Source organism: Variovorax sp. 01N429, from assembly GCF_056399425.1.
Map to the genome: position 1 here is coordinate 1 of NZ_JBFTRG010000023.1, position 56,111 is coordinate 56,111.

Sequence of the window (56,111 nt, forward strand, 5' to 3'; positions counted from 1 at the left end):
GGCTTCATCGGCAACCGCATGATCGAGCAGTACTCGCGCCAGGCGGGCTTCCTGCTGGACGAAGGCGCGACCCCGCAGCAGGTCGACAAGGCGATCGAGAAGTTCGGCTTCGCGATGGGCCCGTTCCGCATGGGCGACCTCGCGGGCAAGGAAATCGGCATCACGCCGCGCAAGATCTCGGACGAGGAAATCGTTCAGCGACTGGTGTATGCGCTGGTCAACGAAGGCGCGCACATCCTCGAAGACGGCATTGCATCGAAGTCCGGCGACATCGACATGGTGTACCTGACGGGCTATGGCTTCCCGATCTGGCGCGGCGGTCCGATGCATTACGCATCGCAGGTGGGCCTGTACAACGTGGCCGAATCGATGAAGCGTTTTGCGAAGAACCCGCATGACAACGCGAAGTTCTGGCAGCCTGCGGCGCTAATCCAGAAGCTGGTGGCCGAAGGCAAGTCCTTCAGCTGATCTGCGAGCGCCTTCGGTTCATACCCCGGACCGAAGCCTGAAGGTGATGCCGAGCGCCGTGAACGCGGCATGGCGCGCATCGCAGTTGATGCTCAAGCCCTGAGAAGACGCGTTACGTACGAGCGAATCCAGTGCCCCGGTTGTGAAGTCCAGGGCCGTCACGCGGGTGCGGCCGTCGTCGGCCGGGACGAAGCGAAGGTTGAAGCGATCGAGCGCCAGCGTCGGAAGACCGTCGGCATCGCGCGAGCATGCGGCGTGGAACAACTGCGCCCAGTGAAGCGCCACCCGCTCGGGCGTGCGCACGGCCAGTTCCACGCCACAGAGGTGCGCAGGTCCATCGGCTCGGGCGCGTTCGGCGTCCTGCGCCTGCAGATCGACCATGCAAGCGCCCGTGTCCGTCGCGTCCAGCAACAGGCGGGGCGTGCAACCGAGAGCGGAGCCGTCGAGCGCCTCGACGCCGAGCCGTTGCAGGTGGGTGCGCTGCGCATCGAGGTCGTTGCATCGGAAGGCGAATGCATTGTCTGAAGAAGAAGCATGCATTTCGATCCACCGATCGTCGAAGACGTATCGCCGCCCGGCATGGGAGTTCGATGAAGCAGACGGCACGTTGAACACGCTTTCGATCACCGCTGCAGCCGCATCGTCATCGGCTAGGGCAAGGCGGAGCCCGCGAAATCGGGGTGGCTGCAGAGACACCGGCATCCGCCGTCAGTCCTTGGCGACGCAATGCCAGCCGAGTTCGGCCAACTGCCGCGCCTGCCTGCCGGCTTCGAGCGCCTGCGCATTCGACGCGTTCCCGCCCAGTGCGCGCCCCATGATTCCCTGCGCGATGGCCGCGGCCCGGAACAGGTTGAAGGCGGAATAGAACCGCCAGGCATCTACCGTCACCGGCGGGAGTCGCCGCCGCTCACAGTACCGCGCGAGGTAGCGGTCCTCTGTCGGAATGCCCAAGGCCGCCATCTGCACGCGGGAGAGATCGCCCAGCCCGCGAAACGGCGGCGGCAGTTGCCAGGCCATGCAGTGATAGGCGAAGTCGGCCATCGGGTCGCCGAGCGTCGAGAGCTCCCAGTCCAGCACGGCGATGATGCGTGGCTCGTCATGCGCGAAAACGAGGTTGTCGAGGCGGAAGTCGCCATGGACGATCCGGGTGGCTGCCTGCGGCGGCACGTGCTTCGGCAGCCATTCGATGAGGTTCTCGAACGCTTCGATACGCTCCGTTTCGCTTGCGCGGTACTGGCGAGTCCATCGTCCGATCTGGCGTTCGATGTAGTTGCCGGTGCGCCCGAAATCGCCAAGGCCTGCGGCTTCGACGTCGATCTCGTGCAGTGCGGCGAGCACCCGGTTCATGTCGTCGCAGATGCGGGCGCGCTCCTCGTTGCTCGCGCCGGGCAGCTTCGGATCCCAGAGGATCCGGCCGTCCATGTACTCCATCACGTAGAACATGGTGCCGATGACGGCCTCGTCCTCGCAGAGCGCATGCACGCGAGGCACCGGCACCTCCGTGGCGGCCAGTGCCTTCATGACGCGAAACTCGCGGTCTACCGCATGGGCGGACGGCAGCAGGGCGCCCGAAGGCTTGCGCCGCACGACGTAGCGCCGCCCGCCGCCTTCGACCAGGAAGGTCGGATTCGATTGGCCGCCCTTGAACTGAGAGACCCGAAACTCCCTGCCCGCATCGCCGTCGACGTGCGAGACGAACCATTCGCGCAGCCGAGCTTCGTCGAAGCGCTGGCGCTCCTGGACTTCGGTCGTTCCGCTGAATGCTTCGCTCATGGGGCTTGTCTCCTCGGTGAATGCGCTCGGGCGCGATCTCGCGGCATGATCGGCATCATGGGCGTGCTGCAAAAGAGCCTAAGGCCCGCGGCGCCCAGAGGCCAATGAATGCTTGGAATGGACCTGGATACAGCGAATGCATATCTCGAGAGTCGATCTCAACCTGCTCGTGGTGCTCGACACCATCTACACTGAAGGCGGCATCACCAAGGCGGCGGAAAAGCTGCACCTCACGCAGCCTGCGATCAGCCATGCGCTGGCGCGTCTGCGTGAACTGTTCAACGACCCGCTGTTCGAGCGGCAGGGCCACAAGATGGTGCCCACGCCGCTCACCAAGCGGCTGATCGATCCGTTGCGCGGCTCGCTGCAATCCATCGGCGCGCTGCTCAACGACACCCAGAGCTTCGAGCCTGCCGTCGCGAAGAAGCGCTTCGTCATCGGCCTGCGCGACTACATGGAATCGACCGTGATGCCGCCGCTGATGCGCGCCCTCGCGATCGAGGCGCCCGAGGTCGAAGTGTCCGGCGTGCGCGCCAACCGCCGGAGCCTCGAGAGCGAGCTGGCTGCAGGCACGCTGGATGTGGCGATCGACGTGCTGCTGCCGCTGTCGGACGCGGTCAAGGTCAAGCGCATCAGCGTGGACGGCATGGCCGTGGTGGTGCGCAAAGGGCATCCGGCCATCCACGGATCGCTGGACCTGGACACCTACCTCGCCCAGCGCCACATCCTGGTGACTTCGCGCCGCCAGGGGCCCGGATTCGAGGACATCGAGCTGCGCCGCATGGGTGTGCAGCGTCAGGTGGCGTTGCGCTGCCAGTTCTACTTTGCCGCGTGCCGCACCGTGTCCGAAACGGATCTGGTGCTCACCATGCCGGAGAGCTACGCCCATATGGCGAACAGGCAGTTCGGCAACCAGGTGATGGCTTTCCCGGTGCCGCTGTCCTCGATGGACGCCTACATGTATTGGCACGCCAGTACGGACAACGACGCAGCCAACCGCTGGCTGCGCTCGGTGCTGATGCGTTGCTGCGTCCGCTAGGCGGGCGGCACCTTCTCTCCTGTTCCGAAGAAGCGTCCGGCGCTGCACAGCGCCGCGCAGGCGCGCGCCTGAATCTTTCCATGAGGGTTTTCGCCAGTGCGACATCTTGGGCTTGGTCGTAAATTGGCATCTGTTATAACAAATATCGCGCAGCGGAGATTGTTCCGAGGCGTCAACGAAGGAGACACCGATGTCGATGAAGAGGCGCCATTTCCTGCAAACCACTGCCGCTGCGGCCGGCGTCTTGGGCTTGCCGATGCTGCATTCGGCGCGAGCCCAGGCGGGGCCGGTGCGCATCGGCGTGATGCTGCCCATGAGCGGCATCGGCGCCGAAGCCGGCGCGGCCTGGCTCGCCGGTGCAAAGGTCGCGGCCGAGCAATGGAACGCGAAGGGCGGCGTGCTCGGCCGACCCGTCGAACTGGTCGTGCGCGACGACAAGTTCACGAGCGCCGGCGCCGTGGCAGCTGCGCGTGAACTGGCCGGCAGCGGCGTGAACCTGCTGATCGGCGGTTCGCAGTCTCCGATGGCGCTGGCGACCGCTCCCATCCTCCCCGAACTGAAGGCCATGATGGTCGCGCCTTGCCCGACCGTGATGTCGCTCACGCACGAGAACTTCCAGCGCAACTTCTTCCGCCTGTCCTGGAACGCCTACATCGCCTTCGCGGGGATCGGCAACATGCTGACGGACCGCTTCAAGGAAGTGGAAACCTGGTCGTGCATCGTGCCGGACAGCGAGAACGGCCGCGACATGGCCCGCTTCTTCACCATCGGCGTGCAGCGTGCCGCCGCAAAGGCAGGCCGGCAGGTGAAGGTGCTCGACCCGGTGTTCGCGAGCCTCAACAAGGTCGACTACAAGGTCGAGATCAACAGCCTCATGAACGCGCCTTCGCAGGGGCTTTTTGTCGGACTCACGGCCGCGCCCTGCATCAGCCTGCTGCAGCAAGGCCGGGCGGTCGGCATGGACAGGAAGTTCAAGGTCATCGGTGACGCCGGCACCGAACTGATGATCGCCAAGGCGATGCAGAAGTCCACGCCCGCCAATCTCTGGAGCATCAGCTACTGGGTGCCCGGCACCGAAGTCGGCAAGCGCAATCCGATGAGCATGCCGCTCTACGAGGGCTACGTGAAGCTGACCGGGGACAAGAACCCGCCAAGCATCGTGCAGTCGAGCCATCGCTGCGCGCTCGGTCTTTTCAACGCGATCCAGAAGGCGAAGAGCACCGAGACAGAAGCTGTCATTGCCGCGCTGGAGGGCCTCAGCTTCGACACTGCCGTGGGTTCCTACCACGTGCGCAAGGAAGACCATCAGGGGCTCGGCACCGCCTACATCGCCAAGGTGGGCGCGCGCGACGCGGATCCGGGCTACGGCATCGTGGATGCCATTGCCTACAACGAAGCCGACGTGGCCGAACCGCCATCGCCGGGCAAGCCCATCTCGATGTGAGCGACGACGAGGAGACACAGCCATGACACCACTGAAGCGCCGAACCTTCATCCAGGCCGCGAGTGCGGCAGCCGTGCTGGGCGCCGCCGGGACGCGGTTTTCGTCCCTGGCGCTGGCCCAGGGCACGCCGGTCAAGATCGGCGCGATGCTGCCGATGAGCGGCATCGGCGCGGAAGCGGGCGCAGCGTGGCTCAACGGCATCAAGGCCGCGCAGCTGCAATGGAATGCCAATGGCGGCCTGCTGGGGCGGCCGATCGAGATCGTCGTGCGCGACGACAAGTTCACGAGCGCGGGCGCCGTCAGTGCGGTGCGAGAGCTGGCCGGCGAGGGCGTCAACATCTCGATCGGTGCAGGGCAGTCGCCGATGGCGCTGGCGATCGCTCCTATCCTTGGCGAACTCAAGAGCGTGGTGGTGGCGCCGGCGCCCAGCGTGATGTCGGTGACGCACGAGAACTTCAGCCGCAACTTCTTCCGCCTGTCTTCCAACGCCCTGATGCTCTATGGCGGAATCGGCAACCTGATGACGACGCGCTTCGCGGACGTGCAGACCTGGGCCGTGATCGCGCCGGACAGCGAGAACGGCCGCGACGTCGCACGCTACTTCAAGGCGGGTGTGATGCAGGCGGCGGCCAAGAGCGGACGCCAGGTCAAGGTGATCGAGCCGGTGTTCGCGAGCCTGAACAAGGCCGACTACAAGATCGAGATCAACAACCTCATGAACTCCGGCGCCGAGGGCCTGTTCATCGGCCTCACTGCCGCACCCTGCGTGAGCCTGCTCCAGCAGGGCCGCGCGGTCGGCATGGACAAGAAGTTCAAGGTGATCGGAGAAGCCGGCACCGAGCTTCTGATCGCCAAAGCGATGCAGAAGTCCACGCCGCAGAACCTGTGGGGGGTGACCTTCTGGGCGCCCGAACTGGAGCCCTTCAAGAGCCAGTTCCCGGTCAGCAAGGACCTGAGCAAGTACATCGTCGAAGTGACGGGGACGCCCTTCGTGCCCGGCATCGTGCAGGCGTCGCATCGCTCGGCGCTCGCGATCTTCAATGCGGTGGCCAAGGCGAAGTCGACCGAGACCGAGGCCGTGATCCAGGCGCTCGAGGGACTGCAGTTCGACACGGCGGCCGGGCCCTATCGCATTCGGAAGGAAGACCACCAGGGCATCGGCTCCTTCTATTTCGCCAAGATCGGAGCACGGGACGCCGCGCCGGGCTACGGACTGGAGCAGGTGGTACGCCTGGACGAGACCGAGATCGTCGAGCCCGCAGCGCCCGGCAAGAAGTACGAGGGCTGAAAGTGGCCAATGAACTGATGTTCGCGGTGTTCAATGCCGCGGCTTTCGGCATGGCGATCTTTGTGGTCGCGGCGGGCCTGACGCTCATCTTCGGACTGATGCGCCTGCTCAACATGGCGCAGGGCGGCTTCTTCATGATCGGCGCGTACACGGCCTACTCGGTGATGGGCCGCGACGTGCAGTCGCTCTGGATGTTCCTGCTGGCTGCGCTGGTGGGCGGCATCGTGGTGGCGCTGCTGGGGCTCGTGACGGACCGCCTCGTGCTGCGCAGGCTGCGCGACGTCGATCCGCACTACGTCCTCATCGCGACCTTCGCCCTGATGATGGTCTGCACCGGCGTGACCAAGCTCGTCTGGGGAGTGGACTTCTTCTCGGTCAACCCACCGCCCGGGCTCGACCAGCCGCTCAATCCCTTCGGCATGTTCTTCTCGGCCTACCAGATCTTCGTGATCGCGGCCGGGCTGGTGGTCTACATCGTGCTCGAACTGGCGATCCACCGCATGTGGTTCGGCAAGCTGATGCAGGCGCTCGCGGCCGACCCGTGGATGGCGGGTGTGCTCGGGCTCAATGTGTCCTTCGGCATCGCGCTGAGCGTGATGGCGAGCTTCTTCCTCGCTGGGCTGGCCGGCGGCCTGCTGCTGCCCAACCAGAGCCTGTCGACCGGGCTCGGCGATTCCTACCTCATGTATGCCTTCTTCGCCGTCATCATCGGCGGCCTCGGCAACATACGCGGCGCCTTCATCGGATCGCTCGTGCTGGGCCTCGTGCAGAGCCTCAACACGGTGCTGCTGCCCTCCGTGCCGGGCCTCGCGATCTACGTGGTGCTCGCCGCATTCCTGCTCTGGAAGCCGAGCGGCTTGTTCCCGGCGGTCGGGACGCAGGGCGAGGCAGGTGGGGAGTCGCATGGATCGGGCGCGCTGCACCGCCCACGCATTCCGCGTGGCGTGTGGCAGGGCCTGGGCGTGGCCACGGTGGCGGTGCTCGCGACCTTGCCGCTGTGGGTCAATGCCGGGCCGCTCTACGTGGTCGGCACCGTGCTGGTCCAGGTGATCTTCGCGCTGTCGTGGAACATCCTCTTCGGCTACACGGGCCTGGTCTCCTTTGGCCATGCGGGCTTCTTCGCGATCGGTGCTTACCTGGCGGCACTTGCGCTGCGCCACATCGCGGGCGTGCCTTTCCTCGGCGTGATCGCGGGCGCGGCGGTGCTCGGCGCGGTCGCTGCCTGGGTCATCGGGGTCCTGGCCTTGCGCCGCATGAGCGGCGTCTTTCTCGCCGTCCTCACCGTGGCGCTGGCCGAGGCGCTGCGGCTCGTGATCGGCTTCTCGACCTTCCTCGGTCGCGAGGATGGCATCACCGACATCCCGCGTCCGGCGCTGGATTTCGGGCTGTTCCGCATCGACCTCGCCAGTTCCGACGCGTACTACTGGTTCCTGTTGGTGGCGACAGTGCTGATCACAGCATTCTTGTGGTGGCTCCTGCACAGCCGCTTCGGGCGCACCTTGCAGACCGTGCGGCAGGACGCGGAACGTGCCGCTTTCATGGGGACCAATGTCGCGCGATACCGGCTGGCCGCCTTCGTCATTTCCGGTGCCGTTGCGGCAGTGGCAGGGGCGCTGTATGCGCCGTGGTCGCGCATCGTCACGGTGGAGGAGGTGCATTGGCTCGCCTCGGCACAGCCGATGCTGAACACGCTGCTGGGTGGGGTCAGTTCGTTCTGGGGGCCGGTCGTCGGCGCGGGATTGTTCGCAGCCATCACCTATGCGACCCGCACCCTGGTCGGGCTGTCGGAGCTGATCGTCGGCACGGGCCTGCTCGCCATCATCCTGCTGGCGCCCAACGGAGCGGTCGGCCTGTGGCGCAACCTCGAGGAAAGACTCTGGGGTCGCAAGCCGCAGCGTGCAGTGCCCATCGATGCGGGCCGCGAGGGGCGAGTGCCTGCGGTCCCGGACCTGGAGCCGGGAGCCGCGCGATGACCGACGACCTGTTACGCGTTGAGGGCGTGCGCAAGAACTACGGCCCCATCGAAGTGCTGCACGGCGTGAGTCTTTCCGTCGCCGCCGGTGAGGTCTTCGCCATCATCGGACCCAACGGCGCCGGCAAGACCACGATGTTCAAGGTCATGACCGGCGAGGTGCCGTCCAACGGCGGCACCATCCACTTCGGCGGAAAGGACGTGACCCGGCTGGCCGCGCACGATCGGGTGCGCGAAGGTTTCGGCCGCACGTTCCAGGTGGCACGCGTCTTCAGCGACTTCACCGTGCTCGACAACGTCATCGCGGCTGTCGAGGCGCGTAGGAGCTACCGGGGCGAGCCACTCGGCTCACGCTGGCGCTGCGCTCCATCGCAAGATGTGCGGGACGAGGCGATGGTGCTACTCGAAGACGTCAAGCTCCAGGCGCTGGCAGGCGAGGCCGCTCGCTATCTCTCGCACGGCGACAAGAAGCGGCTCGAATTCGTGATCGCGCTGGCCGGCCGGCCGACCATCCTGATGCTCGACGAGCCMACTGCAGGCATGTCGCCGAGCGATCGCTCCGAGATCGCGCAGCTGGTGGCACGCACGCAGAAGGAGCGCGGTATCACCGTCGTGATGACGGAGCACGACATGGATGTCGTGTTCGGTTTGGCCAACCGCATCATGGTCATGAACTACGGCGAAGTCGTGTCCACCGGCACGGTGGACGAAGTGCGTGGCGACCCGAAGGTTCGCGAGGTCTACCTCGGCAAGGAGATGGTCGATGCTTGAAGTCCGCGAACTCGATGCCTTCTACGGCGACAGCCACATCCTGCACGGCGCCCAGGTCTCGGTGAAGCCCGGCCAGCGCGTCGCGCTGCTCGGGCGCAACGGCGCGGGCAAGTCGACCCTGCTGAAGAGCGTGATGAACGCAGGTCCCCGGGTGCGAGGCACCCTGCGCTTCGACGGCAAGGACCTGCATGGCGTGCCCACCCACCAGCGCACGCGCATGGGCCTGTCATTGGTGCCGGAAGACCGGCGCATCTTCACGCACCTGACCGTCGCCGAGAACATCGCCATGGCGCGCTACGGCGCCTCGCCCGCTCGGCCTGCTGTGCCGGTGGGCGACATCATCGCGCGCTTCCCGATGCTGGCACCGCTGCAGCAGCGCTACGGCGGCCAGCTCAGCGGCGGCCAGCAGCAACTCCTCGCGGTGGCACGCGCGATGTCGGCCAACCCGAGCCTGCTGCTGCTGGACGAGCCGACCGAGGGACTGGCGCCGATCATCGTCGAGGAGATGGCGCGCGACGTCGTGCGGACCTGCACGGAGGGCAACGTCGCCCTGCTGCTGTGCGAACAGAACATCTGGTTCGCGCGCCGATGCACCCAATACGTGTACGTGATCGACACAGGCCGTGTGGTGTTCGAAGGCGACTGGGAGCACTTCGATCGCAACCCGCAGGTGCAGCAACGCTACCTCGCGCTCTGACATTTTTGGAACCCTCCACTTCAACGCAAACCTCCAGGATTTCAATGGATCTCCAGTACACCCCCGAACAGAACCAGCTGCGCGAGAGCGTGGAGCGCTTCGTGCGCGAGGAATACGACTTTGCGCATCGCCGCAAGCTCGCGGCGAGCGACACAGGGCATGACGAAAGATGCTGGCGCAGCTATGCCGAGTTCGGCTGGCTGGCGGTACCGTTCAGCGAAGAGGACGGGGGCATCGGCGGCGATGCGACCGACACCGGCATCGTGATGGAAGGCGTCGGCCGTGGCCTGCTGCTGGAGCCCTATCTCGCCAACGTGGTGCTCGGGGGTGGCGTGCTCGCGGCGCTCGGCAGCGCCGGGCAGAAGGCGCAGTTCCTGCAGCCGATGATGACTGGCGCCCACAAGCTGGCGCTGGCCTATGCCGAGCCCGAGTCGCGCTACGAACTCGCGCACTGCGAGACGACTGCGCGCCGGGACGGTGACGGCTGGCGCATCGACGGACGCAAGTCCTTCGTCCAGGGTGGCGGCGCAGCGGACTTCTATGTCGTGATCGCGCGCACCTCCGGCGAGTCGTCGGACAGCAAGGGCCTCACCGCGCTGGTGGTGGATGCGAAGGCCAAGGGCCTCGAAGTGCGTCCCTATGCCACGCACGACGGCAGCCGCGCGGCCGACCTCGTGTTCGAAGGCGTGCATGTGGACGCCTCGCGCCGCCTCGGAGACGAGGGCGCGGCCCTGCCTGCGCTCGAACTCGTGATCGACCAGGCGATTGCCGCCATCGCGTCCGAAGCGGTCGGTGCCATGAGCTCGCTGGTCGACATGACGCTCGAATACCTTAAGACCCGCCAGCAGTTCGGCCGGCCGATCGGCACCAACCAGGCGCTGCAGCATCGCATGGTCGACATGTACATCGCGCTCGATGAGGCGCGCTCGATGGCCCTGTATGGCGCGCTGATGCTCGGCGAGCCGGATTCGGCCGTGAGGCGCAAGGCGCTGTCGGCCACCAAGATCGAGATCGACCGCACGGCGCGGCGCGTGGGCCAGGATGCCGTGCAGTTGCATGGCGCCATGGGCGTCACCGAGGAACTCGCCGTTGGCCACTACTTCAAGCGCCTGTCGATGATCGGCGTCACCTTCGGCGACATGAGCTGGCACCTGCAGCGCCATGCGAGCGCCTGAGCAAATCGGCCGGGAGAACGAGGCGTGGACCTGAATCTATCCGCACAAGAGCGGGCTTTCGAAGCGGAGGTGCGCGAATTCATCGCGCGCGAATTGCCGACCGACATTCGCGAGAAGGTGCGGCTCGACCGTCACCTCGAGCGCGACGACTACATGCGCTGGCAGAAGATCCTCGGGCGCAAGGGCTGGTTCACCGGCGCGTGGCCGCGCGAACACGGCGGGCAGGCATGGAGCGCGATGCAGACGATCATCTTCAACCGGATCGCCGGCGAGATGCATTGCCCTGAGCTGCAGGTTTTCGGGCCCGCGATGGTGGGGCCGGTGATCTACACGTTCGGAACACCCGAGCAGAAGGCCGAACATCTTCCCGCCATCCGCGACTCGTCGGTCTGGTGGTGCCAGGGCTATTCGGAGCCGGGCGCGGGGTCGGATCTCGCCGCGTTGCAGACCGCCGCGGAAGACGGCGGGGACCACTACATCGTCAATGGCCAGAAGATCTGGACCTCCTTCGCGCACCATGCGGACTGGATGTTCTGTCTCGTTCGCACCGGCCGCGAGGCCAAGCGGCAGCAGGGCATCTCCTTCCTGCTGATCGACATGAAGACGCCGGGCGTCGAGGTGCAGCCCATCCGCATGATGGATGGGCGCCATTACCTCAATGCCGTGTTCTTCAACGACGCGAAGATTCCCAAGCGCAACCGGATCGGCGAGGAGGGGCTCGGCTGGACCTATGCCAAGTTCCTGCTGGAGCACGAGCGCGTCGAGAACGCCAACCTGCGCTTCATCACCCAGGAGCTGCAAAAGCTGCACAAGGTCGCGGCGCTCGTGCGCAGCGACGGCCGGCCGCTGGCAGACGATCCCGGCTTCATGGCGGAAGTCAGCGCCATCGAGGTGCAATTCAAGGCGCTGGAAATCGGCCTCTTGCGCATGCTGTCGGACATGCATGCCGGCGCACCTGCCGGGCCGGGCAAGTCGTCCTTCATCAAGATCAGGGGGACGGAGATTGCGCAGCGCATCACCGAACTGCTGGTGCAGGCGAGCGGGCCCGACGCGCTGCGCTACCAGCCCGGGCCGCTGTTCGGCCAGGGAGACGACCGCCTGATCGGCCCGGAGCATGCGCTCGGACCTGTCGCCACCTATCTCTTCTGCCGCGCGATGACCATCTACGGCGGAAGCACCGAGGTTCAGAAAAACATCATGGCCAAGCACACGCTCGGTCTCTAGAGCATGAACGACGACATCGACTATCTCCAGGGCGAAAAGCCTCTGCACGAATACCTGCGGGGACACGCCCGCCGAGAGCCGGACAAGACCGCGCTGGTCTGGTACGGGCGCGAGATCAGCTATGCGGAGCTCGATCGCTACAGCGATGCCTTCGCGCAGGCGCTGCACGAGCGTGGTGTGGCGAAGGGCGACCGCGTGGCGCTCTTCATGCAGAACTGCCCGCAATACCAGATCGCGCATTTCGGTATTCAGAAGCTGGGCGCCATCGTGAGCCCGTGCAGCCCGATGTTCAAGGCGCATGAGTTCGCCTACCAGGTCGGCGATCTCGGTGCGAAGGCGATCGTGGTGGCTGCCCATCTGGTACCGATCGTGCAGTCCGTGGCCGACCGGGTTCGGGTGCCGCACGTATTCAGCGTGCGCTATTCGGACTTCCTGCCACAGGCGCCGAGCTTGCGTGTGCCCGACGAAGTCCTGGCGCGGCTGTCGCTGCCTGAAGGCACCATCGACTTCCACGCGACGGTAACGCGGCCAGACCCGGTCGCGCCGTCGGTGGAGCTGTCGATGGACGACGTCTCGCTGATGACCTACACATCAGGCACGACCGGCATGCCCAAGGGCGCGATGCTCAGCTACCGCAACGCGCTCTATAAGACGGCGGTGGGGCAGGAGATGTTTCGCATCCGCAGCGATGACGTGATGCTGGCGGTGGCGCCGCTTTATCACATCGCCGGCATGATCTGCGGCGTCACGATGCTGGCGTATACCGGCGCCACCGTGGTGCTGCTCAACCGCATGGATCCGCTCGCAGTCCTGCAGGCCATAGAGAGGCATCGCGTGAGCTGGTGGTATGCGATGGCGCCGATGCTGGTCGCGGCCATGAAGGAGCCGGGCGCGGAGAAGTTCGACCTGTCGTCGCTGCACACCACCATGGGGACGAGCTTCGGCATCAAACTGACGGAAGAACTGGCGAGTCGCTGGAGCGCCTTTGCCAACGGCTGCCTGGTGTACGAGGCGGGCTATGGCCTTTCGGAGACGCACACCAACGACGTTCTCATGCCGCGGGACGCGGTGCGCTGGGGAACGAACGGAGTCCCCGGCCGGGGCGTGGAGCTGAAGATCCTCGATCTCGATGGTCGCGAACTCCCGCCTGGCCAGACCGGCGAGATCGCGGTACGCAGCCGCGGCGTCTTCCATGGCTACTGGAACCGGCCGGACGCCACCGCGGAGGTCCTGCGCGACGGTTGGGTTCATACCGGCGACATCGGCAAGATGGACGACCAGGGCTATCTGACCTTCATCGGCCGGGTGAAGGAGATGATCAAGGTGTCGGGCTTCAGCGTCTTCCCCGAGGAAGTCGAGTCCATCCTGATACTGCATCCCGATGTGGCCCAGGTCGCCGTGATCGGCGTGCCCGATGCCGACAAGGGCGAAGTCATCAAGGCCTTCGTCGTCCCTGGCGCGAGGGGACTGGACGCCGATGCCCTCTTGCGCTGGGCGCGCGAGAACATGTCGCACTACAAAGTGCCGCGCCGGGTCGAGTTTCGCGATTCGCTACCGGCCAGCGGCACCGGCAAGGTATTGCGGCGCTTGCTCAAGGAGTGAAGGACTGTCCCTCGCGGGTACCCAGGTACTCCACCAGTAGCTTCGCCGCCACCGAAAGGCCTTTGGCATCGCGAAAGCAGAGAACGAAACGGCGCTCGGCCCAGGGCTCCGCCAACGAAATGACGTGCAAGCCATGGGATGCACCCTGGCGGTCGGCCACTTCTCTCGGGACCACGCCGATGGCAAGCCCGGCGCGCACCACCCCCAGCGCGCCCTCGAAATTGCTCACGATGATGCGGTGAATCAATGTGCGCCCCGAGCGTGCAGCCGCGCGCTGGAGCAAGACCTGCAGCGAGCTGCCGACAGGCACGCCCACATGCTCGTACTCGAGCGTCTGTTCGAAGCGGACCGTCTTTCGTGATGCAAGCGGATGGCCGCGCGGCACCACGACGCAGAGGTGGTCGCGCCGGTAGGGTCGGGTCTGCAGCGCTCCAAGATCGACGCTGTCCCAGCAGACGCCCATCGAGGCGAGGCCATCGCGCACACCGGACACGACCTCCGGGCTCAGCCGCTCCTCGAGACCGACCTGGATGGTGCGGTGATCGGGCATCTTCAAGAACGACGCCACGTCGTTGGCCAGGGGACCGGCCATGGTGGAGATGCTTGCGAGGACCCGCACCTGCCCGCGCGCGCCGGTCAGATAGCTTTCCATGTCGCGCTCGATGCGTGCCGCGCTGTCCAGCATGCCGCGTGCATGCTCCAGCAGAGTCTGGCCCGCCGCGGTCGGCACGACGCCGTGGCGCTTGCGCACCAGCAACGGCGTTCGCAACTGGTCTTCGAGTTGCGCCAGCCGCTTGCTGATGGCGGAGCCGACGATGTTGGCCTGTTCGCCGGCGCGCGCCATGTTGCCGGCCTCGCAAACGGCCACGAAGAGGCGAAGGGTGGTGAGGTCGAGGTCTCGCAAGATATTCCAATCGGGAATTCAGAGCTTCTCAAAATGACAACCAGGCTCAGTCCGGAAATTCTAGAGTGAGGCCAGTCAAATGCCACCAGGAAACAAGCCATGACCCGTTCTTCCACCTTGCCACCCAGCGTCGTCATCAGGGAGGTCGGCCTGCGCGATGGCCTGCAGATCATCCCGCGCGTGGTGCCGACCGCCGCCAAACTCGAGTGGATCCGCGACGCTTATGAAGCGGGACAGCGCGAGATCGAGGTCGGCTCCTTCGTGCCCGCGCGCCTTCTGCCGCAACTGGCCGACACCGCCGAACTGGTGGCCTTTGCCAAGACCTTGCCCGGCCTCATGGCCTCCGTGCTGGTGCCCAACCTGAAGGGCGCCGAGCACGCGATGGCGTGCGAAGCCGACCTCATGCTGCTTCCGCTGTCGGCCAGCCACGCGCACAGCCTTGCCAATCTGCGCAAGACGCCCGATGAGGTGGTCGAGGACATCGCGCGTATTCGCGATGCGCGCGATGCGCGTGGCTCCCGCACCCGCATCGAGGTCGGGATCAGCACGGCCTTCGGCTGCACGCTGCAGGGCCGGGTCGAGCCTTTGGAGGTGGTCCGGCTGGTCAAGGCGGTGATCGATGCCGGCGCCGAGTCCGTCGGCCTTGCCGACACCGTGGGCTATGCCGACCCGGCCATGGTGCGCTCGCTGTTCGAGGCGGTGCTGCCGATCGCCGGCGACAAGCTCAACTGCGGTCATTTCCACGACACGCGCGGCCTCGGCATGGCGAACGTCTATGCCGCGCTCGAACTCGGCATCAGCCGCTTCGATGCCTGCCTGGGTGGCATCGGCGGCTGCCCGCATGCGCCGGGCGCGAGCGGCAATGTCGCGACCGAAGACCTTGCCTACATGCTCGCCAGCATGGGCATCGAGACCGGCCAGGATTTCGACGCGCTGCTGGCCCTCCGGAAAAAGCTCGCGCAGTGGCTCGAAGGCGAGACCCTGCACGGCACGCTCTGGCGCGCCGGGCTTCCCAAGACCATGAAAGAGGAGCAAGCCGCATGAGCGAACAGGCACAGGTCGCCCAACCTCTCAAGGGCTTGCGCGTCGTCGAGTTCACGCACATGGTGATGGGGCCGACTTGCGGCATGGTGCTGGCCGACCTCGGTGCGGAAGTCATCAAGATCGAGCCGGTGAACGGCGACCACAGCCGGCGGCTGGTGGGTGCCGGTGCGGGTTTCTTCCCGATGTTCAACCGCAACAAGAAGAGCATCGGCATCGACCTGCATACCGAGGAAGGCGCCGGCACCGCGCGGCGCCTCACAGCGACCGCCGACGTGGTAGCCGAGAACTTCAAGCCGGGCACCATGGCCAAGTACGGGCTCGACTATGCATCGCTTGCCAAGGTCAATCCGCGCATCATCTATGCGAGCCACAAGGGCTTCCTGCCCGGTCCCTACGACCATCGCACCGCGCTCGACGAGGTGGTGCAGATGATGGGCGGCCTCGCGTACATGACGGGGCGCCCCGGCGATCCGCTGCGCGCGGGCACCAGCGTCAACGACATCATGGGCGGTCTGTTCGGCGCCATCGCCGTGCTGGGTGCGCTCATCCAGCGTGGCATCACGGGCCGTGGCATGGAGATCCAGTCCGCCCTGTACGAGAACAATGTCTTCCTGATGGGCCAGCACATGCTGCAGTTCGCGGTGACCGGCAAGCATCCGGCACCGATGCCCGCACGCGACAACCCTTGGGCGGTCTACGACGTGTTCACCGTCAAGGGCGGCGAACAGATTTTCCTGGCCGCCGTCAGCGATGCCCAGTGGCAGACCTTCTGCGATGCGCTGGGCTTCGCCGACCTCAAGGGCGAGCCTGAACTCGCCACCAACAATCAGCGCGTCTCGCACCGGCCCCGCCTGCTGAAGTCCATAGCAGAGCGCATCGCCGACCGCAGCGCAGCCGAGTTGGCGCAGGTCATGGAAAAGGCCGGACTTCCTTTTGCACCCATCCGCAAGCCCGAAGACCTTTATGAGGACGAGCACTTGCTGGCCACCGGCGGCCTGGCCGACATGCGCCTGTCGGACGGGCCCAAGGCGGGCCAGACCGTCAAGACCACGCTGTTCCCCATCACGCTGGAGGGGCGCCGTCTCGGTGTGCGCATGGACCCGCCTCGCCTGGGCGAGCACACCGCCGAGCTATTGAAGGAGATGGGATGCAGCGATGCCGAGGTCGACGGCATGCGCGCCCGCAACGTCGTAGCCTGACGCCGCAGGGCGTTCGGCACGGCAGAAAACAAGGAGACAGACATGAGCACATCGCCACTTCATATTTCCCGCATTTCGCGTATTTCGCGCCGATCTCTGCTTGCAGGTTCGGCGGCCGCTTTGACCCTGGGGCCGTGGACGCTGGCCGCGCACGCGCAGTCCGGCACGGTGCGGATCATCCTTCCCAATGCCGCCGGTTCGGGCGTGGATGGAATCACGCGCGCGGCCCAGCCGGCGTTGTCCAAGGCCTTGGGCGCTTCGGTGATCGTCGACAACCAGCCGGGGGCGGGCGGCATCGTCGGCCTGCAGGTGCTCGCGCGCTCGGCACCTGACGGCAACACGCTGGCGGTCGTTTCGAACAACGTCGTGATCTTCCCCAGCGTGATCAAGTCGCTGTCCTTCGACATGCCCGGCGACTTCACGCCGATCGCAATCGTCGGCGCGACGCCCATGGTGCTGGTGGTCAATCCGTCACGGATTCCGGCCACGAGCAGCAAGGAGTTGATCGCGTTGCTCAAGAGCAAGCCGGGGGAGTTCAACTTCGCGTCCGGCGGCAACGGCACGATCCTGCACCTGGCGACGCAGCTATTCCTCGAGGAAGCCGGCGTGTCGGCCAGACACATCCCCTACAAAGGCGTGGGGCCCATGGTGGCTGGCCTGATCGGCGGACAGGTCGACTTCGCGACCGCCGCTCTCCCCAGCGTGCAACCGCACATCAAGAGCGGCGCGCTTCGCGCGATCGGGGTGTTGACGGCCCAGCGCACGCCGGCGGCGCCGGAGATCCCGACCTTCGCCGAGCAGGGCTTGCCGAATTTCGTCGTCGACGCATGGTTCGCGGTGATCGGGCCCAAGGGCATGAGCCCCGCCAGCATCGCAAAGGCCCACGATGCGGTGGTTGCGGCCTTCGAAGATGCGGCGGTCAAGCAGGCGATGGCCAACCAGGGCAACACGATCAGCATCAGCACACCGGAACAGGCTCAGACCGCGTTCCGCAGCGAAATGAAAAAGTATGCGGCGCTGGTCAAGAAGGCCGGCCTGGAGCCGGAATAAGGCGCCGCCGGGATTTCAGTCGTTGAGTTCGACCCAGGCCGGCGCATGGTCGCTCGCGCCTTCCAGGCCCCGCACCGCGCGATCGACTCCCGCCTGCATCATCCGTCCGCTTGCAGCGGGGCTCAGCAGCAGATGGTCGATCCGCAAGCCGGCATCGCGAGGCCACCGGTTGCGCAAGTAGCTCCAGAACGTGTAGAGCGGCTCCGCCGGAGATTGACGATGCAGCGCGTCGACCCAGCCCGCGTCGAGAAGCGCCTGGTATGCCGCTCGCGGCGCCGGCTGCAACAGCGCGTTGTCCTTGAATGAACGCGTGGCGTAGATGTCGGCGTCCGTCGGCACGACGTTGTAGTCTCCGGCAAGCACCACAGGGTGCCCCGAGGCCAGCAGCGAGGCGGCGTGACGGTTGAACCTGTCGAACCATTCGAGCTTGTAGTCGAACTTGGGGCCGGGCTGGGGATTGCCGTTGGGCATGTAGAGGGACGCGATCACGAATCCTTGCACGGCCGCTTCGAGATATCTTGCCTGCCGATCGTCGTCGTTCCCCGGCAAGCGTCGGCGGATTTCGATGGGCGCACCGCACTTGCTCAGAATGGCAATGCCGTTCCACGACTTCTGCCCGTGAACGAGCGCTTCGTACCCCATGGCCCGGATCTCGTCGATCGGAAACTCATCTTCCATGCACTTGAGTTCCTGCAGGCAAACCACATCAGGGGCGGTCACGTCGAGCCAGGCGCGCAAAGGGCCGATGCGCTTGCGCACATCATTGACGTTGTAAGTGGCAATCTTCATCGAACGCAATCCTCACCGAAACGCCCGTCCTTTGCTGGTGGCTCCAGTATCCTTGCATGCGTTTGCTGAACGCAGCGGGGATTCAATGAAGAAATCACTGGTTGGCATTCTTGCCGTCGTGCTCGCCGCTGTGTTGATTGTGGGCGGCGTGTTCTGGTGGAAGGCACGCAATGCCCGTGACGACAACACGCTGGTGCTGCAGGGCAACGTCGACATCCGGCAGATTTCGCTGGCCTTCGACGGCAGTGGACGTGTTGCACAGCTGAATGCCGAAGAGGGCCAGCAGGTGAAGGCCGGAATGGTCCTCGCCACACTGGACACCCGGACTCTGCACCTGCAAGGCGACCAAGCCCGCGCGCAGATCGACGTGCAGCGGCAGAACCTGCTTCGATTGCGTCACGGCGCGCGACCGCAGGAAGTTGCACAGGCCCGCAGCCGCCTGGCCGCGGCGCAAGCAGAGGCACAGCGCGCCCAGCGCGAACTCGATCGCCTGCGCGGCATCTCCGGCAACACGCAGGGACGCGCAGTCAGTCCGCAGGATCTCGATCGGGCGCAAACCGCGATGCAGACCGCCAGGGCGAAGGCCGAAGAACTCCGCGATGCCCTGCGGCTGACGGAACTGGGCGCACGAGCCGAAGATCTGGCCGCCGCCGAGGCGCAACTGGAGGCTTCCAACGCGCAATTGGCCCTTCTTCAGCATCAGATCTCGCAAGGGGAGCTGAAGGCCCCGGCGGATGCCGTGGTCCGTTCGCGCCTTCTGGAGCCCGGCGACATGGCGACGCCACAGCGGCCGGTGTTTGCGCTGGCGCTCACGCACCCCAAGTGGGTGCGCGTCTTCGCGAGCGAGGCGTCGCTCGGCCGCATCCGGCCTGGCATGGAGGCCACGGTCCTTACCGACAGCCACCCCGATCGCCCCGTCAAAGGCACCGTGGGCTACATCTCCTCTGTGGCGGAGTTCACACCGAAGACAGTACAGACAGAGGAACTGCGCTCCAGTCTCGTCTACGAGGTTCGTGTCTTGGTCAAAGACGAGGACAACCTGCTGCGCCTGGGCCAGCCCGCCACCGTCAGGCTGGCCATCGGCGAAGCACCATGAGCTTGCCGGAGGCGACCGTCGTCGCCCAGTCCCTTCACAAGGAGTTTCCCGCAGCGCCCAAGGGCACGATGGTGGCGGTGGGCGACATGACGACGAGCTTTCGCCGGGGCGAGCTCACCGCACTGGTGGGCCCGGACGGCGCCGGCAAAACCACCCTCATCCGCATGATCGCCGGCCTGCTTCGCCCCACCAGCGGCAGTCTCCAGGTCCTTGGCCTGGACGTGGTCGCGCAGCCCCAGGCGGTGCAGGATCGCATCAGCTACATGCCCCAGCGCTTCGGCTTGTACGAGGATCTAAGCGTGCAGGAAAACCTGGAGCTCTACGCCGACCTGCATGGCGTCGCGCAGGATGTGCGTCGCGAGCGTTTCGCCCGCATGCTGGAAATGACGGACCTGAAGCGATTCACCGCGCGGCCGGCCGGCAAGCTCTCCGGCGGCATGAAACAGAAGCTGGGGCTGGCCTGTACCCTGGTGCGTTCGCCCGACCTGCTGCTGCTGGACGAGCCATCCGTCGGGGTAGATCCGCTGTCGCGTCGGGATCTGTGGAAGATCGTTCAGCAGTTGGTCGACGATGAGCACCTGAGCGTCATCGTCAGCACCGCCTACATGGACGAGGCCCAGCGCTGCGCCAAGGTGCTGGTCATGCATGAAGGCAGGCTGCTTTACGAAGGAACGCCCGAGGCCTTGCGTCAGCAGGCGAAGGGTTTGACCTTTACGGCCGAGCCGGCGGCGGGTGAACCTCCGCGCAATCTCCAGGCGCGCCTCCTCGACGCAGAGGAATTGATCGTCGATGCGGTGCCCAAGGCAGGCGGAGTGCGATACATCGTCCGACAGGAGGGCCGGGAAAGTCAGGCGGCTCTGAGCACGCTGCTGCAGGACACCCCTCACCACGACAGGCCGGAAGAGCTGGAAGACGCGTTCATGCTGATGCTGCACCGGCGGCAGGCCCAGGGCGAGACCGATACCGCCAGGAAGGCCGTCGCGACCCGGATCGAGCCTCGCCGGGATGACCGGCAGGCAAGCAACGACGCGGACAAGCCTGTGATCGTCGTCCGCGATCTCGTGCGCAAGTTCGGCGATTTCACCGCAGTGGCGCGCACGTCCTTCGACGTCGCACGCGGGGAGATCTTCGGCTTGTTGGGACCGAACGGCGCCGGCAAGACCACCACCTTTCGGATGCTGTGCGGGCTGCTGCCGGCCACCAGCGGGTACCTGGAGGTTGCTGGCGTCGATCTTCGTACTGCCCGTGCCCAGGCCCGCGCGCGCATCGGCTACGTCGCGCAGAAGTTCGCGCTGTACGGCAACCTGAGCGTGCGCGAGAACCTCGAGTTTTTCGGCGCAGCCTATGGTCTCCGGGGCGGCGCGCTGAAGCAGCGGGTAGAGGCGTCGATGCAGCAGTTCAGGCTGGACGGTGCTGCCGCCAGCGGGCCATTGCCGGGCGGCTACAAGCAGCGCCTGGCGATGGCCGCAGGTCTCATCCACCAGCCCGAGATCCTGTTCCTCGATGAACCGACCAGCGGCATCGATCCGCTGGCGCGGCGCTCCTTCTGGCGCATCATCACGGCGCTCGCGCAGTCGGGGGTCACGGTGGTGATCACCACGCACTTCATGGAAGAGGCCGAGTATTGCGATCGCATCGCGATCCAGGACGCCGGCAAGGTGCTCGCGCTCGGCACGCCGCTGCAAGTGCGTGAGAAGGCGGGGGGAGACCAGGGCTTCGACATGTCCGACGCTTTCATCGCCATCGTCGAGCAGGCGCGCCACCAGGAGGAAGCGCGCCACCAAGAGGAAGCGCAAAAGGCCGCCGCATGAATCTTTCCACATTCCTGCCCACGCGCGTTGCAGCTCTGGTCCGCAAGGAGATCCGCCAGATGGTGCGAGACCGCAGCAATCTGGCCGTGGGATTGCTGCTGCCCTTCGCGTTGATCCTGCTCTTTGGCTATGGGCTGTCTTTCGACGTGACGAAAGCCCCTGTCGCCGTCGTCCTGGACGACCGCTCACCCACGGCTCGCGAAGCTGTCTCCGGGCTGGACGGGACCGAGTACCTTTCGCCAACGGCTGTCGGCAGCATGGCCGAGGCCGAGGCGATGATGCGCGCCGGGCGCGTGAGCGGCATCGTGCGCGTGCCAGCGGACTTCACCCGATTGGCCGCAAGCGGCGCGGGCGCACCGATACAGCTGGTGCTCAACGGAGTGGATTCGACCACCGCCAGCATCATCGAAGGCTATGTCACGGGCGCGCTGGCGAGCGCGGGGTTGCGTCGGGCAGACCGTCAAGGCGGCAAGTCGGTCGCGGCTTCCGGCACCGTGGTTCTCGCGCAGCGCATGTGGTTCAACGAGGCCGGCGTCAGCACCTGGTATCTCGTACCGGGTCTTCTGGCGCTGGTGATGACGCTGATCGGTGCGTTCCTCACGTCGCTGCTGGTGGCTCGCGAATGGGAGCGCGGAACGCTTGAGTCCTTGTTCGTCACCCCCGTTCGGCCGATGGAGATCGTCATTGCAAAGCTGGTGCCGTACTTCATCATCGGAGCCATCGACCTGGCGCTTTGCCTGCTCGCGGCGCGTTTCCTCTTCGACGTGCCGATGCGGGGATCGCTGAGCATCATCGTCGGCACATCGCTGCTGTACCTGTTGGTGTCTCTTTCGCTCGGATTGATGATTTCCGGCATCACCCGCAACCAGTTCCAGGCCAGTCAGCTCGCGCTGCTGACGAGCTTCATGCCGGCGATGATGCTTTCGGGCTTCGTCTTCGACCTGCGCAACATGCCGCTGGCTGTGCAGGCGGTCAGCCAGCTGCTGCCTGCCACTCACTACATGGGCATGATCAAGACGCTCTTCCTTGCCGGCGACAACGCCGCGATGGTGTTGAAGAACAGCGCCATTCTCTTGGGCTATGCAGCGGTTCTCATCTACGGCTGCAGCCGGACCTTGCGCAAGCGCCTGGAGTGAAGCATGCACGAAGGGATCGCCAAGCTCGCGCAGATCGCCGCCCTGGTACGCAAGGAGCTGCTTGCCATCCTCAAGGAGCCTTCCAGCAGGGCGATCCTCGTGGTGCCGGCGCTGCTGCAATCGCTTCTGTTCGGCTACGGAGCGACCTTCGACATCAAGCATGTGCCCTATGCCCTCGTGGATCTCAGCCGCGGCGCCGCTTCGACCGAACTGCTGTCACGGCTGGATGGAACGGGCGTCTTCGAACGGGTCGCATCACTCGCCTCCACGAAAGAGATCGCGCGGCCCATCGACTCGGGCGATGCGCTGATGGTGCTGAGCGTTCCGTCCGATTTCGAGTCGCGTCTCGCGAAGGGAGAGCCGGCGCCGCTGCAGTTGATTCTGGATGGCAAGAACTCGACCACTGCGGGTATGGCGGCCGCCTACGTCGGCGCCATCGTCGGGAGCTTCAACGCATCGCGCGCCGGTATGCCCGGTGTCACGGTCGTGCGACGTGCATGGTTCAACCCCAATCTCGAATCACGCTGGAATCTGATGCCCGCACTGATCGCGGCACTGAGCATGCTTCAGACCTTGCTGCTGGCAGCCTTGTCCGTCGCGCGAGAGCGAGAGCAGGGGACTTTCGACCAACTGCTGGTGACGCCGCTCACGCCGATGCAGATCCTGGTCGGCAAGGCGCTTCCAGCCATCTTCATCGGGCTCGTGCAGTCGAGCATCATCTTCCTGATCATCCGTTTCTGGTTCCAGGTGCCACTGAACGGGTCCGTCTGGTTGATCTATCTCGGACTGTTTTGCTTCACGGGCGCGGCGGTGGGCATCGGCCTTTCCATTTCTGCGCTGGCGCTGAACATGCAGCAGGCCATGCTCTACGCCTTTCTCCTGATCATGCCGCTCATGCTTCTATCGGGCCTGCTCACTCCGGTGGAGAACATGCCTCAGATCCTTCAATGGGTCACCTATGCCAATCCATTGCGGTTTGGCGTGAGTATCGTGCGCCGGGTCTATCTGGAGGGCGCGGGCATGCGCGACGTCGCCATGGATTTTGTGCCACTGCTTTGTATCGCGGCAGTCACGCTGCCCTTGGCCGCGTGGCTTTTTCGTCATCGTCTTTCCTGATCATCGAGGACGCCATGCCGCACTCGTATTCATTGGGTTCATTGAATTTGGTGGCGCCCGGCGCGCTCGCCGTGCTGTTGCTCGGCCTGGCTGGCTGTGCGGTCGGTCCGGAGTTTTCGGCTCTGGCCACCGCGTCACCCAAGAACTGGTCGAGCTGGCACAGCGGCGATCCGGCACTCGCAGTGACGGTCACGGCTGACAGCGTGCTGCCCGATCGTTGGTGGGACGTATTCCAAGACCCTGTTCTCGATGAACTGCAGCAGCGTGCGCTGGCGGCCAGTCCCGACCTCCAAACGGCGGCCCTGCGCTTCGCTCAATCGCGCGCGGTGCGCCAAGGCCAGAACGCACAGAAGACGCCAACGCTCGACCTCAGTGCAGGCGCCACGCGCCAGCGCCTGAGCGAGTTCGGTGCGGGCACTCGCCTGATCGACGCGATCAGCAGCGGCACAACGCAGCAAGAACTCATTCAACTGCTGAGCGAGCCTTTCAATCTCTATCAGGCGGGGTTCGATGCGTCATGGGAACTCGATCTATGGGGCCGCGTACGGCGCTCGGTCGAAGCGGCCGACGCCGATGTCGCTCAACAGGCGGCGTTGTTCGACCAGGCGCGCCTGAGCCTGCTCAGCGAGGTGGCTCGCAACTACTTCGAGTTGCTAGGCGTGGAGCGACGCCTCGCTTTGACGCGGCGGGAAGTTGCCGCGCTCGACGATCGCCTGAGCCTGATCGAAGCACGGGTCAACGGCGGCGTGACGACCCGCCTCGACCTGCTGCGCCAGCGCAGCGAAGTGCTGGGTCTGCGCGCCCAGGTGTCGGCATTGCTGGCGCAGGAGACGAGTCTGCTCAATCAGATCGCCGTGCTGATCGGGGAACGTCCCGGCGCCCTTCAGAAGACGCTTGAAGCGGCAGGTGACTCTGAAGCCATGCGCTTGCCGGACCTCGCGCTCGGCTTGCCATCCGAAGTCGCTCAACGCCGTCCGGACATTCGCGCGTCCGAGGCACAACTGCGCAGTGCGACGGCCAGGATCGGTGTTGCTCAGGCGCAGTTGTATCCCAGCATCCGGCTGGGCGCAGGGTTCGGACTCGAGTCCTTCCTGGCGGACGAATTCACGAACTGGGGCAGCCGCACATGGTCGATCGGCCCATCGCTGAGCCTCCCGATCTTCGATGGCGGCAGGCGCAAAGCCGAAGTGCAACTGCGCGAACTGCAACAGCAGGAAGCGGCCATCGCGTATCAGCGAACGGTGTTGCGGGCGTGGCGCGAGATCGACGACGCACTGACCGGTTATATGGCGGAGCAGCAGCAATGGCATCAGTACCAGGAGCGCGTCGCCACGGCCGGGGAGGGTTACGAGCTGGCCCGGGCGCAATACGACGGCGGTTCGGTCGATTTCACCACGGTGCTGGACACCCAACGTGCCTATCTGCAAGCCCGGATCGATCTGGCGGCAAGTCGTGCGCGGCTGGAGACGAGTTTCGTAGCAATCAACAAAGCCATCGGTGCGGAGGCAACCATGGCTATCATGCGCGAATGACTGATTCATCGACTGGCTGACAGTCATCGCAATCCAACCCCGCTTCGGCGGGGTTTGCTTTTTGGCGGAATCATTTTGAGTAAGAAAGCATGAACGAGTCGAAAGAGACGGCCATTCCATGAGAGTCCTCGTCTGTGGCGGTCGTGACTACGAGGACTGGACGTTCATCGTTCGAGTGCTTGATCGGGTCCACGCGCGCCAGACCATTACCCAGCTCATCGAAGGGGGTGCGACGGGTGCCGACGAACTCGCACGGCGTTGGGCCAAGGCTCGCGGGATCGAGGTCCTGACGTTCACCGCTCACTGGGAACGCTACCCGGGACGTGCCGGTCTGATCCGGAATGCGCAGATGCTGCGAGAAGGGCGACCCGAACTCGTGGTGGCTTTCAAGGGAGGCAGGGTGACGGCGCACATGGTCACCATTGCATCGGCAGCGCTCGTGCCGGTGCTGAAAACCTGGCGCGTGAAGACCGAGGAGCGGCCCGCCGGAGACTGAGTCCCTTGAGTTGCCTGCATTGCGGGGGGGCGGGGATCACAGATCCTCGATGACGAACATGCGATAGCGCTGGGCCATCAGATAAGGACCGCGACTCACGACCTCCATCATCTTTGCCGCGGTCTCTTCATTCGGCGTCTTCACGAGAAGCCCGTAGTGGCCTTCCCTCGCCAGCTTGGTATAGGCCCTCACGGTCGCACCCTCGGTGCCGGCGGACGGCAGCGGGTCGTCCGCATCCTTGGCCGTGGGTGTGATCTGCGACAGGATCGCCGCTGGCGTCACCAGGAGAACCTCGCTGTCTTCCAGGCGCGTGTTCAACTCCGTTCCGACCGAGACTGCCGTGGCTTCGTCCGGGAACATCACCATCGAATAGCCGGTCGGATAGAACGTGCCGCCGACCGTCGCGATCATGGAAGGGTCGAGACTGAATGAGGTGAACATGGGCGCCTTCGGTTCATTCCAGTTGAATGCAAGCCTGCATGATCCAGGCGGCAGGACGGCGCCCGAGTAGGAATAGCACGGCATCGAGCGCCGGTCATGGGAGATTCATGCCGGATTCGTGCCCCCCGGTTTGGCTCCTTCGCGCAGCACCGCGTTGATCTCGGCACCGAAGATGAGCGTCGCCGCACTGATGTACAGGAACACCAGCGTCGCGATGACGCCCGCAAAGCTGCCGTACACCACTGCCAGCCGCCCTGCGGAGCGCAGTGTGTACGACAGCGTCGCGGCGGCGGCCACCCACAATGCAGCGCCCACCAGCGCGCCAGGCGCCACTGAAGACAGCCGCTGGCTGATGTCCGGGAGCCAGCCGTACATCAGCGCATACAGCATCGCCAGCACCACATAGGCCGACCCATAGCGCACGCTGTTGCGAAGCCAGAGCGTTTCCTGCGCCGTCCCCATCGTGTCCAGCAACCGCGACACATAGGGCATCACGATGACCGAGCTGAACGCGGCCAGGATGCCCGCGCCCACGATGATCGTGAACACCGTCACCTTGATGCGCGCCTTCCAGAAGGGAAGGCCCCGCTGAATGCCATAGGAGCGGTTCAACGCACTGCGCACCGCCTGCATGCCCGACGAGGCCGTCCATAGCGTGGTGACGACACCCAATGTCAGAAGTGCCTGGTTGCGCTGGGCCAGCAGTTGCTTGATGACCGGCTGCATCGCGTCCCGCACCGCCTGCGGCGCGTAGTCCATCACCCGATCCGCCAGCGCTGCCGCGTCGCCAGGCTCGCCGATGAAACCGGCAGCGGCGGAGACCAGGATCAACAACGGAAACATCGCAATCAGCGACGAGAAAGCCAGGCTGCCGGCCTGGTTCGCGCTCTGGTGATGGATGTAGTTGCGAACGGCGAGCCACACAACCCGCAGTCCGCGCGTGGACATCGCGGCCAGCTGGAAGCGGCGCCAGGCCTGGTGCAGCGACGTCAAGTCTTGTGCCCGGATTCTTCCGGGCCGCTGGGGTCCTGTTGGGGCGAATTGCCCTGATGCTTCATCGGGATCTTTCAAGGCCAGTTCCTCGTCGGCACCTTCCGCCACTCCCGCATTTTTTCGCGTAGGACGGAGTCACATGCCAAGGGACGTCCTATTCGCCCTCCACGCCGGGTTGTTCGATCCGGTCGAGCACTCGTTCCGGCGCCACGTTCCGGCTGAGTTCTTCAAGCTCCGGGTCGCGAGCCGATGCGAGTTCCATGCGATTGGCGATCTCCTTCACCAGCCCGAGCAGCTTCGTGATCTCGTGCTCGCTGAGCAGGCTGATCTGCAGGTCGAGATCCGCGCGCTGATCCGCCAGCGCTGCCATGCGGTTCTGGCTGATCATGACGAAAGTCGAGATGAAGATCGCTTCGACCGAGGCGACCATCGCGAGCACCACGAAGGTCGGATCAAAGGGCTCCAAAGGCGTCCAGCCGAGATTGATCACGAGCCAGGCGCCATAGATCACGAGATGAACGTAGACGAAAGCCATGCTTCCCGCGAGCCGGGTAATGGCGTCGGCGATCTTGTCCTGAATGCCGGCGGACGCGCTGTGCATGTGCCGCCGCTCCACCAGCGCGGCGATGTTGCGGTCGATCACCCCCGCGACAGGGGATTCTTCATCGTTCGATGCGCTCTCCCTGTCCATTTGAGTTCATCACAGTTGCGTCTTCCCGGTGCCCATCCGGTCGTGCACCCATCGCACGGCCTGCTGCTCCGCGTGGCGCAGCGCCTCGGCGGCAGTCGCATAGGCGAACTCGGAGGTGTCGTTCGGAAGCTCGATCTTCCCTGTGACTGAAGGTCCGCCGATGCAAACCGCGACCGGCCTGAACGTGTCTCCCGGCATTCGCTCCGTGCTGCACAGGAACAGCCATCCACGGTAGGCGAAGGGTTGCCCTTCGGACGGGCCTTGCGATGACGGTGTTTGCATGGAAGTTCTCCTGGCCCTGCCAGAGGCCGAGCTTCCGGTTTGGGATCGAGCGCGCGTGTCGGTACGACATTGCGCGTGCGGTAGGACCGCTCCCACCGCCGGGCTGCTTCGGCAATTGCGAATTCGTCCTACCTGCACTCATTGAATACTGTGAGTGAATACATGCTCTTAATGCCATGTCGCTGCCCTTCTTCCTTGTCGAAGACAACCTGCTGATTCAGAAGAACCTGATCTCGGCACTGGATGAGTTGGCGGGAGCGAAGGTCATGGAAGTCTTTCCGTCGGAGGCGGAGGCCGTTGCGTGGCTCAAGGCAAATCCCGATCACTGGAAGCTCGGGGTGATCGACCTGTTCCTGGCGCAAGGCTCGGGACTCGGTGTTGTCCAGCAGTGTCGTGGGCGCTCTGCTGATCAGCGTGTGGTTGTGTTGACAAACTACGCGACTGCCGACATTGCCCGCAAGGCATTGGCCGGGGGCGCCGATGCGATCTTCGACAAGTCCACGGAACTGGATGCGTTTTTCGCTTACTGCACTGCACATCGGCTGGCGCTCCATCTTTGAGAGATTCGTGCTCTGAATTCCCCTGCTGACGTCTCCGCGGTCAGGATAGGTTCAGAACCCGGTGCTAGAGTTTTTTGCCGACTTGAAAACGCGCGCACGAGCAGTATTTCACCGGGATGATCACTACTTAGAAGAGGTCATGTCTCAAAGAGCTATTCCTTCGGTCTCTTCGATCCCTTCGATCTCTTCGGTTCCTTCGAAGTCACGGGCGCTGCTTGCATTCGAGGCCGCCTGCGAGCGCCTGCGCAACTCCCTGGACTCGCCGGGTGCCGAAGGCAGGCCCTCCGCCAGTTCCGCCGAACGGCAGCAGGCCTGCCAGTTGATCCTGGAAGCGTTGGCGAACGTCCGTGACGCCTACGGCATCGAGACTGGGCCAATAGCGCCCATAGCGCCCATAGCGCCCATAGCGCAGGTAGCGCCGGCCATCCATGACCCACCACATACATCGGAGGCAAGCCATGGCAATCAACATCGAAGCGTCTGAAGAGATCTTCAGGCGTTGTGCAACGGCGGCGATGCTGATCAAGCCCGGCGATTCGCTGCCGATGCGGTTGCGCGACTACGGCATGCTCGTCGCGGACGAATGCGCGGAGGCGGTGAGGGGATACAGAAACGAGAGCCAGCGCGATGCGGGCGATTCGATCCGGGAAGTCTTTGGTGACTAGCCCTGCAGCAGAGGCGCCCCCCACGGCGTCGATGGAGATTCCCTTCGAGGACCAGCTTCTCGCGTTCGAGGCGCGGCTGGCCAAACAGGGACTCGCGTCGGCCCTGGAGCTTCTGAACGATCGAACGAAGTTCCGCTACACCGCGCTGCACCGGCTCAGGGGCGGCAATCTGCTCCCCGTGTGCGTCTTCGACCGCTTCAACGAAAACCGCGCCTATCTCCAGAGCGCGCAATTCCTGGCGGCGCTCGACGCGATCACGGTGGAGGCCGGTGATTTCGTGACCTCGGATTGCAGCCAGGATGTTCGCCTGAAGCCGCTCGGCGGACTCATCATTTCCTATTGCGGCGTCGTTCTGGCGCCGGTGGATGGACCCGCATGCGGCGTGCTGTGCCACTTCGACATAGACAGCTGTGAAGTGCGGCCCTGCGAGTTGTCGTTCCTGCGGGCCGTGGCACCACTGCTCGTGCATTACGTCGATTAGGGCCCTTGACGAGGGCCCTTCGCGCGGGTCAGGCGGCCGCGGTGAGTTCGCCCATCAGCTCTTCCTTGCCGGTTTCAAGTTGATCGCGCAGGGCCATCAGGTCGAGTCCGTGCGCTGCACGGGCCTTGACGAAAATCTCGTTGCGCTCTTCCTTGACGTGGTGGTCGATGTATTCCCCAAGCACAGTCACCTTGGCGTCGAACTTGTCGTCGATCTCCGTGGCGCCCTGGATCTGGGCAATCAAGTCCTTGGCGCTGGCATGCTCCACCTCGGCTTCGTCGAGGAGGTCTGTCTCCTTGATGGCTTCGCGCACGGCGGGATAGAAGATTTCTTCTTCGATCTGTGCGTGAACGGTGAGCTCCGAACAGATCTCCTCGGCCAGTTCGCGCTTCTTGTCGGAAACGTTGGCGGCTTTCGAGTGGGTCAATTCTTCATAGGCCTTGAACAGCTTCTTGACGTTGCGATGGTCCGCATCGAGAAGGCTGCACGCGTCGGCGGCGGCGCGCTTGGTGGAAGTCGGCATCGTGGGCTCCGGTTGAGTGGGGGATGAAAACAAGAACGAGTGACGAAGCATCTGAAGGCGGGGGCGGCGCCCATGTCGGCTGCCGGTTGTCTATGCGGTAGGACCTCGCCCACTGCCGTTGAAAGTGCGGCGGCGACGATGCCAGGGCTTCAACAGGACCAGCAATGCGCCCGCGCCTGCACCCGCGCTGCACGCGACGAGCAAACCCGGATGCTTCTTGCCGTACTCCTGCAGAGGACGCTGGTCCATCTCCTCATGGAGCTCGGCGCGTGTCACGGCGAGCCTGGCCTTGGCGTCGAGGGAAGCGTCAGAGTCGTTCATGCAGTTTCTCCTTTCGGACCACACGAAGCAGGTCGAGGTCGGCTTCGAATTGCTGCTGCACTTCCTGCGCCTTCGGCACCACCGCCGAGCGCATCGCCGCAACGAGTCCGATCACGAACAGGAGCCACGCGACGCCCGGAACGACGACCAGCGCCCAGTGGAACCCCTGCAACACGCCGAGCATGATCGCCACGGCGGTCAGGCCCAATGCGAGCAGGAGACAAACCCCCGCCACCACGGCACCCGTCGCCTTGATCAGCATCGCGCGCTTGGCTGCGGAAAGTTCGGCTCGCATGAGAGCCACGTGGTTGGCCAGATGGCGTGCAACCAGATCTGGCCGCCTGAGGAGGACGGTAAAGAAGGGATGGATCACGGGCATTTGCTCCTGTGGCGGAGCGTTCGAGCGCGCCGTCATTGCGCATGTAGGAAGAAGGCGCGTGCAACCCGCAAGAAGCGCTGAGGACATGCGATGCAAGGCAATGGCGAATGGCCGCAAAACGATGGTGTAGGCGCACACCGGCAAGCTATGAGGACATTGGCGATGGCCTCTGCTGTGATTGCCGGGTCAGGATGAGCGGTTCCATCCCAACCAACCCAACCCAACAGCAGCGAAGGAAAAGTCATGACTGCACCACCTCAACGATCAGGCCAGTCCGGTCAGGTGGCCGATTCGGGCAGCGGGGACGGCACCCGCCCCGTCACCAGCGGCGGCGTCGACAACATCGGGGCCGGAGAAGCGTTCACCGGAAAGCAGACGCAAGGCGGCGACGTCTCGGGCCCGGCTCCTGTGGAGAGAAACTCCGACCGGCGCAAAAGCGTGGAAACCAGCCGTGAAGACGACTCGGCCCCTTACAACCTGAGGGAAGACCTCAGCTCGGAACAGAGCCGGGACCCCTCTTGACGCCAGCATTCGACATCGACATCGACATCGACATTCGACATTCGACATCCGGCATTCGGAGGGGGAACGATGGAGCAGAAATTTCGGGTGCCCTACCTCGAATGGGAATTCGTGTTCTTCGTCCCGGAGCGTGATTTCGACGGCGTGCTCCACGGCCGTGCGGAAGTGATCCGCACGCGCGACCTGCGGCTGGAATGCACTTTCTCCCTGTCCCGCAAGCAAGGCTCACTCCGCCAGCTCCGCGGAGAATTGAACGAGGAGTGCCTCGCCTGGGTTTCGGAATGGCGGCGCCGCAAACGCGGCGGCGGTGGAGGGTGAGCGCCCCGGTTTCGGCCTGGGCCTACTTGGGCGGCGCCTCGCTGACCATGCGGCGCAACAAGTGCTCATCGATCAGCTTGCGGATGGTCTCCACATCGACGGGCTTCGTCAGGTGGGCGTCGAAGCCGGCATTGAGCGCATCCTGGATATCGCGCGGCTGACCCCAGCCGGTCGCCGCGATCAGCATCATTTCGGCGTTCCCAACATCGGCGCGCAATTGCCGTGCAACTTCATGGCCGTCCAGATCCGGCATGCCGATGTCCAGGAGCGCGACGTCGGGCCGGTGCGTTCGGGTGAGTTCGACCGCCTGCAGCCCGCCGTTGGCAATCACGACGCCGTAGCCCGCGCGCTCGAGCAGCTTGGCGAGCCCCCAGGCCGCATCGCGGTTGTCGTCCGCGACGAGGATCTTTGTCTCGCGCGATGGCGGGACGTCCAGCGGCACGAGCTGGCGCGGGGTCGGGGGGGCGTCCAACGCCGTGGCGCGGAACACCGGCAGGCCGAAGCGGAAGCGGCTGCCTTGTCCAGGGCCCGCCGAAGTCGCATGGATCCATCCTCCATGCAACTGCACGATGCTGCGCGAGAGCGCGAGCCCGATGCCGAGTCCGCCGGCGATCCTCTCGCGCGCTTCCGGGGCCTGCACGAACATGTCGAACATGGCGTCGATCTCCGCGGGCACCATGCCGATTCCATCGTCGGCGACAGTCACCACCACTTCGTTCTCGACAAGCTCGGCCGACACGCTGATGTGTCCGCCGGCCGGCGTGTACTTGGCGGCGTTGCTCACGAGATTGCTGATGACCTGCGCCAGCCGAACCGGATCGGCATCGACTTCCAACTCGACGACGGGAAGCCTCACGATCAGGGTGTGATTGGCGGCATCGATCTGCGGACGGGTGGCCTCCAGCGCTGACTCGACCACGGCCGAAATGCGAACTGCCTGCCGCTGCAGCGCGAGCCTGCCGAGGCGGAGGCGCGAGACGTCGAGCAGATCGTTCAGCAGTTCGCGCATCGCCGCCCCCTGCCGGCGCACGACGTCGGCGGCCCTGTTGCGGTCGCCGTCGGTGTCCGGGCCTTCGAGCACCTGGGCCGCCGACGATATCGATGCGAGCGGCGTCCGGAGCTCATGCGACAGGACCGCGAGGAACCGGTCCTTGGCCGCGTCGGCCACTTCGAGTGCCCGCCTGGCCGAAAGGTTGTCCTGCAAGGCTTCGAGCAACTCCGCCTTGCTGCGCTCCGCCGCGTCCTGCGCCTTGCGCATCAGCGTCTGGTCGCGAAGCACCTTGACGAATCCGACCGCGGCGGCGGCGCTGTCCCGCATCAGCATCATCGCGCCGCTCGCCCAGAAGCGCGTGCCGTCCTTGCGCACGTGGAAGCGATCGTCGGCGGCGCGACCCTCGGTCCGGGCGAGGTCAGCCTCTTGCTCGGGTGCGCCGGCGGCTCGATCCTCTTCGGTGAAGATCACGTCCACCGAGCGGCCGACGACTTCCTTTTCCGAGTAGCCGAGGATGCGCTGCGCACCCGCGTTCCAGGTCGTGACGCGGCGGTCCAGGTCCGTCGAGAAGATGGCGAACTCGTCGGCGTTCTCGATCACCAGGCGCAACTGCTCGCGGCTTTCGCGCAGTTCGGCCTCGACCTGCTTGGCGACCGTGATGTCGCGCGCGGTGGCGGTGCCCGCCATCACTCGGCCGTTGTCGTCGTGGATCGGCGAAATGGTCATGGAGACCTGAAGCGTCGAGCCATCCTTGCGCCGTCGAACGGTCTCGAAGTTCTGCACCTGCTGACCGGCGATGACTTTTTCGAGCAAGGCCGTCTCACGCACGTCCTGCTCTGGGGACAGGATGGAGAGCGGCCTGCCGATGATCTCTTCCTCCGCATAGCCGAACATGGATTCGGCCCCGCCGTTCCAGCTCAGGATCGTGCCGTCCAGCGCAAAGCTCATGATGGCGTCGCTGGAGAAGGCAACCACCGCCGACAGCCAGAGCCGCACTTCCTCCGCCTGCTTGCGCTCGGTGATGTCGATGAACGACAGTACGATGCCGGCGATGCGGTCGTCGGTCGTGCGGTAGGGCAGCAGGCGCGCGAGGAACCAGCTGCCGTCGGCCTGTCCGACTTCGCGTTCGACCGGCACGAGCCGCTCCAGGACCCGATGCGCATCGGCACTGAGTTCACGGTAATTGAGTTGCGTCGTCAGGTCGGCCAGCGGCCGCCCCAGGTCGGTCGGGATCAGGTTGAACAAGCTGATGGCCGAGGGCGTATAGCGCTTGATGCGCAGGTCGCGGTCCAGAAAGATGGTCGCGATCGCCGTGGCGTCCATCAGGTTCTGCATGTCGCTGTTGGCGTGGCCCAGTTCGTCGACCTTGGCCTTGAGTTCGTGGTTGACCGTCGTCAGCTCTTCATTGATGGACTGCAATTCCTCGCGGCCGGTTTCCAGTTCCTCGGTGGCCGAACGCAGTTCTTCGTTCATGGCCTGCAATTCCTCGTTGCTGGCCTTGAGCTCTTCGGTGGATGCCTCGTACTGCTCGACCGTGTCCCGCAGATGCGACTTGAGCCGCTCCAGTTCGCGATCGAGGTGGCGGGCGACCGGGTCGGGCTCCTTGAGCCGAGCCGCGGCATCCGCCGGTTCGGGCGTCTGCACCGCCGCGGGCCGGCTGTCGAGCAGGACGATGTACAGATCGGCCCCCGGTTCACCCACCGGCGTCACGCTCAGGCGAAGGACCAGCGCCTCGCCATCGAGTTCGATAGGGAGGTCCGGCACTTCGGAAGTCTTCCGTGTCTGACCGGCTTCGAGCAGCGCCGCCCGCAACTCGATGCGCAGGGCCGAGTTCACCGATCGCAGCAGATTGCGGCTCGGCTCGCCGCCCGTGAATTGCAGAAACCGTCCGGCGCTTGGCGAGAGGTGGACGATTTCATATTCGCTGTCCACGAGGATGGAAGGCGGCGCCAGCTCTTCCAGCAGACGCAGGTGCAGTTCGCCCCAGGAAGTCCGATGCGAATGCTCCGGCATGCGGCCGGCGCGCTGCAGGGGCAGCGAGGGCTGAGCGGCCGCGGCCGTCGATGCTGCCTCCGTTGCAACCTGCACGCCCGGCGAGAGCGTGCCGCGCTGCATCTGCAATGCCAGAGTGCCCGGACCCGACGGTACCGGAAGGCCAATGCGCGGCGCCGCGCGTTGCTTGTAGATCCGGTACTTCTTGTCGGCCACGGCAAACAGCGGGCTGCCGTCGTCCACCGATTCCGACGAGCCCAGGAACAGAACGGCGCCCGGATTCAGCGCGAAATGGAAGGTCTCGAAGACGCGCGCTTGCGCGTCCCGGTTCAGATAAATCAGGAGGTTGCGGCAGCTCACGAGGTCGAGCCGCGAAAACGGGGAGTCCTTCAGCACGTCGTGCGTTGCAAAAAGCACCATCTCGCGCAACTCCCTGCGCACGCGATAACCGCGATGCTCCTTGATGAAAAAGCGTTGGAGGCGATCGTCGGACACGTCGGCTTCGATGGCCGCCGGGTAGAGACCTTCGCGCGCTGCCTGGATCGCTTCCTCGTCGAGGTCGGTCGCGAAGATCTGGATCAGGGGCGGCGCGTCGAGCTCGCGCGCGTATTCGGCCAGCATCATTCCGACCGAGTAAGCCTCTTCGCCCGTCGCGCAGGCCACGACCCACACGCGAACCGTTTCGTTCGGCCCCCGTTTGGCGAAGAGCGCCGGGATCTGCCGCTGCAGCGCCGCGAAGGATTCAGGGTCGCGGAAGAAGTTGGTGACGCTGATCAAGAGATCCTGCAGCAGCGCACCGGCCTCCGCGGAATTCGTGCGCAGGCAATTCAGGTAGCTAGGCAGATCCTCGATCGAATTGACCTGCATGCGCCGGGCGATGCGGCGCAGCACGGTGGCGCGCTTGTACGACGAGAAGTCGCGCCCGGTGCGAGCGCGCAGAAACGTCAGGATGTCGCGCAGCGCCGCTTCGTCGTGCCCGGGCGGCGGACGCGAGGCTTGCGAGGCGGGTTCTTCTTCCGTCGGGAGCCGCAGCTGTTCGCCAAGCCGGTGGTAGCGCAGCAGGCGCTCCGACATCTGCGACACCGGCAGCACCCAGTCCACCATGCCGGTCTCGATCGATGCGCGCGGCATGCCGTCGTACTCGGCCTCCTCGGGCGATTGCGCGACCGTGAGACCGCCTCGTTCCTTGATGCGCTTGATGCCGATCGCACCGTCGCCGTCAGCGCCTGACAGCACCACCGCCGAGGCTTTCGGACCGTGCGACTCCGCCAGAGAGCGCAGGAACAGATCGACGGCCAGGGGGCGGCCCCTGCGTTTGAGCAGGCCGAGCTGCAGTTGATCGCCCGCGGTCTGCAGCGACTTGCCGGGCGGAATGACGTAGATGTGATCGGGCTCGATCGTCAGCGTCTCCTGGACCTGGATCACGGGCAAACTCGTGCAGCGCTGCAGCAGTTCGGCCAGCGTGCTTTCATGATCCGCGGCGAGGTGCAGCACGACCACGAAGGCGACGCCCGGCGCTTCAGGAACACTCTTGAAGAAAGTGACCAGCGAGCCGATGCTGCCCGCGGAACCGCCAATGCCAACGACCGGCACCGCGGCCACTGTGCGCGGCAGGGTGGAGGCCGTCTTTTCGGCGTTCTGTTCGCTGGGTTCGGTGGTCCCTTCAGGCTCCGGTGCGCTCATCCTGCCCTTTCGCAAAAGTTCGGCCAACGTTCGAAAAGCCCGAAATTATGCGCCGCATCGAGGCCTGCGGATGTGCATCGCAAGGCGCGCGTGAGCGACCGCACCCCGGTAGTTCTTGCGGCAACTCTTACCGACCGCGGGCGCCAGGCACGAATCAAGCTCGGCAGTCGGGAGCGGGCACTTGGGCACGGCATTTGCCTACATGGAGGCCGTACACCAGAACACCATCATGCAAGCAAACGAGCCGGGCGCCGGCACCCCTCCATTGGCCCTTGCGGGAAACCACGCGGGGCACCACTTCAACTACCAAGGCTGGGACGTGACCCTGCAGCTCGATGGCGTGAGCCGCGAGGGGCACGTGAGCGGACATGCGGATCTGCGCGCCGGCAACTACAGCTGCCGCCTGGTGCTCGCGACTCCCCACGGCGATGGCGCCAGCGCCCTGCGCGCACTTGCGCAGAGAGCCCGGACGCTGATCGCCGATCGCGAAGCACTGGCTGCGTCGATCAAGCGGAGCGGTGGCGACACGAACCCGGCATAGGGAGCGTTCATGTCACCCCACGTCCGTTTGGGGCTGTGCCTTCTCCAGCAACTGGCGCTCATGCAGGTCCTGCGTGAATTGGCGCGGGTGCTGCGCGTCAGCGGGCGCGGCGAGCCGCCGGGCTGGGACGGCGCGACGATCTCCCAGCGATTCGACAACTACCACCGCGAACTCCTGGCCATACGCGGCTCGTTCACCGCGGAGGATCTGAGCCAACTCCGGATCTGCCGCGCTGTGTTCCTGCGCCGGATGATGGCAAGCGCTTCGGCGCGCCTGGGCGGATGGGAGGACTCGGTGTCGCTCGAAGACGCGCCGGTCTCGCGGCTTTTCGAATGGCTGTCGCACGATTTCGAGCGCCTGGAGCTCTCGGCGCTCGAAGAAGGCATGACGATGCGCGAGACCGCGTTCTATCTGCAGATCGTCGGCATCCAGGAGGTCTAGCCGGTGGCGCCGGTTCGACGGAACTACCGGCCGCCCGGCCGAAGTTGCCGCAAGTTTTTCAAGCAGCTGCCTGGCGGGTTGGCCGACGTTCCAGTGCCGCAGCCGTCGCCGGCATGGCACGACTATTGCCGGAGTAAAGGCACACAAGCCGAATCACGCACCAGGACTGCTCCATGGAAATCCAAGCACACGCCCCTCGTCCCCGTCAGTTCGTTCCGCAAGATCTCGATCATGTGGACCTCAACGACGTCTACCAACTGCGTTTCTGGATGCAGGAGTTGCAAGTGACGGAAGGCCGCCTGCGAGCGGCGGTCGCCGCGTGCGGCACGAGGATCGCGGCTGTGAAGAGGTACCTGGGTATCGCCTGAAGGAAAGGCCAATGCAATGGGTGAGTGAGGACGCCGCCGCAGCCAAGTGCCGGGCAGAAGCCGGACAAGCTACCCAAGTTTGGCGCCGACTCGCCGATGGGCCGGCCTGGACAGCCGGCCGGGATCGCGGGCCTTTACGTCCTTCACATCCTTTACGTCCTTTGCGCTCTTCTCGCTTCCTTCGAAGCGGGCTTCACCAGCGGCGACGTCATTGCCAGCACGGGCGGCAAGCCGGCCGGCTGATGCACCGAGCATCTCGGCCAGCCGCATGGCGTCGTGCGGCGCGTGCGCCTTGACGTCGTTGTCGAAGTAGCAATAGACGTCGCGGCGCGCGCACTTCGGCGCCGCACGGGTGGACGCGCACCGCGCATCGGGCGGCTGGCCGCCATCGCGCCATGCCTCGATGCGGCGCGCCCATCGTGACAGCGCCTCGTCGCTGTAGCCGCTGGCGTAGAGCTGGGTATCGCCATGAAGCCGCACGTAGACGAAGTCGGCCGTGACGTCCTCGATCAGCGGAAATCGCCCGGCGGTGTCCGCCACGACAAGCGCCATGCGATGTTCGCGAAGCAGGGCGATGAACGCCGGGTCGACAAAGCTCGGATGGCGGACCTCGAGCGCATGCCGCAGCGGCCGCTCGCCATCCGATTGCAGCCACGTGCGGCCCGCCGTGCGCTGGTCGTGCATGCGACCGAGCGCCTTCGCTTCTTCGGTGTCTTTCGGCAGCAGCGAAAGAAAAGCGCCGATCAGGTCCGCATTCCATTGCAGGGTCGGCGGCAGCTGCCAAAGAATCGGTCCGAGCTTTGCGCCGAGCGCCAGCGGTCCTGACGCGAAGAAGTTGGCGAGCGCCGTGCGGACTTCCTTCAAGCGCAGAAGGTGCGTCACATAGCGCGGGCCCTTGAGCGCGAAGACGAAATCGTCCGGCGTCTCGGATGCCCACCCCTGGTACAGCGGCGGCCGCTGCAGCGAATAGAACGAGCCGTTGACTTCCGTCGACGACAGCACGCTCCCTACATAGGCGAGTTCTTCCCGCTGCTTGAGCCCCTTGGGATAGAACGCGCCGCCACGCCACTCGGCGTAGCGCCAGCCCGAGACGCCGATGCGCAATTCGCCCGAATGCTTGGAACTCTTGGAACTCTTGGAAGGCTTCGAAGCCCTGGTCATGCAGGGACGCTGCGGCAAACCGGCAGGCACGCCCGTAGGAAGAGCGCCCACTCGTAGGTCCGCGCCTTCCGTGTCATCAGTGCCGGGACGACACAAGGTGGCAATCCGCTCACGATGTTCGGGGGTACGGAGTACAGAGCGGAGTACGGCTTCGAGCACAACAGTCAAACCACCGGAGACCATCGTGAGTGAAGAGAAATTCGAGCACTATCGGCATCCATCGGGCGGATGGGGTTCTCTCAAGGCAGTGACCTCGCATCTTCTTCGCGAAGGGATCGCGATCGCGGGTGCCAGAGCGCTGCTGCATCAGAACAAGCCGGACGGATTCATGTGCGTGAGTTGCGCATGGGCGAAGCCGGCGGAGCCGCACCCTGCCGAGTTCTGCGAGAACGGTGCGAAGGCGACGGCCTGGGAGCTCACGTCCAAGCGGCGCACCGCTGAATTCTTTGCATCGAACACCGTCGAAAGACTGCTCCAGATGAGCGACCACGACCTGGAAGCGGGCGGTCGCCTCACCGTCCCGATGAAGTGGGACGCGGCATCGGACCGCTACCTCGAAGTGAGCTGGGAAGACGCGTTCCAGGGTATTGGCGCCGAACTGCGTTCGCTGCGCGAGAGTTCGCCCGAATCGGTGGTCTTCTACACGTCGGGGCGGGCATCGCTGGAAGCGAGCTACATGTACCAGCTCATGGCGCGCCTCTACGGCAACAACAATCTGCCGGACAGCTCCAACATGTGCCATGAAAGCACGTCGGTCGCATTGCCTGAGAGCATCGGCGTTCCGGTGGGAACGGTCGATCTCGGCGACTTCGAGAAAACCGATGCGATCTTCTTCTTCGGCCAGAACGTCGGCGTGAGCAGTCCGCGCATGCTGCACCAGCTACAGGAAGCGCGGCGCCGCGGCGTGCCGATCATCACCTTCAACCCCCTGCGCGAACGCGGGCTCGTGAATTTCGCGAACCCTCAATCGCCCAAGGAAATGCTGACGCCGGCGGACACCACGATCAGCACGCAGTACCTCCAGCTCAAGATCGGCGGCGACATCGCTGCGCTGACGGGGCTCTGCAAGGCGGTGCTCGCAGCCGACGACCCGTCGGCCAATGGCGGCCAGGGCAGCACCGTCGACCGTGGGTTCATCGCCCAGCACACCCACGGCTTCGATGAATTCCAGCGCTTCGTCGAAGACACGAGCTGGGAGTCCATCGAACGCGAGAGCGGCTTGCAGCGCGATGCCATCGAAGCGGCAGCACGCGTGTTCGCCAAGGCGCGCGCAGTGATCGGCATCTACGGCATGGGCCTGACGCAGCATCGAAAAGGGGTGCAGAACGTGCAGATGGTGACCAATCTGCTGCTGTTGGGTGGCCACATCGGCCGACCCGGTGCCGGCATCTGCCCCGTGCGCGGGCACTCGAACGTGCAGGGACAGCGCACGGTGGGCATTTCGGAAAAGCCTGAACTCGTGCCGCTGGACAAGCTGGCGGAACTCTATGGCTTCGAGCCGCCGCGGAAGAAGGGACTGAACACGGTCGAGACCTGCGAAGGCGTGCTCGACGGATCGGTGCGCGCCTTCGTCGGCCTTGGGGGCAATTTCGTTCGTGCGGTGCCGGATACGCGACGCATGGAAGCTGCATGGCGGCGGCTGCGCCTGACGGTCAACATCGCCACCAAGCTCAACCGGACACATCTGGTGCATGGCGAGGTGTCGTACCTCCTGCCCTGCCTGGGCCGCATCGAAATCGATCGCCAGCGCAGCGGAGCGCAAACGGTTTCGATGGAGGACTCGACCGGCTACTTCCATGCATCGCACGCCGTGGCGGAGCCGGCCGCGCCGACGCTTCGCTCGGAGGTCGCGATCGTTGCCGGCATCGCCAAGGCAACGCTGCCGCCGAATCCGCGCGTGCCGTGGGACGACTGGGTCGACGACTACTCGCGCATCCGCGATGCGATCGAGGCGACATGGCCGGATGTGTTCACCGACTTCAATGCCCGCTTCGGCAAGCCGGGGGGCTTTCAACGGCCGATCTCGGCGAACAAGCACGAGTGGAAGACACCGACCGGCAAGGCCAACTTCGTCTTGCCCGGTTCGCTCGAGGTCGACCCCGATGCGCCGGAGACCGGGCCGGACGTGCTTCGCCTCATGACCATCCGCAGCGACGACCAGTTCAACACCACCATCTACAGCCTGGACGACAGGTTCCGCGGCGTGCATGGCACGCGGCGCGTGCTGTTGATGAACCCGTTCGACATCGACCGGCTCGGCTTCGAGGAAGGCGCCATCGTCCGCGCGACGACCGCGGTGGACGACGGCGAAACACGCGAGGTCGACGGGCTGCGCGTCACGCCCTACAACATCCCGCGCGGCTGTGCCGCCGGCTACTACCCAGAGTGCAATCCGCTTCTGCCGCTGGCCCACCATGCCGAACGCGCGAAGGTGCCCGCGGGCAAGTCGATTCCCATCCGCCTGCAAGCCGGTTCGCCAGCAGCCCACGCTTGACGAGCGGCCATGCAGGACGCGCTCGCGCCAGCCGGAGTCCAGGCCGCTCACATCTATGGGCTGTGGCAGTTCACGCTCATCGTGTGCATGCTCGTCTTCGCCGGCGTGCTGCTCGCGCTGCTCGTCGCCATGCGAAAGGGCTCGTCCGCGCGGCACCCTTCGCCGGCGGTGCCGGATCCCGCCAGCGCGGGCGAGCGGAGCGCAGGACGCGCCGTGCTGGCGGCGACGCTGCTGTCGTCGGCGGGGCTGGTGGTTCTGGTGGGCGCCGACATTTCCACCGATCGATCGCTGTCTCGGCTTGCGGTGGACGACGCGCTGCACATCCGCATGGTCGGGCACTCGTGGTGGTGGGAAGTGTCCTATGGCGCCGAAGGGCAGCCGCCCGATTTCAAGCTCGCCAACGAGCTGCACGTGCCGGTTGGACGCCCGGTCGTGATCGCCCTGGACAGCGTCGACGTGATCCACACCTTCTGGGTTCCGAACCTGCATGGCAAGAAGGACATGCTGCCCGGCCGGCCGACGACCATCGAGTTCAGGGCCGACAAGCCCGGCGTGTACCGCGGGCAATGCGCGGAGTTCTGCGGGCAGGAGCACGCACTGATGGCGCTCTCGGTCACCGCCGAATCGCCGGAAGACTTTGCAGCGTGGGAGGCCTCGCAGCGAGCGCCCGCCGCGCAGCCTTCTGATGCGGAGGCGCTTCGGGGCCAAGCCATCTTCATGTCGGGCACCTGCGCGCAATGCCATGCGATCAAGGGCACGTCGGCGCAAGGCGCGCTCGGACCCGACCTGACGCACCTGGCGGGCCGCAGGACCATCGCGGCCGGCGCCATCGCCAACACGCCGAGCGAACTCGCCGCCTGGATCGTCGATCCCCAAGCCAAGAAGCCTGGCAGCTGGATGCCGGCGAACCCGCTCGCGCCCGACGACGTGCGCGCCCTCGTCGCCTACCTCGGTACCCTCCAATGAAGCCGGCCCAAGCGTCGATCGCCGCGCGCACGAAGCGGGTCGACGGCGAGGATTCGCCCGAAATCGCCACCACGCTGGCGAAGGCATGGCGCGACCCGCCCGGTTGGCGGGGCGTGCTGTCCGCCATCGACCACAAGACGCTGGGCCGGCGCCTCATGCTGACCACCTTCGCTTTTTTCCTGATTGCAGGGCTGCTGGCCCTGGCGATGCGCACGCAGCTCGCAAGGCCCGGCCTGCGCCTCATGAGCCCCGACGTCTACAACCAGCTCTTCACGGTGCACGGCTCCACGATGATGTTTCTCTTCGCGGTGCCCGTCATGCAAGCGGTGGCGGTCTACCTCGTGCCCTTGATGATCGGTGCGCGGTCCATCGCCTTCCCGCGCATGAACGCCTATGCCTACTGGGTGTTCCTCTTCGGCGGAATCTTTCTCTATGCGGGTCTCGTGTTCGGCAACGGGCCGAACACGGGCTGGTTCAGCTACGTCCCGCTGTCCTCGGGCGACTACTCGCCGAGCAAGGGACCCGACATCTGGGCGCAGATGATCACCTTCACCGAGCTGTCGAGCCTGCTGGTCGCGGTCGTGCTGATCACCACCATCTTCAAGATGCGGGCGCCGGGCATGACGCTCGGACGCATGCCGCTCTTCGTATGGGCCACGCTGGTGACGCAGTTCATGGTGCTGTTCGCGATGCCGGCCGTGATGCTGGCGAGCACGTCGCTCATCCTCGACCGCCTGGTCGGCACGCAGTTCTTCAGCCCGCAGCGCGGCGGCGACGTGCTGTTGTGGCAGCACCTGTTCTGGTTCTTCGGTCATCCGGAGGTCTACCTGATCTTCATCCCGCCGCTGGGTTTCATCTCCACCATCATCGCGACCTTCTCTGGGCGGCCGATCTTTGGCTACACGGCCATGGTGCTCGCGCTGATCGCGACGGGGTTCCTGGCCTTCAGCCTGTGGGTCCACCACATGTTCGCCACCAACCTGCCGGAACTCGGAAAGGCCTTCTTTACCGCTTCGAGCCTGTCCATTGCCGTTCCTTCCGCAGTGCAGATCTTCTGCTGGATCGCGACGCTGTGGCACGGGCGCGTGCGGCTTGCGACGCCCCTGTATTTCGTCCTCGCCTTTTTCTTCATCCTCGTGCTGGGCGGGTTGACGGGCCTGATGCTCGGATCGGTCTCCATCGACCTGCAGGTGCACGACACCTACTTCGTCGTCGCCCATCTGCATTACGTGCTGTTCGGCGGCGGGGTGTTTCCGCTCTTCGGAGCGTTCTATTACTGGTTTCCGAAGTTCAGCGGGCGCATGCTGAACGAGAAGGCGGGCCTCTGGCATTTCTGGCTCTTCTTCGTCGGCTTCAACCTCACCTTCTTTCCGATGCATCTGCTGGGTCTGTGGGGCATGCCGCGCCGCGTCTGGACCTATCCCGAAGGCATGGGCTGGGACTCGCTGAACCTCATGGCAACGATCGGTGCCTGGACCATCGGACTCAGCGTGGCGACTTTCCTCGGCAATGTCGCCTGGAGCCTGTGGCGGGGCCGCGTGGCCGGACCGAACCCTTGGGGCGCCTCGACGCTGGAGTGGCTGGCCACCAGCCCGCCGCGCCCGCACAACTTCAGCGTCATTCCCGTGGTCCAGTCCGCGGAACCGCTCTGGGAGCCGAACGGAATACCGTCGACCGTGAGCGGGCTCGCGACCGACGCGCGAGAGGTCCTGGTCACCAGCGTGATCGAGGCGCATCCTGAAAACCGCCCGCTCTTCCCCATGCCCACGGCGTGGCCCTTCTGGAGTGCCGTCGCCACGACCGTGCTTTTCGTCGGATCGGTCTTCACGCCTTGGGCGGTCGTCTGGGCCGCCTTCCCGCTGACGGCGGTCCTGATCGCCTGGTTCTGGCCCAACAAGAGAGAAAACGCTCATGCCGTGGCGCTGGAGCAGAGGCCATGAGCGTGCCCGGCGCAACGCTGCCTGCCAGGCCCGGTGCAAGGCTCGAAGTCGGTCATCTGCCGACCTATGGCTTCGGTACCCGGAGCCTGATGTTCTGGGGCACCCTCGGACTGATGCTGATCGAAGGCACCGTCTTCGGGCTCGGCGTGATGACGTATTTCTACCTGTGGGGCGTTTCGCCCCAATGGCCGCTCGGAGCAGCACCGCCGCGCCTCTTGTGGGGCACGATCAACACGGTGCTGCTCTTCGCGAGCATGTGGCCCAACGAACTCGCCAGGCGCGCCGCCAATGCCGAGAACCGGCGCGTGGCACGGCGCTGGCTGGTGGTGTGCGCCTTGTTCGCGATCGCCTTCCTGGCCGTACGCGCGCTGGAGTTCGGCGCGCTCAACATATCGTGGGACGCCAATGCCTACGGCTCCGTCATCTGGGTCCTGCTGGGGCTGCATACGACGCACCTGATCACCGATCTTGTCGATACGGTCGTGCTGGGCGTCCTGCTCTTCACCGGCCCCTTCGAAGGCAAGCGGTTCAGCGACGTGAGCGAGAACGCGGTGTACTGGTATTTCGTCGTGGCGAGTTGGCTGCCGATCTATGCGGTCATCTACCTGGCGCCCCTGTTCTGACGACGGAGGGGCTCGAACGTGATCCGCTCGATCCGCTTGCGACATCTCCCGGCAGCAGGATTCGCACTCTGTGGCGCATCGCTGGCGCATGCGCACACCGGTGCTGCGACGATCGCCGCATGGGCACCTTCGTGGAACTTCGAACTCGGTGTGAGTCTGCCGCTGCTGATCTCGGCCCTGCTGTATGCGGCGGGGCACCGGACACTCCTGCAGCGTGCGAGATCAAGCCGCGCGATCCTGAAACGGCAGGCGCTTGCCTTCGCCGCAGGATGGATCGCATTGGTCGCCGCGCTCCTGTCGCCGCTGGACGCGTTGGGCGGCGCTCTTTTTTCGGCGCACATGGTGCAGCATGAATTGATGATGATCGTGGCGGCGTCGTTGCTGGTCATCGGCCGTCCGCTGCTCACGATGCTGTGGGCGTTTCCCGCGCGCGGACGAACGCTCATCGGCAAGGCAATGCGCTCCGGCGGCGTTCGTGGCACATGGCGGTTCATCACGCGGGCGAGCGTCGCCTGGGTCCTGCATGCGGCAGCGCTTTGGCTCTGGCATGCACCGCGCCTGTTCGAGGCGGCCCTGGCGGACCCCGCGATACACGCTTTGCAGCATGCGAGCTTTCTGGGCAGTGCGCTGCTGTTCTGGTGGACGATCTTCGGAGCGCATGCACGAAACCTCAACGGCAACGGCAACGGCAACGGCAACGGCAGCAACGGCGGTGCGGCCATGCTCTCGCTGTTCACGACCATGGCCCATACCGGCGCGCTCGGCGCGCTGCTGACGCTGGCACCGGCGCTCTGGTATCCGTCGTACATCGAGTCGGCCACCGCATGGGGCTTCGATCCGCTCCAGGACCAGCAACTCGGTGGCCTGGTCATGTGGGTGCCGGGCGGCCTTGCATACCTCGTCGGCGGGCTGGTGGTGGCTGCGCAACGCCTGCTGCAGCGCGACGGGCGTCCCTTGGTTCCAGGTGCCGGGGCGGGACCATGAAACGGCAACCACGTCGCCTTGCCCTTGCTTGCGCCGCGATGGCGGCCCTGCAGTGCGCAGCGGCGCCGCCATCGCTATCCCCGTCCCCATCCGCTCTGCGCGACCAAGGCGAGTACCTCGCGCTGGTCGCTGGCTGCGCGTCTTGCCATACCGATCCGAATGGCGGCCGCCCCTTCGCGGGCGCACGCAGTGTTCCGTCGCCCTTCGGCCCGATCGTGACCACGAACATCACGCCCGACAAGGAGGCCGGCATCGGACGCTACACCTTCGCCGATTTCGAGCGGGCCCTTCGCGACGGCGTCACGCCCAGCGGCCGCCGCCTCTATCCGGCGATGCCGTACACGGCCTACACGAAGATGCGCGAAGAAGACCTCCAGGCGCTCTACGTCTATCTGATGGAAGGCGTCGAGCCGGTGCCCGTGAAGCCACCCGAGACGAAGCTGCCTTTCCCGTTCAACCAGCGCTGGATGCTGCGCCTCTGGCAGCTTGCGTTCCTCAAGAAGGGCGTCTATGAGCCAGAGCCCGGCAGGGATGCCGCCTGGAACCGCGGCGCCTACCTGGTGCAGTCCACCGCGCATTGCGGCAGCTGCCATACGCCGCGCGGAATGGGCTACCAGGAGCGCGGCGAGAACGAGTCGTCGAGCCAGTTCCTTGCGGGCACCGTCACCAATGATTGGTTCGCGCCCAACCTGACGGGCGACTCCGGTGCCGGCCTCGGGCGCATCGACCAGCAAGCGGTCGCCTCCTTCCTGAAGAACGGCAAGGGCGGCGGGCTGGTCGCCTACGGGACCATGGCCGAAACGGTGAACGAATCGCTGCGCTATATCAGTGAAGAAGACGCCAACGCCATCGCCGGCTACCTGAAATCATTGCCGGCGCAGCAGCCTTCGGGCCAGTACGACCCGAAGCCGGACCGTGAGCAGTGGGCAGAAAAGGGCAATCACACCGCAGGCACCCAGTCCGTGGGTGCGGCGGTCTACGCCGGCTTCTGTGCGCAATGCCACCAGCAGGAAGGCAGGGGGCTGCCGCCGGGCATACCCCGCCTGGCGGGCAATCCCAGCGTGCTGGGCAAGGACACGACATCCCTCATCCGTCTGGTGCTCGAAGGCGGACGTGCGGCACAAACGACCGATGAGCCGCCCTCGGAGATGCCTTCGTTCAACCGCACGCTGAACGACGTGCAGATCGCGCAGGTTCTCACCCACATCCGAACGACCTGGGGGAATGACGCGCGCCCGGTGTCGTCCGGCGACGTCGCGAAGCTGCGCCGCAAACTCAAGCGGCCGCCGTGAGCCTGGCCCGGTGCCTTCGCCGCATTCGCAAGGTTTGCAGCATCGACCGCTGAAGCGTCCTACAAACCGGCCAGAGTGCCACGCACATCGATGGGCCGAGGCACTGCATAGCTTTGCATCTGCATCACAGGAGATGACGATGGCACCCGCTTCCAAAGAGCCCACAGCGCCGGCGAACCCGAATGGTCCGCCGCTGAGCAAAGTCATGCCCACAAAAGCGGAGGCGCGGGCCTCGGGGCTGGAGGGCGCCGGGCCGGTGCAGAAAGTCGATCTGGATTCGCCCGAGAACGTCAATCGATGGCTGCGCGAACTCGACGTCACGCGCGATCAGCTCGAAGCAGCGGTGAAGGCGGTCGGCACGAGTGCGACGGAGGTCGAGATGTACCTGAAGGGCAGCCGCTCTTCGACCAATGCCGATCAGTTGACCGGCAAGCCTGGCCCCTGAGGCGAGGCCCTGGCTTCGAGCCCCGTCAGAGCGCCCCCTTGGCAATCCACCGCGTCAACCCAGCTTCGTAGCGCGCCCGCGCGGCTTCGAGCGGTGGCCGGTCATCGGCTTCCCGTGAGTCGTCGAGCGCCATCCGGAAGTAGCCCATCTGAAATGCCAGATAGCACGGCTTGAGAAATCGAAGGAGGTCCTCGTCCAGGCGAACGCCTGCCGCACGCAGCTGCCCGATCAGCGTCAGCTCTTCTTTGTCGGACAGCGACAACTCCACAGTCGCGCCCGCAATGTCCCACGCGACATCCTGGCAACCGACCAGATCGTGCGCCGCGTGGTGGTCGACGGCATCTGTCTTGAGAAAGCGGTCTTCCTGCATCAGCCACTCCCATGCATGCAAACGGCTGTCGGTCTCGATCGGCATCACACGCGCCTGGAGCGAGGCAGCAAGAGACTCCCTGGCTTGCCAGGCCGTGGCCGCCGTGGCTCCGAGGGCCTCTTGCGTGTTGTGGCGCGCCATGGCTTGCAATTGAACCAGCGAAGCGCCACGGCCGCTCGGAGCCGGGAAACGCAGGGCGCGATAAGCAAGATAGGCACTCAGGTGCGCGACAAACCGCGAGCGCAATGGCGGGGCCAACTGCGGCGGCAGCGGCCGCATGTCGTCGCGCCAGCGCTCGACGAGAAAGCCGTGACAGAAGGCCACCGGCTCGGGACAGAAGCCCGCTGCGGCGAGCGCACTCGCACGTTCGAACGCATGCACACCGCGCCGGCCGAGGCCGACGAACTTGGCCAGCCATCGCCGCCCCGACGCATGCGCCAGGTATTTGCGGCGCTCCTGCCATGGATGCGAGGGCGGTCGCGAGGCGGCCGTCGGCTGCAGCTTGCGCCACGCGCCATTGCCGATGTCTTGCAGCGGTTCATCGAGCGGCCCCAGTGCTTGCGCAATCCAGTTCGACAACCGATGGGCCGGATCGCCTGCCTCCAGCACCGAGGCGTCGAAGCCCGAAACCCACTGGGGCGCCTGCGCCCAAAGCCGACGCACCTCATCGCTCGCATGGGCGCCGGGTCCGTTGCCGTGGCTCGGAAAGAGATGAAGCTGGTCCGGCCGAACTCTCGGGCCCGCGCCCGTTAGCCATCGGATCGCCGCCGCCATCGAAGAGCCTGAAAGGCCCGGCCCCTCATCGACAATCGCAAAGCGGCATCCGCCGGGAAGGCGCGCAGGAGCTTCGGCTTCGATGCGGCGCTCGAACGGCGGGCCGGTCGGCCGCAACGTCAGCGGCAGCGGCGCACCGAGTGCGATCGCGACCATCGCCGACAGGCTGGTGCCGATGCTGCGGAGGCCGATCACGCGCCACGGCGCCGCAGGGTCCGAGACTGAAGCTCGGCAGCGCAACGCCGCCTGCAGATAGCTCTCCGGATAGAGCGCATAGAAGGCGTAGCCCTCCGGCGTGCGCATCTCGAGCCATTGGTCCCTTGCCGCGTGGTCGCAGGCGCGAAGCTCGAGCCACGGCAGCGTCGCGGTTTGCGCAAAGCTGCAGTTCCACGACACGGCGCAACAGTGCGCCAGGGCCATCACCAGGCGCATCGCCGTCACTTCCTCGACGCCCGCGGCGTCGACGCCGGAGCGCTCGAAATGCGCATCGGCGAAGCCCTGCGCGAGCATGCCGGCATCGATGAGCAAACCCGTGAGCCGGCCATGGCGCTCCAGTCCGGGTGCCGTCGTATCGACTTGCCGCATGGCGAGCCGAAGCCGCGCGAGCGCCGTGGTCGCGGGCTCCCGCTGTACGGCATCGCCGTAGACCAGCATCACTCCGCCGAAGGAAAGGACCGATAGGCGATGCGCTCGAAAGCCTCGAAGGTCGGGATCGACCACGCCACGACTCGGCCGCGGCGATAGTCCTCGAGCCACCGAACCCAGCACTCGAACTGCGCAGGGGAAGGCGAGATGACCGCGCGGCGCTTCTTCGCGAGGGCAAGCGCATCCAGGGGCGTCGCGCCATGGGCGACCAGCACGCAGAGCGCGAGCGTTGCCGAACGGCCGATGCCGTGCTCGCAATGAATCAGTACGCGGCGCCCCGCGTCCATCCATTGCGTCGCGAACCGCACGCCGTGCGCGAGATGCGTGGATTCGATCGCGCACGTGTCCTCGGTCGGCAGATGCAGCAACACGATGCCATGGCTGCGCAGCAGATGCTCGTCGTCCCTGGCTTCCAGACGCAGGTCGACGACGGCCTCGATGCCGTGTTCACCGGCGAGCCTGTCGACGTGCCGATGATCGAAGCTGCCGCCGACCGCCAGCTGGTCGGTGATCCAGCTGAAGGTGGGCTTCCATTGCGCAACGCGCGTCATGGCTCATGCCATCGAACGAACGGAAACCGCCGGATCGACACGCGCCGGCAGGGGGGTGCGCGCGAAGCTGCCCGGCGCATAGCGGCGCACCATGCGTGCGCAGAACTCGGCGTACTCGCCAACATCCAGCGGCGGGCTCGTGTGATGCGGTGCCTTGCCGCGATGCTCCGGCGTGAAGCAGAAGGTGAGCGTGACGTCGAAGGGCTCCAGCAGCCGCATCTGCCGGTCGAACCATCGATCGGCGTCCGGGCGAAAGCTGTCGGCCCAGCTCAAGCCGGTGCGCAAATGGCGAACGCCGAGCTGACGCAGCCAAAGGACGGCGTCTTCGATGCGCGGATCCTCGAAGTGAAACCACTGGCAGATGCCGAGGGCGGGCGCATAGTCGCTGAAGAGGCGGCAGGCGAGCTTGGGCGTGCCGTCCTCGCGCAACAGGCCCATGTGGAAATGCCGGTAGTAGCTCGACCCTTCGGCCTCACGATGCCGGGTGGTCGCGGGCCACGCCTTCGGAAGATCGTAGAGCGAATACCAGTGAACACGCGGGACGCGGCCGATCAGCAGTTCCGCCGAACGCGAGAGGCCGAACACCTGCACTTCCTCGGCGCCGAAGCTCGAAACCCCCACTTCGGTGACCCACACCGGCATGTTCGCGACAGCTTCGATCTCGGCGATGCGCGAGGGCCATTCATCGATCTGCCAGTTGTTCCAATCCAGCGGAAAGCCGTGAACAGCCACCGCATCCATGAGATCGAGAACGCCATCGTTGCGCAACCGCTCGATGAAGTGCGGATCGATCGGCGAGATGCCGCCCAGGACGCGGACCATCTCGGGGTTCTCCGAGCGCACCGCCATGGCTGCCTCTCGCGCCATGCAGCCGAACTGCGTCCACTCGGGATCGAGCTCCAGATCCCAGTGCGATTTATTGTTGGGCTCGTTCCAGAACTTGACGGCTTCGATCATTTCCGCTGCTCCGAGGGGTCGACCGCCACGTTAACGGCTGGCGCAGGGCGAGGTTCAGGCGGCCCCATCGCTTCGGCATCGCCCCTGATGAAGGCTTCCACCAGCTCGCGCGCTTCGTCATCGGTGAACTGCTGCGGCGGCGACTTCATGAAGTAGCTCGAAGGCGCCAGCACCGGCCCGCCGATGCCGCGATCCTTTGCCAGCTTGGCGCAGCGGATGGCATCGATCACCACGCCCGCCGAGTTGGGCGAGTCCCACACCTCCAGCTTGACTTCGCACTGCAGCGGGACGTTGCCGAAGGTCGTGCCCTCCATGCGGATGTAGCACCACTTGCGATCTTCGAGCCAGGGCACGTGGTCGCTCGGACCCACGTGCACGTCCGCAGCCTTCATCGGATTGCCGAGCTGGCTGGTGACGGCCTGCGTCTTCGAGATCTTCTTGGATTCGAGGCGCTCGCGCTCCAGCATGTTGAGGAAATCGGTGTTGCCGCCAAAGTTGAGCTGATAGGTGCGATCCAGCCGAACTCCGCGCTTGCGAAAAAGATCGGTGAGGATGCGATGCACGATGGTCGCGCCGACCTGCGACTTGATGTCGTCGCCAATGACCGGCAATCCGCGATCCGCAAAGCGCCGCTGCCAGACAGGATCCGACGCGATGAACACCGGCATGCAGTTCACGAAGGCGCAGCCGGCGTCGAGCGCCTGTTGCGCATACCAGCGCGCTGCCTTCTCCGAGCCCACTGGCAGATAGGAGACGACGACATCCGTCCGCGTCTTCCTCAGGACTTCAGCCACGTCCACTGCGGGGCGGCGCGCGATGGGGACCACGCCCTTGAGATAGCGGCCGATGCCGTCATGGGTGGCTCCGCGTTTCACGTCCACGCCGATCCGCGCAACGTCGGCAAAGCGGATCGTGTTGTTGGGCGGCGCGAAGATCGCTTCGCCGAGATCGCGGCCCACCTTGTGCGCGCTCACGTCGAAGGCCGCGCTGAATTCAATGGCGCCCGCGTGATAGCCCGCGAGATCGACGTGCATCAAGCCGGGCACGAAATCGCCTGCGGCACCTTGATAGAACGTCACGCCCTGCACGAGCGAGCAAGCGCAGTTGCCCACGCCGACGATGGCAACCCGAACCTTCTTCATGGCTGAACCCTTTGTTGTTCGATCGCCGCTGTGTCAAAGCAGCAGTGTCGCGGAGCGCGACGAAACCAAATCTACAGCCGTTGGTTTCGAAGCGCCTCAGGAAAGTTGCTTGTTTAAGGCGAAACCAACTCAGCCGTGACGTAACCGCGTTTTCTTCCTACGCCTCGATCGGCGCGCTCGTACAAAGCGCTGGATTTCGAATGCAGCAACTTTGATCCATCGCGCAACGCGACCAGAACAACGCAAGAAGCAACGACGAAGCAACGAACGAACAACGAAGAAACACGAAGAAAGGGTCTCATGGCACAGCACGTACTCATCACCGGCGGCGCCGGCTTCATCGGCTCGCACGTCGCGGACGAACTCCTCTCGCACGGTTATCGCGTTCGCGCGCTGGACACGCTCGCGTCGCAAGTGCATGGCGAGCGCCCTCGACGTCCGAGCTACCTGGACCCGGAAGTCGAGTTGATGCAAGGTGACGTGTGCGACCCGGCGCTCGTCCGCAAGGCGCTCGAAGGCGTCGACGCGGTCTATCACTTCGCCTCGGCGGTGGGGGTCGGCCAAAGCATGTACCAGGTCGCGCACTACACGCGCGCCAACAACCTCGGGACTGCGGTGCTGCTCGAGGCGCTGATCGAGCGCCCCGTCGCTCAACTGCTGGTGGCTTCGAGCATGAGTGTCTATGGCGAAGGGCTCTATCGCACGCGCGAAGGCGAGGTCCGCGTGGTGGGGGAGCGCTCGTTCGATCAACTGCGCCGCGGCGACTGGGAACTGCACGACGCCGAAGGGCATGTGCTGTCACCTGCGCCGACGCCTGAAGACAAGCCGCCGGCACTTGCCTCCGTGTATGCGCTGTCGAAGTTCGATCAGGAACGCATGTGCCTGATGATCGGCCGGGCCTTCGGCTTCAAGACGGTCGGCTTGCGATTCTTTAACGCCTATGGGCCGCGCCAGGCACTGTCGAATCCCTACACGGGCGTGCTGGCGATCTTCGCGTCGCGCCTGCTCAACGACAGTCCGCCGCTGATCTTCGAAGACGGCCAGCAGCAGCGCGACTTCGTGAGCGTGTATGACATCGCGCGCGCCTGCAGGCTTGCGCTTGAAACGCCTGCAGCAGCGGGCGAGGTCTTCAACGTGGGCAGCGGCAAGCCGAGCTCGGTCGTGGAGATCGCCCGTCGGCTGGCGGAGGTCGTGGGCAAGGAGCAGGTGCATCCCGAGGTGACCGGCAAGTACCGTGTGGGAGACATCCGCCATTGCTACGCCGACATCCGCCGTGCACGCGAAGTCCTGGGCTATGAGCCACAGGTCGATCTGCAGGAAGGCTTGTCGGAGTTGGCGGCATGGCTCGAGGGCCAGGCGGCGGTGGACCACGTCGTTCGGGCTCGTGACGAACTCACCGCCCGGGGGTTGGCGCTATGACGAGTCGCGTGACCCGAACGCATGGCGTGAACGGCAACCACGCGGCAGGACCGCGCAAGGCGCAATCCATCCGCTTCGGCCGCGATGAAGACCTCACGCTCATCACCGGCGGCGCCGGGTTCATCGGCTCCAACCTGGCGCATCGCCTGATGAGCGAGCGCAGGACGGTGCTGGTCTATGACAACCTTTCGAGGCCCGGCGTTGAGGCCAACCTCGAATGGCTCAGGCAGCAACATGGCGAGCGCCTTTCGGTGATGGTCGAAGACGTGCGCGACGCCGAAGCGGTGCGATGGGCCGTGGGCAGGGCGCGGCGGATTTTTCATTTCGCTGCGCAGGTCGCTGTGACCACCAGCCTCGTCGACCCGATGGAAGACTTCGGGGTCAATGCGCTGGGAACGCTCAATGTGCTGGAAGCCGCGCGTGCTCAGCCCCGCGCGCCTTCGATCGTGCTGACGTCGACGAACAAGGTCTACGGTGGCCTCGACGACGTGGCCCTGGAGTTGAGCGGGCAACGCTACGCGCCGGCTTCACCCGAGACGCTGGCGCATGGCATTTCGGAAGACAGGCCGCTCGATTTCCATAGCCCCTACGGATGCTCGAAGGGAACGGCGGACCAGTACGTTCACGACTATGCGCGCAGCTTCGGCCTGCGGACCGTGGTGTTCCGGATGAGCTGCATTTACGGCCAGCGGCAGTTCGGCACGGAAGACCAGGGCTGGGTCGCCCACTTCCTGCTGCGCGCATTGCGGCGCGAGCCGATCACGATCTTCGGCGACGGCAGGCAGGTGCGAGACATCCTGCACGTGGACGACCTGGTGAACGCGATGGTTCTTGCCGACGAGCATATGGAGCGGCTTTCGGGACAGGCTTTCAACATGGGCGGCGGGGTGGACAACGTCATCAGCTTGCTGGACCTGCTCGATCGCATCGAGGCGATCGACGGCACGCGGCCGAAGGTGGACTTCGATGCCTGGCGAGTGGGCGACCAGCGCTACTACGTCTCGGACACCCGGCGCTTCCAGCGGGCGACGGGCTGGCGTCCGCAGACGAGTGCCGACCACGGCATCGAGCGACTCTACGCATGGCTGCGCGAGATGCGGCGAACGTCCGTCTCGGCTCCCGCGGGGAAGTCCCTGGTCGCCGAGGGAGATGCCAAGTGCTTGCGGGCGTGATCGCCTCGCCGGGCCACGTACTGCTCAAGCACGTGCCACGGCCTGAGCCCGGTCCAGGCCAGGTCCTTCTGCGGCTCGAAGGTTCGGGCGTTTGCGCATCGAGCATTCCGCTCTGGGAAGGCCGGGAATGGTTTCAGTACCCGCAGGCCGCGGGCGCGCCGGGTCACGAGGGCTGGGGCCGCGTGGAGGCATGCGGGGAGGGCGTCACCCAAGTGCGCGTCGGCCAGCGCGTGGCCGCGCTCAGCTACTGCGCCCACGCCGAGTACGACGTGGCCGATGCAAGCGCCGTGGTCCCGCTGCCGCCCATGCTCGACGGCATGCCGGTGCCCGGTGAGCCGCTGGGTTGCGCCTTCAACATCTTCCGGCGCAGCGGCATTGCCGCCGGACAGACGGTCGCGATCGTCGGCATCGGCTTTCTCGGCGCATTGCTCACGCGAATGGCCTCCAGCGCGGGTGCACGCGTGATCGCCATCTCCCGAAGGCCCTTTGCGCTGGACATCGCGAGGGCCTGCGGCGCGCAAGAAGCCGTCGAGATGAACGACCACTGGCGCGTCATCGAACAGGTCAAGCGCCTCACCGATGGGCATTTGTGCGAGCGCGTGATCGAAGCCGTCGGGCTGCAGGCGCCGCTCGATCTGGCAGGCGAACTCACCGCCGAAGGCGGACGGCTGGTGATTGCCGGCTATCACCAGGACGGAACAAGACAGGTGAACATGCAGCTCTGGAACTGGCGGGGCATCGATGTCATCAATGCGCACGAGCGTGACCCCGCGCGCGCGATCGTGGGCATCCGCGGCGCCGTGGACATGCTGTGCTCGGGCGTGTTCGACACCTTGCCGCTCATCACGCATCGTGTGGGCCTCGATGAATTGGGCAGCGCCCTCGCCATGACACGCGACCGGCCCGACGGCTTCCTCAAGGCCGTCGTCACGACCGGCTGAGGAGCTGCGATGAGCGAACAGATCAAGCAACTGCGCGTGCCGGCCGGCTCGGACGCGAAGCCCGCTGCCACCACGCGCCGGCCGAGGCTCGGCTTTCTTGGCGTCGGATGGATCGGCCGCAATCGCCTGCGCGCCATCGCCGATGCGGACGTTGCGGACATCGTTGCCGTGGCAGACCCCGACACGGCATTGCGCACGCACACGCTGGCCCTGGCGCCGGACGCCGCCACCTGCGAGAGCCTCGAAGCACTGCTGGACCTCGAACTCGATGGCGTGGTGATCGCCACTCCGAGCGCGCTGCATGCGGGGCAAGCCGAGGCTGCGTTGACGAAAGGCGTCGCCGTTTTCTGCCAGAAGCCGCTGGCTCGCACGGCGGCAGAAGCGCAGAAGGTCATTGCGGCGGCACGGCGGTCGAAC

56 protein-coding genes (1 of these 56 running past the window's edge) are annotated in these 56,111 nt (G+C 65.4%); 38 read left to right on the top strand and 18 right to left on the bottom strand.

Translation table 11 applies throughout. The features are described from left to right. Positions 1-468 (top strand): 3-hydroxyacyl-CoA dehydrogenase family protein (locus AC1DSF_RS27235; RefSeq protein ID WP_478128326.1); only part of this gene is annotated, 468 nt, incomplete at its 5' end. Positions 469-486: 18 nt separating this feature from the next. Here the strand turns inward: AC1DSF_RS27235 and AC1DSF_RS27240 are convergent. Both AC1DSF_RS27240 and AC1DSF_RS27245 read right to left on the bottom strand, forming a co-directional pair. Continuing rightward, a complete protein-coding gene (locus tag AC1DSF_RS27240) occupies positions 487-1,170 on the bottom strand; it encodes a hypothetical protein (RefSeq protein ID WP_478128327.1) in 684 nt (227 codons plus the stop codon). Between the two features lie 6 nt (positions 1,171-1,176). Further along, complete coding sequence (locus AC1DSF_RS27245) at positions 1,177-2,241, bottom strand: phosphotransferase (protein WP_478128328.1); 1,065 nt, start codon at positions 2,239-2,241, stop codon at positions 1,177-1,179. A 136-nt stretch (positions 2,242-2,377) separates the two neighbouring features. Here AC1DSF_RS27245 and AC1DSF_RS27250 point away from each other — a divergent pair, with 136 nt between their 5' ends. The 9 genes from AC1DSF_RS27250 (at position 2,378) to AC1DSF_RS27290 (ending at position 13,453) form a co-directional block, all read left to right on the top strand. Continuing rightward, positions 2,378-3,280 carry a LysR family transcriptional regulator gene (locus AC1DSF_RS27250; protein ID WP_478128329.1) on the top strand — a complete coding sequence of 301 codons (903 nt, stop codon included), beginning with the start codon at positions 2,378-2,380 and terminating at the stop codon, positions 3,278-3,280. 190 nt (positions 3,281-3,470) lie between these two features. After that, positions 3,471-4,724, top strand: coding sequence for an ABC transporter substrate-binding protein (locus AC1DSF_RS27255; protein ID WP_478128330.1), 1,254 nt, complete (start codon positions 3,471-3,473; stop codon positions 4,722-4,724). 22 nt (positions 4,725-4,746) lie between these two features. Continuing rightward, on the top strand, positions 4,747-6,012 hold the full coding sequence (locus AC1DSF_RS27260) for an ABC transporter substrate-binding protein (protein ID WP_478128331.1): 1,266 nt from the start codon (positions 4,747-4,749) through the stop codon (positions 6,010-6,012). A 2-nt stretch (positions 6,013-6,014) separates the two neighbouring features. Further along, complete coding sequence (locus AC1DSF_RS27265; protein WP_478128332.1) at positions 6,015-7,985, top strand: ABC transporter permease; 1,971 nt, start codon at positions 6,015-6,017, stop codon at positions 7,983-7,985. Next, positions 7,982-8,755 (top strand): ABC transporter ATP-binding protein, encoded by a 774-nt coding sequence (locus AC1DSF_RS27270; RefSeq protein WP_478128333.1) that lies wholly within the window; start codon positions 7,982-7,984, stop codon positions 8,753-8,755. Before AC1DSF_RS27265 ends, AC1DSF_RS27270 begins: the two co-directional genes overlap by 4 nt. Further along, the gene (locus AC1DSF_RS27275; protein ID WP_478128334.1) at positions 8,748-9,452 is read left to right on the top strand and encodes an ABC transporter ATP-binding protein; all 705 of its coding nucleotides are present in this window, start codon (positions 8,748-8,750) and stop codon (positions 9,450-9,452) included. The genes AC1DSF_RS27270 and AC1DSF_RS27275 overlap by 8 nt, the downstream gene beginning before the upstream one ends. 44 nt (positions 9,453-9,496) lie before the next feature. Continuing rightward, complete coding sequence (locus tag AC1DSF_RS27280; protein WP_478128335.1) at positions 9,497-10,627, top strand: acyl-CoA dehydrogenase family protein; 1,131 nt, start codon at positions 9,497-9,499, stop codon at positions 10,625-10,627. 24 nt (positions 10,628-10,651) lie between these two features. Further along, on the top strand, positions 10,652-11,851 hold the full coding sequence (locus tag AC1DSF_RS27285; protein WP_478183766.1) for an acyl-CoA dehydrogenase family protein: 1,200 nt from the start codon (positions 10,652-10,654) through the stop codon (positions 11,849-11,851). Positions 11,852-11,854: 3 nt separating this feature from the next. Then, on the top strand, positions 11,855-13,453 hold the full coding sequence (locus tag AC1DSF_RS27290; protein ID WP_478183767.1) for an AMP-binding protein: 1,599 nt from the start codon (positions 11,855-11,857) through the stop codon (positions 13,451-13,453). Here the strand turns inward: AC1DSF_RS27290 and AC1DSF_RS27295 are convergent. Further along, the gene (locus AC1DSF_RS27295) at positions 13,443-14,357 is read right to left on the bottom strand and encodes a LysR family transcriptional regulator (protein WP_478128338.1); all 915 of its coding nucleotides are present in this window, start codon (positions 14,355-14,357) and stop codon (positions 13,443-13,445) included. The two genes, AC1DSF_RS27290 and AC1DSF_RS27295, sit on opposite strands and share 11 nt — an antisense overlap. A 99-nt stretch (positions 14,358-14,456) precedes the next feature. Between AC1DSF_RS27295 and AC1DSF_RS27300 the strand changes: the two genes are divergently transcribed. Genes AC1DSF_RS27300 through AC1DSF_RS27310 form a run of 3 tightly spaced genes read left to right on the top strand, consistent with a single transcriptional unit; the run spans position 14,457 to position 17,650 of the window. Then, positions 14,457-15,401, top strand: a complete 945-nt coding sequence (locus tag AC1DSF_RS27300) for a hydroxymethylglutaryl-CoA lyase (RefSeq protein ID WP_478128339.1) — start codon at positions 14,457-14,459, stop codon at positions 15,399-15,401. Continuing rightward, on the top strand, positions 15,398-16,600 hold the full coding sequence (locus AC1DSF_RS27305) for a CaiB/BaiF CoA transferase family protein (RefSeq protein ID WP_478183768.1): 1,203 nt from the start codon (positions 15,398-15,400) through the stop codon (positions 16,598-16,600). The genes AC1DSF_RS27300 and AC1DSF_RS27305 overlap by 4 nt, the downstream gene beginning before the upstream one ends. 42 nt (positions 16,601-16,642) lie before the next feature. Continuing rightward, a complete protein-coding gene (locus tag AC1DSF_RS27310) occupies positions 16,643-17,650 on the top strand; it encodes a Bug family tripartite tricarboxylate transporter substrate binding protein (protein ID WP_478128341.1) in 1,008 nt (335 codons plus the stop codon). Between the two features lie 15 nt (positions 17,651-17,665). On the opposite strand, the gene AC1DSF_RS27315 is transcribed toward AC1DSF_RS27310, so the two are convergent. Then, positions 17,666-18,439 carry an exodeoxyribonuclease III gene (locus AC1DSF_RS27315; RefSeq protein WP_478128342.1) on the bottom strand — a complete coding sequence of 258 codons (774 nt, stop codon included), beginning with the start codon at positions 18,437-18,439 and terminating at the stop codon, positions 17,666-17,668. 85 nt (positions 18,440-18,524) lie between these two features. On the opposite strand from AC1DSF_RS27315, the gene AC1DSF_RS27320 reads away from it, so the two are divergent. The 6 genes from AC1DSF_RS27320 to AC1DSF_RS27345 all read left to right on the top strand — a co-directional run bounded on the left by AC1DSF_RS27320 (position 18,525) and on the right by AC1DSF_RS27345 (position 25,626). Next, entirely contained in the window at positions 18,525-19,535 is a 1,011-nt protein-coding gene (locus tag AC1DSF_RS27320; RefSeq protein WP_478128343.1) for an HlyD family secretion protein, read from the top strand. Next, positions 19,532-21,346 (top strand): ATP-binding cassette domain-containing protein, encoded by a 1,815-nt coding sequence (locus AC1DSF_RS27325; RefSeq protein ID WP_478128344.1) that lies wholly within the window; start codon positions 19,532-19,534, stop codon positions 21,344-21,346. The genes AC1DSF_RS27320 and AC1DSF_RS27325 overlap by 4 nt, the downstream gene beginning before the upstream one ends. Next, positions 21,343-22,482, top strand: coding sequence for an ABC transporter permease (locus AC1DSF_RS27330; RefSeq protein WP_478183769.1), 1,140 nt, complete (start codon positions 21,343-21,345; stop codon positions 22,480-22,482). The genes AC1DSF_RS27325 and AC1DSF_RS27330 overlap by 4 nt, the downstream gene beginning before the upstream one ends. Before the next feature lie 3 nt (positions 22,483-22,485). Next, complete coding sequence (locus AC1DSF_RS27335; protein ID WP_478183770.1) at positions 22,486-23,598, top strand: ABC transporter permease; 1,113 nt, start codon at positions 22,486-22,488, stop codon at positions 23,596-23,598. A 14-nt stretch (positions 23,599-23,612) separates the two neighbouring features. Next, the gene (locus AC1DSF_RS27340; RefSeq protein ID WP_478183771.1) at positions 23,613-25,130 is read left to right on the top strand and encodes an efflux transporter outer membrane subunit; all 1,518 of its coding nucleotides are present in this window, start codon (positions 23,613-23,615) and stop codon (positions 25,128-25,130) included. Between the two features lie 118 nt (positions 25,131-25,248). Then, positions 25,249-25,626, top strand: a complete 378-nt coding sequence (locus tag AC1DSF_RS27345) for a DUF2493 domain-containing protein (RefSeq protein WP_478183772.1) — start codon at positions 25,249-25,251, stop codon at positions 25,624-25,626. Between the two features lie 36 nt (positions 25,627-25,662). Here the strand turns inward: AC1DSF_RS27345 and AC1DSF_RS27350 are convergent, their stop codons facing one another. From AC1DSF_RS27350 to AC1DSF_RS27365, 4 genes are all read right to left on the bottom strand, one after another. Further along, a complete protein-coding gene (locus AC1DSF_RS27350; protein ID WP_478128349.1) occupies positions 25,663-26,067 on the bottom strand; it encodes a hypothetical protein in 405 nt (134 codons plus the stop codon). Between the two features lie 105 nt (positions 26,068-26,172). Next, complete coding sequence (locus AC1DSF_RS27355) at positions 26,173-27,060, bottom strand: YihY/virulence factor BrkB family protein (RefSeq protein ID WP_478183773.1); 888 nt, start codon at positions 27,058-27,060, stop codon at positions 26,173-26,175. 154 nt (positions 27,061-27,214) lie between these two features. Next, positions 27,215-27,751 carry a DUF1003 domain-containing protein gene (locus AC1DSF_RS27360; protein WP_478183774.1) on the bottom strand — a complete coding sequence of 179 codons (537 nt, stop codon included), beginning with the start codon at positions 27,749-27,751 and terminating at the stop codon, positions 27,215-27,217. A 9-nt stretch (positions 27,752-27,760) separates the two neighbouring features. Next, the gene (locus AC1DSF_RS27365) at positions 27,761-28,033 is read right to left on the bottom strand and encodes a hypothetical protein (RefSeq protein WP_478183775.1); all 273 of its coding nucleotides are present in this window, start codon (positions 28,031-28,033) and stop codon (positions 27,761-27,763) included. 176 nt (positions 28,034-28,209) lie between these two features. Between AC1DSF_RS27365 and AC1DSF_RS27370 the strand changes: the two genes are divergently transcribed. Next, positions 28,210-28,593: a response regulator gene (locus tag AC1DSF_RS27370; RefSeq protein WP_478128353.1), complete on the top strand. Its 384-nt coding sequence runs from the start codon at positions 28,210-28,212 to the stop codon at positions 28,591-28,593. A 202-nt stretch (positions 28,594-28,795) separates the two neighbouring features. On the opposite strand, the gene AC1DSF_RS27375 is transcribed toward AC1DSF_RS27370, so the two are convergent. Then, complete coding sequence (locus tag AC1DSF_RS27375) at positions 28,796-29,023, bottom strand: hypothetical protein (RefSeq protein ID WP_478183776.1); 228 nt, start codon at positions 29,021-29,023, stop codon at positions 28,796-28,798. Positions 29,024-29,051: 28 nt separating this feature from the next. Here AC1DSF_RS27375 and AC1DSF_RS27380 point away from each other — a divergent pair, with 28 nt between their 5' ends. Both AC1DSF_RS27380 and AC1DSF_RS27385 read left to right on the top strand, forming a co-directional pair. Next, positions 29,052-29,258, top strand: a complete 207-nt coding sequence (locus tag AC1DSF_RS27380; protein WP_478128355.1) for a hypothetical protein — start codon at positions 29,052-29,054, stop codon at positions 29,256-29,258. Beyond that, entirely contained in the window at positions 29,251-29,739 is a 489-nt protein-coding gene (locus tag AC1DSF_RS27385) for a hypothetical protein (protein WP_478183777.1), read from the top strand. The genes AC1DSF_RS27380 and AC1DSF_RS27385 overlap by 8 nt, the downstream gene beginning before the upstream one ends. Before the next feature lie 28 nt (positions 29,740-29,767). Here the strand turns inward: AC1DSF_RS27385 and AC1DSF_RS27390 are convergent, their stop codons facing one another. From AC1DSF_RS27390 to AC1DSF_RS27400, 3 genes are all read right to left on the bottom strand, one after another. Beyond that, positions 29,768-30,262 (bottom strand): hemerythrin domain-containing protein, encoded by a 495-nt coding sequence (locus AC1DSF_RS27390; protein WP_478183778.1) that lies wholly within the window; start codon positions 30,260-30,262, stop codon positions 29,768-29,770. 90 nt (positions 30,263-30,352) lie between these two features. Then, positions 30,353-30,583, bottom strand: a complete 231-nt coding sequence (locus tag AC1DSF_RS27395) for a hypothetical protein (protein WP_478128358.1) — start codon at positions 30,581-30,583, stop codon at positions 30,353-30,355. Next, the gene (locus AC1DSF_RS27400) at positions 30,570-30,956 is read right to left on the bottom strand and encodes a phage holin family protein (protein ID WP_478146025.1); all 387 of its coding nucleotides are present in this window, start codon (positions 30,954-30,956) and stop codon (positions 30,570-30,572) included. Before AC1DSF_RS27400 ends, AC1DSF_RS27395 begins: the two co-directional genes overlap by 14 nt. A 249-nt stretch (positions 30,957-31,205) precedes the next feature. On the opposite strand from AC1DSF_RS27400, the gene AC1DSF_RS27405 reads away from it, so the two are divergent. Further along, a complete protein-coding gene (locus AC1DSF_RS27405) occupies positions 31,206-31,484 on the top strand; it encodes a hypothetical protein (RefSeq protein ID WP_478128360.1) in 279 nt (92 codons plus the stop codon). Positions 31,485-31,553: 69 nt separating this feature from the next. Further along, positions 31,554-31,802, top strand: a complete 249-nt coding sequence (locus tag AC1DSF_RS27410) for a hypothetical protein (RefSeq protein ID WP_478146027.1) — start codon at positions 31,554-31,556, stop codon at positions 31,800-31,802. 22 nt (positions 31,803-31,824) lie between these two features. Here the strand turns inward: AC1DSF_RS27410 and AC1DSF_RS27415 are convergent, their stop codons facing one another. Further along, positions 31,825-36,468, bottom strand: a complete 4,644-nt coding sequence (locus AC1DSF_RS27415; protein WP_478183779.1) for a PAS domain S-box protein — start codon at positions 36,466-36,468, stop codon at positions 31,825-31,827. Between the two features lie 181 nt (positions 36,469-36,649). Here AC1DSF_RS27415 and AC1DSF_RS27420 point away from each other — a divergent pair, with 181 nt between their 5' ends. From AC1DSF_RS27420 to AC1DSF_RS27430, 3 genes are all read left to right on the top strand, one after another. Then, a complete protein-coding gene (locus AC1DSF_RS27420) occupies positions 36,650-37,009 on the top strand; it encodes a hypothetical protein (protein ID WP_478128363.1) in 360 nt (119 codons plus the stop codon). A 9-nt stretch (positions 37,010-37,018) separates the two neighbouring features. Further along, the gene (locus tag AC1DSF_RS27425; protein WP_478128364.1) at positions 37,019-37,450 is read left to right on the top strand and encodes a hypothetical protein; all 432 of its coding nucleotides are present in this window, start codon (positions 37,019-37,021) and stop codon (positions 37,448-37,450) included. Positions 37,451-37,623: 173 nt separating this feature from the next. Beyond that, a complete protein-coding gene (locus AC1DSF_RS27430) occupies positions 37,624-37,818 on the top strand; it encodes a DUF3606 domain-containing protein (protein ID WP_478128365.1) in 195 nt (64 codons plus the stop codon). A 69-nt stretch (positions 37,819-37,887) separates the two neighbouring features. Here AC1DSF_RS27430 and AC1DSF_RS27435 read toward each other — a convergent pair whose 3' ends face one another. Continuing rightward, complete coding sequence (locus tag AC1DSF_RS27435; RefSeq protein ID WP_478183780.1) at positions 37,888-38,979, bottom strand: DUF72 domain-containing protein; 1,092 nt, start codon at positions 38,977-38,979, stop codon at positions 37,888-37,890. 181 nt (positions 38,980-39,160) lie between these two features. Here AC1DSF_RS27435 and AC1DSF_RS27440 point away from each other — a divergent pair, with 181 nt between their 5' ends. The 7 genes from AC1DSF_RS27440 to AC1DSF_RS27470 all read left to right on the top strand — a co-directional run bounded on the left by AC1DSF_RS27440 (position 39,161) and on the right by AC1DSF_RS27470 (position 47,723). Continuing rightward, positions 39,161-41,473 carry an FdhF/YdeP family oxidoreductase gene (locus AC1DSF_RS27440; protein ID WP_478183797.1) on the top strand — a complete coding sequence of 771 codons (2,313 nt, stop codon included), beginning with the start codon at positions 39,161-39,163 and terminating at the stop codon, positions 41,471-41,473. Positions 41,474-41,482: 9 nt separating this feature from the next. Then, entirely contained in the window at positions 41,483-42,439 is a 957-nt protein-coding gene (locus AC1DSF_RS27445; RefSeq protein WP_478128367.1) for a cytochrome c oxidase subunit II, read from the top strand. Continuing rightward, positions 42,436-44,379, top strand: a complete 1,944-nt coding sequence (gene ctaD / locus AC1DSF_RS27450) for a cytochrome c oxidase subunit I (protein ID WP_478183781.1) — start codon at positions 42,436-42,438, stop codon at positions 44,377-44,379. The genes AC1DSF_RS27445 and ctaD overlap by 4 nt, the downstream gene beginning before the upstream one ends. After that, positions 44,376-45,002 carry a cytochrome c oxidase subunit 3 gene (locus AC1DSF_RS27455; RefSeq protein WP_478183782.1) on the top strand — a complete coding sequence of 209 codons (627 nt, stop codon included), beginning with the start codon at positions 44,376-44,378 and terminating at the stop codon, positions 45,000-45,002. The genes ctaD and AC1DSF_RS27455 overlap by 4 nt, the downstream gene beginning before the upstream one ends. A gap of 18 nt (positions 45,003-45,020) precedes the next feature. Next, positions 45,021-45,986, top strand: a complete 966-nt coding sequence (locus tag AC1DSF_RS27460; protein WP_478183783.1) for a cytochrome c oxidase assembly protein — start codon at positions 45,021-45,023, stop codon at positions 45,984-45,986. Beyond that, positions 45,983-47,278: a c-type cytochrome gene (locus tag AC1DSF_RS27465; protein WP_478128370.1), complete on the top strand. Its 1,296-nt coding sequence runs from the start codon at positions 45,983-45,985 to the stop codon at positions 47,276-47,278. Before AC1DSF_RS27460 ends, AC1DSF_RS27465 begins: the two co-directional genes overlap by 4 nt. Before the next feature lie 205 nt (positions 47,279-47,483). Next, positions 47,484-47,723: a DUF3606 domain-containing protein gene (locus tag AC1DSF_RS27470; protein WP_478128371.1), complete on the top strand. Its 240-nt coding sequence runs from the start codon at positions 47,484-47,486 to the stop codon at positions 47,721-47,723. A gap of 25 nt (positions 47,724-47,748) precedes the next feature. Here AC1DSF_RS27470 and AC1DSF_RS27475 read toward each other — a convergent pair whose 3' ends face one another. The 4 genes from AC1DSF_RS27475 to AC1DSF_RS27490 are packed head-to-tail and all read right to left on the bottom strand — an operon-like array spanning position 47,749 to position 52,162. Continuing rightward, positions 47,749-49,587 (bottom strand): hypothetical protein, encoded by a 1,839-nt coding sequence (locus AC1DSF_RS27475; protein ID WP_478128372.1) that lies wholly within the window; start codon positions 49,585-49,587, stop codon positions 47,749-47,751. Then, positions 49,521-50,063, bottom strand: a complete 543-nt coding sequence (locus AC1DSF_RS27480) for a protein-tyrosine phosphatase family protein (protein ID WP_478128373.1) — start codon at positions 50,061-50,063, stop codon at positions 49,521-49,523. The genes AC1DSF_RS27475 and AC1DSF_RS27480 overlap by 67 nt, the downstream gene beginning before the upstream one ends. Before the next feature lie 3 nt (positions 50,064-50,066). Next, a complete protein-coding gene (locus AC1DSF_RS27485) occupies positions 50,067-51,020 on the bottom strand; it encodes a glycoside hydrolase 5 family protein (RefSeq protein ID WP_478128374.1) in 954 nt (317 codons plus the stop codon). Then, positions 51,017-52,162 (bottom strand): inositol-3-phosphate synthase, encoded by a 1,146-nt coding sequence (locus AC1DSF_RS27490; protein WP_478128375.1) that lies wholly within the window; start codon positions 52,160-52,162, stop codon positions 51,017-51,019. Before AC1DSF_RS27490 ends, AC1DSF_RS27485 begins: the two co-directional genes overlap by 4 nt. Before the next feature lie 300 nt (positions 52,163-52,462). On the opposite strand from AC1DSF_RS27490, the gene AC1DSF_RS27495 reads away from it, so the two are divergent. The 4 genes in view from AC1DSF_RS27495 to AC1DSF_RS27510 are tightly spaced (at most 9 nt apart) and all read left to right on the top strand, a layout consistent with a single transcriptional unit that may run on beyond the window. Beyond that, the gene (locus AC1DSF_RS27495) at positions 52,463-53,581 is read left to right on the top strand and encodes an NAD-dependent epimerase/dehydratase family protein (protein ID WP_478128376.1); all 1,119 of its coding nucleotides are present in this window, start codon (positions 52,463-52,465) and stop codon (positions 53,579-53,581) included. 8 nt (positions 53,582-53,589) lie between these two features. Then, complete coding sequence (locus tag AC1DSF_RS27500; RefSeq protein WP_478128377.1) at positions 53,590-54,753, top strand: GDP-mannose 4,6-dehydratase; 1,164 nt, start codon at positions 53,590-53,592, stop codon at positions 54,751-54,753. Continuing rightward, the gene (locus tag AC1DSF_RS27505; protein WP_478128378.1) at positions 54,738-55,694 is read left to right on the top strand and encodes an MDR/zinc-dependent alcohol dehydrogenase-like family protein; all 957 of its coding nucleotides are present in this window, start codon (positions 54,738-54,740) and stop codon (positions 55,692-55,694) included. The genes AC1DSF_RS27500 and AC1DSF_RS27505 overlap by 16 nt, the downstream gene beginning before the upstream one ends. A 9-nt stretch (positions 55,695-55,703) precedes the next feature. After that, positions 55,704-56,111, top strand: the start of a protein-coding gene (locus AC1DSF_RS27510; RefSeq protein WP_478183784.1) for a Gfo/Idh/MocA family protein. It continues 654 nt past the right edge of the window; 408 of the gene's 1,062 nt are visible here — the first part of the coding sequence; its start codon is at positions 55,704-55,706; its stop codon lies off the right edge, out of view.

Coding starts and splice junctions, on each gene's coding strand:
- AC1DSF_RS27240 (WP_478128327.1), bottom strand. CDS start 1,170: ATGCCGGTGTCTCTGCAGCCACCCCGATTTCGCGGGCTCCGCCTTGCC.
- AC1DSF_RS27245 (WP_478128328.1), bottom strand. CDS start 2,241: ATGAGCGAAGCATTCAGCGGAACGACCGAAGTCCAGGAGCGCCAGCGC.
- AC1DSF_RS27250 (WP_478128329.1), top strand. CDS start 2,378: ATGCATATCTCGAGAGTCGATCTCAACCTGCTCGTGGTGCTCGACACC.
- AC1DSF_RS27255 (WP_478128330.1), top strand. CDS start 3,471: ATGTCGATGAAGAGGCGCCATTTCCTGCAAACCACTGCCGCTGCGGCC.
- AC1DSF_RS27260 (WP_478128331.1), top strand. CDS start 4,747: ATGACACCACTGAAGCGCCGAACCTTCATCCAGGCCGCGAGTGCGGCA.
- AC1DSF_RS27275 (WP_478128334.1), top strand. CDS start 8,748: ATGCTTGAAGTCCGCGAACTCGATGCCTTCTACGGCGACAGCCACATC.
- AC1DSF_RS27280 (WP_478128335.1), top strand. CDS start 9,497: ATGGATCTCCAGTACACCCCCGAACAGAACCAGCTGCGCGAGAGCGTG.
- AC1DSF_RS27290 (WP_478183767.1), top strand. CDS start 11,855: ATGAACGACGACATCGACTATCTCCAGGGCGAAAAGCCTCTGCACGAA.
- AC1DSF_RS27300 (WP_478128339.1), top strand. CDS start 14,457: ATGACCCGTTCTTCCACCTTGCCACCCAGCGTCGTCATCAGGGAGGTC.
- AC1DSF_RS27305 (WP_478183768.1), top strand. CDS start 15,398: ATGAGCGAACAGGCACAGGTCGCCCAACCTCTCAAGGGCTTGCGCGTC.
- AC1DSF_RS27310 (WP_478128341.1), top strand. CDS start 16,643: ATGAGCACATCGCCACTTCATATTTCCCGCATTTCGCGTATTTCGCGC.
- AC1DSF_RS27315 (WP_478128342.1), bottom strand. CDS start 18,439: ATGAAGATTGCCACTTACAACGTCAATGATGTGCGCAAGCGCATCGGC.
- AC1DSF_RS27320 (WP_478128343.1), top strand. CDS start 18,525: ATGAAGAAATCACTGGTTGGCATTCTTGCCGTCGTGCTCGCCGCTGTG.
- AC1DSF_RS27325 (WP_478128344.1), top strand. CDS start 19,532: ATGAGCTTGCCGGAGGCGACCGTCGTCGCCCAGTCCCTTCACAAGGAG.
- AC1DSF_RS27330 (WP_478183769.1), top strand. CDS start 21,343: ATGAATCTTTCCACATTCCTGCCCACGCGCGTTGCAGCTCTGGTCCGC.
- AC1DSF_RS27335 (WP_478183770.1), top strand. CDS start 22,486: ATGCACGAAGGGATCGCCAAGCTCGCGCAGATCGCCGCCCTGGTACGC.
- AC1DSF_RS27340 (WP_478183771.1), top strand. CDS start 23,613: ATGCCGCACTCGTATTCATTGGGTTCATTGAATTTGGTGGCGCCCGGC.
- AC1DSF_RS27345 (WP_478183772.1), top strand. CDS start 25,249: ATGAGAGTCCTCGTCTGTGGCGGTCGTGACTACGAGGACTGGACGTTC.
- AC1DSF_RS27350 (WP_478128349.1), bottom strand. CDS start 26,067: ATGTTCACCTCATTCAGTCTCGACCCTTCCATGATCGCGACGGTCGGC.
- AC1DSF_RS27360 (WP_478183774.1), bottom strand. CDS start 27,751: ATGGACAGGGAGAGCGCATCGAACGATGAAGAATCCCCTGTCGCGGGG.
- AC1DSF_RS27365 (WP_478183775.1), bottom strand. CDS start 28,033: ATGCAAACACCGTCATCGCAAGGCCCGTCCGAAGGGCAACCCTTCGCC.
- AC1DSF_RS27370 (WP_478128353.1), top strand. CDS start 28,210: ATGTCGCTGCCCTTCTTCCTTGTCGAAGACAACCTGCTGATTCAGAAG.
- AC1DSF_RS27375 (WP_478183776.1), bottom strand. CDS start 29,023: ATGGATGGCCGGCGCTACCTGCGCTATGGGCGCTATGGGCGCTATGGG.
- AC1DSF_RS27380 (WP_478128355.1), top strand. CDS start 29,052: ATGGCAATCAACATCGAAGCGTCTGAAGAGATCTTCAGGCGTTGTGCA.
- AC1DSF_RS27390 (WP_478183778.1), bottom strand. CDS start 30,262: ATGCCGACTTCCACCAAGCGCGCCGCCGCCGACGCGTGCAGCCTTCTC.
- AC1DSF_RS27395 (WP_478128358.1), bottom strand. CDS start 30,583: ATGAACGACTCTGACGCTTCCCTCGACGCCAAGGCCAGGCTCGCCGTG.
- AC1DSF_RS27405 (WP_478128360.1), top strand. CDS start 31,206: ATGACTGCACCACCTCAACGATCAGGCCAGTCCGGTCAGGTGGCCGAT.
- AC1DSF_RS27410 (WP_478146027.1), top strand. CDS start 31,554: ATGGAGCAGAAATTTCGGGTGCCCTACCTCGAATGGGAATTCGTGTTC.
- AC1DSF_RS27415 (WP_478183779.1), bottom strand. CDS start 36,468: ATGAGCGCACCGGAGCCTGAAGGGACCACCGAACCCAGCGAACAGAAC.
- AC1DSF_RS27425 (WP_478128364.1), top strand. CDS start 37,019: ATGTCACCCCACGTCCGTTTGGGGCTGTGCCTTCTCCAGCAACTGGCG.
- AC1DSF_RS27430 (WP_478128365.1), top strand. CDS start 37,624: ATGGAAATCCAAGCACACGCCCCTCGTCCCCGTCAGTTCGTTCCGCAA.
- AC1DSF_RS27435 (WP_478183780.1), bottom strand. CDS start 38,979: ATGACCAGGGCTTCGAAGCCTTCCAAGAGTTCCAAGAGTTCCAAGCAT.
- AC1DSF_RS27445 (WP_478128367.1), top strand. CDS start 41,483: ATGCAGGACGCGCTCGCGCCAGCCGGAGTCCAGGCCGCTCACATCTAT.
- ctaD (WP_478183781.1), top strand. CDS start 42,436: ATGAAGCCGGCCCAAGCGTCGATCGCCGCGCGCACGAAGCGGGTCGAC.
- AC1DSF_RS27455 (WP_478183782.1), top strand. CDS start 44,376: ATGAGCGTGCCCGGCGCAACGCTGCCTGCCAGGCCCGGTGCAAGGCTC.
- AC1DSF_RS27465 (WP_478128370.1), top strand. CDS start 45,983: ATGAAACGGCAACCACGTCGCCTTGCCCTTGCTTGCGCCGCGATGGCG.
- AC1DSF_RS27470 (WP_478128371.1), top strand. CDS start 47,484: ATGCCCACAAAAGCGGAGGCGCGGGCCTCGGGGCTGGAGGGCGCCGGG.
- AC1DSF_RS27480 (WP_478128373.1), bottom strand. CDS start 50,063: ATGACGCGCGTTGCGCAATGGAAGCCCACCTTCAGCTGGATCACCGAC.
- AC1DSF_RS27485 (WP_478128374.1), bottom strand. CDS start 51,020: ATGATCGAAGCCGTCAAGTTCTGGAACGAGCCCAACAATAAATCGCAC.
- AC1DSF_RS27490 (WP_478128375.1), bottom strand. CDS start 52,162: ATGAAGAAGGTTCGGGTTGCCATCGTCGGCGTGGGCAACTGCGCTTGC.
- AC1DSF_RS27495 (WP_478128376.1), top strand. CDS start 52,463: ATGGCACAGCACGTACTCATCACCGGCGGCGCCGGCTTCATCGGCTCG.